This window comes from Bradyrhizobium sp. WSM1253 (assembly GCF_000244935.1).
GTDB lineage: Bacteria > Pseudomonadota > Alphaproteobacteria > Rhizobiales > Xanthobacteraceae > Bradyrhizobium > Bradyrhizobium canariense.
Genome location: NZ_JH600073.1, coordinates 7,363,875 through 7,418,816, shown reverse-complemented (window position 1 = coordinate 7,418,816; position 54,942 = coordinate 7,363,875). Strand labels below are relative to the sequence as shown.

General features: G+C 63.9%; 57 protein-coding genes and 2 pseudogenes (2 of these 59 running past the window's edge). 30 read left to right on the top strand and 29 right to left on the bottom strand.

Annotated features, from left to right (window positions below; translation table 11 throughout):
* A protein-coding gene (locus BRA1253DRAFT_RS35780) for an EF-hand domain-containing protein (protein WP_007602385.1) crosses the window boundary here: on the bottom strand, positions 1-362 show its 5' portion. The gene continues 439 nt to the left of window position 1, outside the view; 362 of the gene's 801 nt are visible here — the first part of the coding sequence; the start codon lies at positions 360-362; its stop codon lies off the left edge, out of view.
* 250 nt (positions 363-612) lie between these two features.
* Between BRA1253DRAFT_RS35780 and rpe the strand changes: the two genes are divergently transcribed.
* The 4 genes from rpe (at position 613) to BRA1253DRAFT_RS35770 (ending at position 1,999) form a co-directional block, all read left to right on the top strand.
* Positions 613-1,314 carry a ribulose-phosphate 3-epimerase gene (gene rpe / locus BRA1253DRAFT_RS35775; protein ID WP_007602383.1) on the top strand — a complete coding sequence of 234 codons (702 nt, stop codon included), beginning with the start codon at positions 613-615 and terminating at the stop codon, positions 1,312-1,314.
* Between the two features lie 150 nt (positions 1,315-1,464).
* Entirely contained in the window at positions 1,465-1,605 is a 141-nt protein-coding gene (locus BRA1253DRAFT_RS44785; RefSeq protein ID WP_007602382.1) for a hypothetical protein, read from the top strand.
* Positions 1,606-1,609: 4 nt separating this feature from the next.
* Positions 1,610-1,786, top strand: a complete 177-nt coding sequence (locus BRA1253DRAFT_RS44780; protein ID WP_198288281.1) for a hypothetical protein — start codon at positions 1,610-1,612, stop codon at positions 1,784-1,786.
* Positions 1,787-1,807: 21 nt separating this feature from the next.
* Positions 1,808-1,999, top strand: coding sequence for a hypothetical protein (locus BRA1253DRAFT_RS35770; RefSeq protein ID WP_007602380.1), 192 nt, complete (start codon positions 1,808-1,810; stop codon positions 1,997-1,999).
* Positions 2,000-2,023: 24 nt separating this feature from the next.
* Here the strand turns inward: BRA1253DRAFT_RS35770 and BRA1253DRAFT_RS35765 are convergent, their stop codons facing one another.
* The 5 genes from BRA1253DRAFT_RS35765 to BRA1253DRAFT_RS35745 form a co-directional block, all read right to left on the bottom strand.
* A complete protein-coding gene (locus tag BRA1253DRAFT_RS35765; RefSeq protein ID WP_007602379.1) occupies positions 2,024-3,448 on the bottom strand; it encodes a bifunctional serine/threonine-protein kinase/universal stress protein in 1,425 nt (474 codons plus the stop codon).
* A 6-nt stretch (positions 3,449-3,454) separates the two neighbouring features.
* Positions 3,455-4,195 (bottom strand): metallophosphoesterase, encoded by a 741-nt coding sequence (locus BRA1253DRAFT_RS35760; protein WP_007602376.1) that lies wholly within the window; start codon positions 4,193-4,195, stop codon positions 3,455-3,457.
* 117 nt (positions 4,196-4,312) lie between these two features.
* Positions 4,313-4,918 carry a hypothetical protein gene (locus tag BRA1253DRAFT_RS35755; RefSeq protein ID WP_007602375.1) on the bottom strand — a complete coding sequence of 202 codons (606 nt, stop codon included), beginning with the start codon at positions 4,916-4,918 and terminating at the stop codon, positions 4,313-4,315.
* Positions 4,911-5,597: a hypothetical protein gene (locus BRA1253DRAFT_RS35750; protein ID WP_007602364.1), complete on the bottom strand. Its 687-nt coding sequence runs from the start codon at positions 5,595-5,597 to the stop codon at positions 4,911-4,913. Before BRA1253DRAFT_RS35750 ends, BRA1253DRAFT_RS35755 begins: the two co-directional genes overlap by 8 nt.
* On the bottom strand, positions 5,594-6,382 hold the full coding sequence (locus BRA1253DRAFT_RS35745) for a MotA/TolQ/ExbB proton channel family protein (RefSeq protein ID WP_007602359.1): 789 nt from the start codon (positions 6,380-6,382) through the stop codon (positions 5,594-5,596). The genes BRA1253DRAFT_RS35750 and BRA1253DRAFT_RS35745 overlap by 4 nt, the downstream gene beginning before the upstream one ends.
* A 179-nt stretch (positions 6,383-6,561) precedes the next feature.
* Between BRA1253DRAFT_RS35745 and BRA1253DRAFT_RS35740 the strand changes: the two genes are divergently transcribed.
* The 6 genes and pseudogenes from BRA1253DRAFT_RS35740 to BRA1253DRAFT_RS35720 all read left to right on the top strand — a co-directional run bounded on the left by BRA1253DRAFT_RS35740 (position 6,562) and on the right by BRA1253DRAFT_RS35720 (position 11,848).
* Complete coding sequence (locus tag BRA1253DRAFT_RS35740) at positions 6,562-7,932, top strand: sensor histidine kinase (protein WP_007602357.1); 1,371 nt, start codon at positions 6,562-6,564, stop codon at positions 7,930-7,932.
* Between the two features lie 7 nt (positions 7,933-7,939).
* Positions 7,940-8,590, top strand: coding sequence for a response regulator transcription factor (locus BRA1253DRAFT_RS35735; protein WP_007602355.1), 651 nt, complete (start codon positions 7,940-7,942; stop codon positions 8,588-8,590).
* Positions 8,591-8,830: 240 nt separating this feature from the next.
* Positions 8,831-9,868 carry an MBL fold metallo-hydrolase gene (locus tag BRA1253DRAFT_RS35730; RefSeq protein ID WP_007602353.1) on the top strand — a complete coding sequence of 346 codons (1,038 nt, stop codon included), beginning with the start codon at positions 8,831-8,833 and terminating at the stop codon, positions 9,866-9,868.
* Positions 9,869-9,970: 102 nt separating this feature from the next.
* Positions 9,971-10,267 (top strand): hypothetical protein, encoded by a 297-nt coding sequence (locus tag BRA1253DRAFT_RS35725; protein ID WP_007602351.1) that lies wholly within the window; start codon positions 9,971-9,973, stop codon positions 10,265-10,267.
* Positions 10,268-10,353: 86 nt separating this feature from the next.
* Positions 10,354-10,470, top strand: a pseudogene (locus BRA1253DRAFT_RS44045) (DNA-binding response regulator); the annotation flags it as partial.
* A gap of 181 nt (positions 10,471-10,651) precedes the next feature.
* Complete coding sequence (locus BRA1253DRAFT_RS35720) at positions 10,652-11,848, top strand: calcium-binding protein (protein ID WP_007602349.1); 1,197 nt, start codon at positions 10,652-10,654, stop codon at positions 11,846-11,848.
* 132 nt (positions 11,849-11,980) lie between these two features.
* Here BRA1253DRAFT_RS35720 and BRA1253DRAFT_RS35715 read toward each other — a convergent pair whose 3' ends face one another.
* Positions 11,981-12,568 (bottom strand): TetR family transcriptional regulator, encoded by a 588-nt coding sequence (locus tag BRA1253DRAFT_RS35715; RefSeq protein WP_007602348.1) that lies wholly within the window; start codon positions 12,566-12,568, stop codon positions 11,981-11,983.
* Positions 12,569-13,146: 578 nt separating this feature from the next.
* Here BRA1253DRAFT_RS35715 and purB point away from each other — a divergent pair.
* Complete coding sequence (gene purB / locus BRA1253DRAFT_RS35710; protein ID WP_007602341.1) at positions 13,147-14,454, top strand: adenylosuccinate lyase; 1,308 nt, start codon at positions 13,147-13,149, stop codon at positions 14,452-14,454.
* A gap of 107 nt (positions 14,455-14,561) precedes the next feature.
* Positions 14,562-15,734 carry a M20 aminoacylase family protein gene (locus BRA1253DRAFT_RS35705; protein WP_007602339.1) on the top strand — a complete coding sequence of 391 codons (1,173 nt, stop codon included), beginning with the start codon at positions 14,562-14,564 and terminating at the stop codon, positions 15,732-15,734.
* A 109-nt stretch (positions 15,735-15,843) separates the two neighbouring features.
* Here the strand turns inward: BRA1253DRAFT_RS35705 and BRA1253DRAFT_RS35700 are convergent, their stop codons facing one another.
* The 4 genes and pseudogenes from BRA1253DRAFT_RS35700 to BRA1253DRAFT_RS35685 form a co-directional block, all read right to left on the bottom strand.
* Positions 15,844-17,169, bottom strand: coding sequence for an LVIVD repeat-containing protein (locus BRA1253DRAFT_RS35700; protein ID WP_007602337.1), 1,326 nt, complete (start codon positions 17,167-17,169; stop codon positions 15,844-15,846).
* Between the two features lie 195 nt (positions 17,170-17,364).
* Entirely contained in the window at positions 17,365-19,182 is a 1,818-nt protein-coding gene (locus BRA1253DRAFT_RS35695; RefSeq protein WP_007602333.1) for a caspase family protein, read from the bottom strand.
* A 24-nt stretch (positions 19,183-19,206) separates the two neighbouring features.
* Positions 19,207-21,030 carry a caspase domain-containing protein gene (locus BRA1253DRAFT_RS35690; RefSeq protein ID WP_371261355.1) on the bottom strand — a complete coding sequence of 608 codons (1,824 nt, stop codon included), beginning with the start codon at positions 21,028-21,030 and terminating at the stop codon, positions 19,207-19,209.
* Between the two features lie 191 nt (positions 21,031-21,221).
* Positions 21,222-23,130: pseudogene (locus BRA1253DRAFT_RS35685) on the bottom strand (acyl-CoA synthetase).
* A 247-nt stretch (positions 23,131-23,377) separates the two neighbouring features.
* On the opposite strand from BRA1253DRAFT_RS35685, the gene BRA1253DRAFT_RS35680 reads away from it, so the two are divergent.
* Positions 23,378-24,457, top strand: coding sequence for a hypothetical protein (locus BRA1253DRAFT_RS35680; protein ID WP_007602327.1), 1,080 nt, complete (start codon positions 23,378-23,380; stop codon positions 24,455-24,457).
* 274 nt (positions 24,458-24,731) lie between these two features.
* Positions 24,732-25,538: a Crp/Fnr family transcriptional regulator gene (locus BRA1253DRAFT_RS35675; RefSeq protein WP_007602326.1), complete on the top strand. Its 807-nt coding sequence runs from the start codon at positions 24,732-24,734 to the stop codon at positions 25,536-25,538.
* A gap of 16 nt (positions 25,539-25,554) precedes the next feature.
* Here BRA1253DRAFT_RS35675 and BRA1253DRAFT_RS35670 read toward each other — a convergent pair whose 3' ends face one another.
* Both BRA1253DRAFT_RS35670 and BRA1253DRAFT_RS35665 read right to left on the bottom strand, forming a co-directional pair.
* Positions 25,555-26,196: a glutathione S-transferase family protein gene (locus BRA1253DRAFT_RS35670; RefSeq protein WP_007602325.1), complete on the bottom strand. Its 642-nt coding sequence runs from the start codon at positions 26,194-26,196 to the stop codon at positions 25,555-25,557.
* A gap of 66 nt (positions 26,197-26,262) precedes the next feature.
* Positions 26,263-26,811, bottom strand: coding sequence for a cytochrome b (locus BRA1253DRAFT_RS35665; RefSeq protein WP_007602324.1), 549 nt, complete (start codon positions 26,809-26,811; stop codon positions 26,263-26,265).
* Positions 26,812-26,984: 173 nt separating this feature from the next.
* Between BRA1253DRAFT_RS35665 and murI the strand changes: the two genes are divergently transcribed.
* The 8 genes from murI (at position 26,985) to BRA1253DRAFT_RS35630 (ending at position 32,490) form a co-directional block, all read left to right on the top strand.
* On the top strand, positions 26,985-27,782 hold the full coding sequence (gene murI / locus BRA1253DRAFT_RS35660) for a glutamate racemase (protein ID WP_007602323.1): 798 nt from the start codon (positions 26,985-26,987) through the stop codon (positions 27,780-27,782).
* A 62-nt stretch (positions 27,783-27,844) separates the two neighbouring features.
* Positions 27,845-28,618 carry an HpcH/HpaI aldolase/citrate lyase family protein gene (locus BRA1253DRAFT_RS35655; protein WP_007602321.1) on the top strand — a complete coding sequence of 258 codons (774 nt, stop codon included), beginning with the start codon at positions 27,845-27,847 and terminating at the stop codon, positions 28,616-28,618.
* A 73-nt stretch (positions 28,619-28,691) separates the two neighbouring features.
* The gene (locus BRA1253DRAFT_RS35650; RefSeq protein WP_007602319.1) at positions 28,692-29,075 is read left to right on the top strand and encodes a cupin domain-containing protein; all 384 of its coding nucleotides are present in this window, start codon (positions 28,692-28,694) and stop codon (positions 29,073-29,075) included.
* A gap of 105 nt (positions 29,076-29,180) precedes the next feature.
* A complete protein-coding gene (locus BRA1253DRAFT_RS35645; RefSeq protein WP_007602317.1) occupies positions 29,181-29,948 on the top strand; it encodes a hypothetical protein in 768 nt (255 codons plus the stop codon).
* Positions 29,949-30,145: 197 nt separating this feature from the next.
* The gene (gene rpsD / locus BRA1253DRAFT_RS35640; protein WP_007602315.1) at positions 30,146-30,763 is read left to right on the top strand and encodes a 30S ribosomal protein S4; all 618 of its coding nucleotides are present in this window, start codon (positions 30,146-30,148) and stop codon (positions 30,761-30,763) included.
* Between the two features lie 114 nt (positions 30,764-30,877).
* Positions 30,878-31,105 (top strand): hypothetical protein, encoded by a 228-nt coding sequence (locus BRA1253DRAFT_RS35635; protein WP_007602306.1) that lies wholly within the window; start codon positions 30,878-30,880, stop codon positions 31,103-31,105.
* On the top strand, positions 31,084-31,386 hold the full coding sequence (locus tag BRA1253DRAFT_RS42420) for a type II toxin-antitoxin system RelE/ParE family toxin (RefSeq protein ID WP_007602304.1): 303 nt from the start codon (positions 31,084-31,086) through the stop codon (positions 31,384-31,386). Before BRA1253DRAFT_RS35635 ends, BRA1253DRAFT_RS42420 begins: the two co-directional genes overlap by 22 nt.
* A 36-nt stretch (positions 31,387-31,422) precedes the next feature.
* Positions 31,423-32,490 carry a low specificity L-threonine aldolase gene (locus tag BRA1253DRAFT_RS35630; RefSeq protein ID WP_007602302.1) on the top strand — a complete coding sequence of 356 codons (1,068 nt, stop codon included), beginning with the start codon at positions 31,423-31,425 and terminating at the stop codon, positions 32,488-32,490.
* 121 nt (positions 32,491-32,611) lie between these two features.
* On the opposite strand, the gene BRA1253DRAFT_RS35625 is transcribed toward BRA1253DRAFT_RS35630, so the two are convergent.
* The 4 genes from BRA1253DRAFT_RS35625 to grxD are packed head-to-tail and all read right to left on the bottom strand — an operon-like array spanning position 32,612 to position 36,090.
* Positions 32,612-33,874 (bottom strand): serine hydrolase, encoded by a 1,263-nt coding sequence (locus BRA1253DRAFT_RS35625; protein WP_007602300.1) that lies wholly within the window; start codon positions 33,872-33,874, stop codon positions 32,612-32,614.
* Position 33,875: 1 nt separating this feature from the next.
* Positions 33,876-35,162: a serine hydrolase gene (locus BRA1253DRAFT_RS35620; RefSeq protein WP_007602298.1), complete on the bottom strand. Its 1,287-nt coding sequence runs from the start codon at positions 35,160-35,162 to the stop codon at positions 33,876-33,878.
* A 46-nt stretch (positions 35,163-35,208) separates the two neighbouring features.
* Positions 35,209-35,760, bottom strand: a complete 552-nt coding sequence (locus BRA1253DRAFT_RS35615; RefSeq protein WP_007602296.1) for an O-acetyl-ADP-ribose deacetylase — start codon at positions 35,758-35,760, stop codon at positions 35,209-35,211.
* 3 nt (positions 35,761-35,763) lie between these two features.
* On the bottom strand, positions 35,764-36,090 hold the full coding sequence (gene grxD / locus BRA1253DRAFT_RS35610) for a Grx4 family monothiol glutaredoxin (RefSeq protein ID WP_007602294.1): 327 nt from the start codon (positions 36,088-36,090) through the stop codon (positions 35,764-35,766).
* Between the two features lie 240 nt (positions 36,091-36,330).
* Between grxD and egtB the strand changes: the two genes are divergently transcribed.
* Both egtB and egtD read left to right on the top strand, forming a co-directional pair.
* A complete protein-coding gene (egtB, locus tag BRA1253DRAFT_RS35605) occupies positions 36,331-37,623 on the top strand; it encodes an ergothioneine biosynthesis protein EgtB (protein ID WP_035994593.1) in 1,293 nt (430 codons plus the stop codon).
* 52 nt (positions 37,624-37,675) lie between these two features.
* Entirely contained in the window at positions 37,676-38,647 is a 972-nt protein-coding gene (gene egtD / locus BRA1253DRAFT_RS35600; RefSeq protein ID WP_007602290.1) for an L-histidine N(alpha)-methyltransferase, read from the top strand.
* A 165-nt stretch (positions 38,648-38,812) separates the two neighbouring features.
* On the opposite strand, the gene BRA1253DRAFT_RS35595 is transcribed toward egtD, so the two are convergent.
* Both BRA1253DRAFT_RS35595 and BRA1253DRAFT_RS35590 read right to left on the bottom strand, forming a co-directional pair.
* A complete protein-coding gene (locus BRA1253DRAFT_RS35595; RefSeq protein ID WP_007602286.1) occupies positions 38,813-40,030 on the bottom strand; it encodes a low temperature requirement protein A in 1,218 nt (405 codons plus the stop codon).
* A 24-nt stretch (positions 40,031-40,054) separates the two neighbouring features.
* The gene (locus BRA1253DRAFT_RS35590) at positions 40,055-40,291 is read right to left on the bottom strand and encodes a BolA/IbaG family iron-sulfur metabolism protein (protein WP_007602284.1); all 237 of its coding nucleotides are present in this window, start codon (positions 40,289-40,291) and stop codon (positions 40,055-40,057) included.
* 210 nt (positions 40,292-40,501) lie between these two features.
* On the opposite strand from BRA1253DRAFT_RS35590, the gene BRA1253DRAFT_RS35585 reads away from it, so the two are divergent.
* Positions 40,502-40,861 (top strand): DUF427 domain-containing protein, encoded by a 360-nt coding sequence (locus tag BRA1253DRAFT_RS35585; RefSeq protein WP_007602282.1) that lies wholly within the window; start codon positions 40,502-40,504, stop codon positions 40,859-40,861.
* Between the two features lie 132 nt (positions 40,862-40,993).
* Here the strand turns inward: BRA1253DRAFT_RS35585 and BRA1253DRAFT_RS42415 are convergent, their stop codons facing one another.
* Positions 40,994-41,167, bottom strand: a complete 174-nt coding sequence (locus tag BRA1253DRAFT_RS42415) for a DUF1328 domain-containing protein (RefSeq protein ID WP_007602280.1) — start codon at positions 41,165-41,167, stop codon at positions 40,994-40,996.
* Positions 41,168-41,356: 189 nt separating this feature from the next.
* Here BRA1253DRAFT_RS42415 and BRA1253DRAFT_RS35575 point away from each other — a divergent pair, with 189 nt between their 5' ends.
* Positions 41,357-42,535 carry an acyltransferase gene (locus BRA1253DRAFT_RS35575; RefSeq protein ID WP_035995667.1) on the top strand — a complete coding sequence of 393 codons (1,179 nt, stop codon included), beginning with the start codon at positions 41,357-41,359 and terminating at the stop codon, positions 42,533-42,535.
* Positions 42,536-42,635: 100 nt separating this feature from the next.
* Here the strand turns inward: BRA1253DRAFT_RS35575 and purL are convergent, their stop codons facing one another.
* Positions 42,636-44,846 (bottom strand): phosphoribosylformylglycinamidine synthase subunit PurL, encoded by a 2,211-nt coding sequence (gene purL, locus BRA1253DRAFT_RS35570; RefSeq protein ID WP_007602276.1) that lies wholly within the window; start codon positions 44,844-44,846, stop codon positions 42,636-42,638.
* A gap of 183 nt (positions 44,847-45,029) precedes the next feature.
* Here purL and BRA1253DRAFT_RS35565 point away from each other — a divergent pair, with 183 nt between their 5' ends.
* Complete coding sequence (locus BRA1253DRAFT_RS35565; RefSeq protein WP_007602274.1) at positions 45,030-45,509, top strand: PaaI family thioesterase; 480 nt, start codon at positions 45,030-45,032, stop codon at positions 45,507-45,509.
* Positions 45,510-45,583: 74 nt separating this feature from the next.
* Positions 45,584-46,540 carry a DMT family transporter gene (locus BRA1253DRAFT_RS35560; protein WP_007602272.1) on the top strand — a complete coding sequence of 319 codons (957 nt, stop codon included), beginning with the start codon at positions 45,584-45,586 and terminating at the stop codon, positions 46,538-46,540.
* A gap of 3 nt (positions 46,541-46,543) precedes the next feature.
* Here BRA1253DRAFT_RS35560 and BRA1253DRAFT_RS35555 read toward each other — a convergent pair whose 3' ends face one another.
* Together BRA1253DRAFT_RS35555 and purQ are read right to left on the bottom strand one after the other, a co-directional pair.
* On the bottom strand, positions 46,544-47,515 hold the full coding sequence (locus tag BRA1253DRAFT_RS35555; protein ID WP_007602270.1) for a tripartite tricarboxylate transporter substrate binding protein BugD: 972 nt from the start codon (positions 47,513-47,515) through the stop codon (positions 46,544-46,546).
* Positions 47,512-48,213 (bottom strand): phosphoribosylformylglycinamidine synthase subunit PurQ, encoded by a 702-nt coding sequence (gene purQ, locus BRA1253DRAFT_RS35550; protein ID WP_007602268.1) that lies wholly within the window; start codon positions 48,211-48,213, stop codon positions 47,512-47,514. The genes BRA1253DRAFT_RS35555 and purQ overlap by 4 nt, the downstream gene beginning before the upstream one ends.
* 164 nt (positions 48,214-48,377) lie before the next feature.
* Here purQ and BRA1253DRAFT_RS35545 point away from each other — a divergent pair, with 164 nt between their 5' ends.
* Positions 48,378-49,394, top strand: coding sequence for a magnesium and cobalt transport protein CorA (locus BRA1253DRAFT_RS35545; RefSeq protein ID WP_007602266.1), 1,017 nt, complete (start codon positions 48,378-48,380; stop codon positions 49,392-49,394).
* Positions 49,395-49,404: 10 nt separating this feature from the next.
* Here the strand turns inward: BRA1253DRAFT_RS35545 and purS are convergent, their stop codons facing one another.
* Both purS and purC read right to left on the bottom strand, forming a co-directional pair.
* On the bottom strand, positions 49,405-49,647 hold the full coding sequence (gene purS, locus BRA1253DRAFT_RS35540) for a phosphoribosylformylglycinamidine synthase subunit PurS (protein WP_007602264.1): 243 nt from the start codon (positions 49,645-49,647) through the stop codon (positions 49,405-49,407).
* A 12-nt stretch (positions 49,648-49,659) separates the two neighbouring features.
* Complete coding sequence (gene purC / locus BRA1253DRAFT_RS35535; RefSeq protein ID WP_171944915.1) at positions 49,660-50,427, bottom strand: phosphoribosylaminoimidazolesuccinocarboxamide synthase; 768 nt, start codon at positions 50,425-50,427, stop codon at positions 49,660-49,662.
* 309 nt (positions 50,428-50,736) lie between these two features.
* Between purC and BRA1253DRAFT_RS35530 the strand changes: the two genes are divergently transcribed.
* Positions 50,737-51,060 (top strand): DUF1476 domain-containing protein, encoded by a 324-nt coding sequence (locus BRA1253DRAFT_RS35530; protein WP_007602260.1) that lies wholly within the window; start codon positions 50,737-50,739, stop codon positions 51,058-51,060.
* A gap of 115 nt (positions 51,061-51,175) precedes the next feature.
* Here the strand turns inward: BRA1253DRAFT_RS35530 and cynS are convergent, their stop codons facing one another.
* The 4 genes from cynS to BRA1253DRAFT_RS35510 form a co-directional block, all read right to left on the bottom strand.
* A complete protein-coding gene (gene cynS, locus BRA1253DRAFT_RS35525) occupies positions 51,176-51,658 on the bottom strand; it encodes a cyanase (protein WP_007602258.1) in 483 nt (160 codons plus the stop codon).
* Between the two features lie 16 nt (positions 51,659-51,674).
* The gene (locus BRA1253DRAFT_RS35520; protein ID WP_007602255.1) at positions 51,675-52,598 is read right to left on the bottom strand and encodes an ABC transporter ATP-binding protein; all 924 of its coding nucleotides are present in this window, start codon (positions 52,596-52,598) and stop codon (positions 51,675-51,677) included.
* A gap of 4 nt (positions 52,599-52,602) precedes the next feature.
* On the bottom strand, positions 52,603-53,445 hold the full coding sequence (gene ntrB, locus BRA1253DRAFT_RS35515) for a nitrate ABC transporter permease (protein WP_007602253.1): 843 nt from the start codon (positions 53,443-53,445) through the stop codon (positions 52,603-52,605).
* Between the two features lie 166 nt (positions 53,446-53,611).
* A protein-coding gene (locus BRA1253DRAFT_RS35510) for a CmpA/NrtA family ABC transporter substrate-binding protein (protein WP_007602251.1) crosses the window boundary here: on the bottom strand, positions 53,612-54,942 show its 3' portion. 49 nt of this gene lie beyond the right edge of the window; only the last 1,331 of its 1,380 coding nucleotides appear in the window; the start codon falls outside the window, past its right edge; it ends in the stop codon at positions 53,612-53,614.

Genomic DNA, 54,942 nt, shown 5'->3' with positions numbered 1-54,942 from the left:
TCGCCATCGCCATCGATCTGCGAGAACAGATCCTTCAGGGCGGCGTCGCGGCGCGTCGAGGACGAGGACGAGGACGTCGAACTCGACGAGGTCGAGCCGGCAGTGCTGCTCGTACTGTCCGAGGATTGGCTCTGCGCGGCGAACAGCGCGTTCATCGTCTCCGGCGAGATCTGCGGGGTTTTGCCCGCATTGACCGATGAGGTCGCGCCGGTCGTGCTGTTGCTGCCGCTGTCGATCGCGAACGGATTGGTCGCAGGCTTTTGCGAGGACCCCGTCTTCTGCGTCGACGTGGACGATTTCGAATTTGTCAGCGACTGGATCGCGTCGAGCGCGCTCGATACGGCCCCAAGAGCGAACAACATTGCACAACTCCAACCGATGCGGCATGCCGCGGCCAATGTTCTGTTCAGGTGAAGTCAGCAAGCGCCGTGCCAGCGCAAAAAGCTCAATGAAATCCGCTTTCACCGCACTTTGCACGGCCGGGAACACCGGCAATTCATGCCGGGCGCGGCAGAAATTTCCGCCCACAGGAAGCACGCCGCCCCTGCATTGCCCGGCTGAGAGGCCCATGTTAGGCGAGTCCATCTTTCACGGCCGCCACGGGAAACCGCCATGACCCAAGCCTTCGCTCCCCGCCCCCTGGCAATCGCGCCCTCGATCCTGGCTTCGGATTTCTCCAGGCTCGGCGAGGAGGTGCGCGCCGTGGACGCCGCCGGAGCCGACTGGATCCATCTCGACGTCATGGACGGGCACTTCGTTCCCAACATCTCGTATGGCCCCGACGTCATCAAGGCGATGCGTCCGCACACCAAGAAGATCTTCGACGCGCATCTGATGATCTCGCCCTGCGACCCCTATCTCGAGGCCTTCGCGAAAGCCGGCTGCGACCACATCACCGTGCATGCCGAGGCCGGTCCTCATCTGCACCGCTCGCTTCAGGCGATCCGCGCACTCGGCAAGAAGGCCGGCGTTTCGCTCAATCCGGGCACGCCGATCAGCGCACTCGAATACGTCCTGGACCTGGTCGACCTCGTGCTGGTGATGTCGGTCAATCCCGGCTTCGGCGGCCAGGCCTTCATCCCCTCCGCGATCGGCAAGATCCGCGACATCCGCGCAATGACAGCGGGCCGCCCGATCGACATCGAGGTCGATGGCGGCGTCGGCGCCGACGTCGCAGGTCCCCTGGCCGCGGCCGGGGCCAACGCCTTCGTCGCCGGCACGTCCGTGTTCAGGGGCGGCACGCAGGACGCCTACAAGACCAACATCGCCGCGATCCGCAACGCCGCCGCGGCTGCACGCGGCGAGGCGATCTGAGGGCCCGCTCGGCTCCGCAGACGTGCGGCTTCTACGGGTGCTGCGGCGCGCAATGCCTAAATTTGCAACCTTGATCCGTACTCCTCCGGGCTTCCCTGATTCGCGCAAATCACCGCTAGTGATTCTTGCCTGTTTTCGCGGGAGCACATCATGACGACGACCCTGGTTTGGACTGGCGTGGCGTTGTGGCTTGGTTTTTGTGCGTTTGTTGTGTTTGGTCCATCGGCCGGACCGGTGAAGGTCTCGGCTCGCTCGACCCGCATCGCTCGTCGCGACTGGTATCGGGCCTGACCCCATGCAGATCGCGCTCGTGAAGCGTCAGCCGAAGCGCCGGTGCCGCATCCCGCGGCGCCCGCATCCTGACCTCGATTTTTTCTTCGGTCGGCTCGAACGTACCGAAGGCGAGATGCGCGACGACACCGGGCCCGAGATGGACCTGGATCACCCGCTCAGGTCACCGCGCCGGCAATGAATTCTTTTCTGGACCAAGCTCATGAAGCCGCATTGCCCGAACTGCCTGAAGGAAATGACCAAGGCATCCGCGTCGCGTAACCTGTTCAACTGCGAGCCCTGCCGCGAGATCATCCAGTTCTTCGGCGGCAGCGCGGATCACGGCGAGCCGGGGCCGCAATTCTCCTGGCCGATCCGCCGCAAGCGCTCCGTCCACACCGCTCACGCGGCCTGAACCTCCACGATCCAGAGCGCGGCCCTATCCGACCTCCTCGCCCGCATCCGCAGCCATTCGCGGCGGCCGCACCACGGTGACGGTGCAGGCCGCTTCCGAGGCCACCTTGGCCGAGACGCTGCCGAGCAGCGTGCGCCTGAACGAGCCCTGCCGCGCGCCGATGATGACGTGGTCGACGTGGTTGACCTCGCAAAACTCCAGGATGGCCGCCGCGGGATCGACGGCTTCCAGCACGTGAGCCGACAGCCGGCTCTCATCGAGCTTGAGCGGAGTGGCCCAGTGCCTGAGCGCCACCAACCGGTCGATATGCTTGTTGGAGCCCTGCTCATCCAGCGTCCTGTCAATCGCGATGCGGTTGAGCTTCAGCACGTTGAGACATGCGAGCCGCGCCGACGGCAGCGTGGCGAGAATGCGTTCCGTCGTCATGCGCAGAGCCTCGTTCAACTCCGGCTCGCCTTCCGCCGTATCGAGCGCGACCGCAACGATCGGGCTCGATGCGATTTGGGCTGCGACATCCGATTTTGCGCGGGGCGCCATGACACCCTGGTTGAACCGGCGGCGCCATGCGACGCTGAGCGGATCGCGCTTCATTCGCTCCGAGCGCATCGTGAGCCTGATTTGGTCCGGATGGGTCAGATCGAAGGCGAGTTGCGACGCCGTCGGATAGCGCCGCACCGGCTCGATCTCGAGGCATCGCAGCGCCACCTCCTGGAGCCAGGGCGGATAGTCGGCGCGAAGCGAGCGCGGCGGGTGCGGATCGCGCCATAGCCGGCGCCGCATCGCACGCAGCGTCTCGCCCTCGCCGAACGGCCGCTCGCCGGTCGTGAAGAAATAGAGCAGCACGCCCAGCGAGAACAGATCGCTGCGCGGATCGTCGCGCACCCCTGACAGCCGTTCCGGCGCCATATAGGGCGCGGTGCCGTAAGGCAGGCGGAATTCCTCCTGCAACAGGTCCGGCAGATGGTTGTGATGCGACAGGCCATAGTCGATCAGCACCGCCTCGCCGCTCTCGCGGAACATGATGCTGCTCGGCTTGATGTCGTGATGGATCACGTTCTGCCGGTGCAAATCCGCGAGCCCCGTCGCGATCCTGGCGACGAGCTGCCGCGCCTCGTCATACGGCAGCGGCAGGTCGGGCAACCGCTTGTAAAGCGTGGTCCCGGAGATGCGCTCGATCACGACATAGGCCTGGTGGGCGAAATCGCCGGTGCCGAAACATGAGGGCACGTGCGGCCCGGCCAGCCGCGGCAGGATCATCATCTCCATCTCGAAGGAGACGATCGCGGCAGGGTCCTCGCCCTCCGACACCCGCGGAATTTTCATCAGCAGCGGCACGTCGAGGCCGGGACGGGTGACGGTCCACAGCGTCGCCATTCCGCCGGCATGGACGCATTCGCCGATCGTGTAGCCGTCGATCGCTGCGCCTGATTTGACGAGGGGTTTCGGCATCGGCCTCTAGCGCCCCTGCGACAGCCGGTCGGCGAGCCAATGCGGCAGGCCGTTCTCACGGATCCGGTTCGCGGCCGTCTCGACGTCGTAGGGCGCGCGGCAATAGGTGATCTGGCACGAGACCGTGTCGAACAGCGCGAAAGCCGCGGATGGATCGCTATCGCGCGGCTGGCCGACCGAGCCGAGCACAGCAAGCCATTGCCGCCCGCGCAGCAGCGGTACGGAGACGTCGGTCTTGGGCACGAGTCCCGACATCTTCGCCGTCACCGACATCGAATAGATCGCCGGGCGGTGGATGTGGCCGCAGAACGTGACATGAGCTGGCGTCGCGATCAGGCTTTTGGCGGCGTCGGCGGTCGATCGGACATAGTGCCAGCTCCGGGGGCTGGAGGCTTCCGAATGCACGAACAGGCGATCGCCGTCCTCCACCAGCATCGGCAATTCCGCCAGGAACCGCCGCTGCGCGGCGTCGAGCCGGCCGCGGGTCCATTCGATCGCGACCTGCGCCTCGGCATTCATGGTCTCGGCCGAGGAATTCACCGCCTGGTCATGATTGCCGCGCACGGCGACGGCGCCCTGGGCGACCAGCTCCATCGCGGTATCCACCACCCATTCCGGATCGGCGCCATAGCCGACAAAGTCGCCAAGCAGGATGAACCGCTCGGCGCCGCGCGCCCGCGCGACCTTCAGGCACGCCTCGAACGCCTGCCGGTTGCCGTGGATATCCGAGAAGACAGCGAGAAGCACGCACCCTCCAACCCTCGAACCTTATTGGGAGCCGATAAGGCCAAATTGAGGGAGGTCAAGAACATGCGCCAGCGGCGCGCGGTTTGCCAGCGGTGCCCTGTTGCGATGGTGAAGAGCCTATTGCTCGTCCTTCGGCGGCATCCGGGGCGGCGGAATCGGGGTGAACACAGCGCCCTGCGCGCCGGCCGGTGGGGCCAGGAATTCGCCGGTCGAGGAATCGCCTCCGCTCGTCTCCATGATGGTCTTGGGCGTCACATACTCTCTGACCATGTCGATCAGGCTGCCATCGCCGCCGCCGAAATCGGCGGCCCGGCCGCCTTGCGGATGTCCCAGCGCGATCTCGTTCTCCGCCGCGTGGGTCTTGTCGGCCAGCCTGTCATTGTAGGGCACACGAAAGGCGCGCGGGATGCCGCTCGGCCGATTGTCCTCGTCGAGCTGCTCGACCCAGAGATAGATCGAGCCGGGATCGCCCTCGAGCGAATGCGGCTCGACGATGCGGGCCTTCAGCAGCTTGAAGGAGACCGGCAGCCGGTCGGCGCTGGCCCAGCCGAGCAGCCCGCGCATTTCCGTGAAGCTGACGACATAGAAGGCGCTGGTCACGACCACCGCGACCGCCTTGAACGACCAGTGCAGCCGCGCATAGACGAGCACGACCAGCAGCAGCGCGCCGATCACGGCGTAGGCTACCGATAGCGTGAGGATGACCGTCTGCAAGCTAGTCACGGCGCACCCTCACAGCGTTCCTGCTCACACCGGTGTTCGGGTCGAGATCGGCGCCGTTGCGCCAGCCGCTGCGGAACGTCTCCAGCAGCGATTTCGGCCGCTGGTCCACATTGACGACCTTGCCTTCGGCATCGAGCCGGAACCGCACCGCTGTCTTCTCGTCGCCGGTGTGATCGACCGTGAACTTGTTATCGAAGATCACCTGCGCCGTCGGATTGAGTTTTTGCACCTTCACATTGGCCGTCACGGGCTCGCCGGTGGTGGCCACGAAATGTGAGACATTGACGGTGTATTCGCCGGCGACGATGCCGCGCACCGTGACGATCTCCTCGCGGATCGGCGAAGCAATCTTCTTGCCGTTGACCATGATGAAGTCGTTGGCTCCGCCGCGGTCGTCGCGGTCGAGCGTGAGGAAGCCGGCCTCGCGGTGGCGATACCAGGCGATGTTGCCGGCGGGATCCTGCACGAACAGGTCGAGATCGTCGGGGTGGCTGTCCGGCCAGTCCAGCGTGATCATGAACTCGGCCTTGGAATCGATCTTGCCGTCCTTGGCGTCCGGCGAGACCGCGAGCAGCGCGAGGAAGAACAGGAAAGCGATCACCTGGAGCGCCTTGAACAGCATCACGCCCAAGGGATCGAACGGCTCCTCGCGCGGATAGAGACCGAAATCATCCATCATGTCGCGATTCCAGCACCCTTGATTCCAGAACCCTTGCGCTCCAGCACCGGCGTCACATAGGTCTCGGTCAGCACCACTGCATCCGAGAACACCTTCTGGGTCGCGGCATCCAGCATGTAATACTGGATGCGGACCAGAATCGAGCCGACGAGACCCGCCAGCGTCGTGTACATCGCGACCGCCATGCCGTCGCTCATCAACCCCATCGAGGATCGCATCGCGACCTTGTCAGCGGCATCCAGCCCCGCGATCGGCGCCAGCATGATGATGAAGCCGACGATGGTGCCGAGCAGGCCGAGCTTCATCAGCGTGTCCGAGACAAAGGCGCCGAAGCCGTTGGAGCCGCGCAGCCGGTCGGCGAGCGTGCGCAGCAATAGCGTCTGGTCCACCGGGCGGTAATCCTGCGCCGCGGCCTTGGTCACGAGACTCTCGATGTGGTCCCGCACCAGCCCGCGTGGCAGCGCGGCTGCGCCGCCGGCCTCGAGCGCCCTGCCGCCCTCGAGCGCCGCGAGCACCGCGCGGCAGCGCCGGGCTGCCGCGCCCTCACGGGCAATGGCCCGCGTACGCAGGAAGCAGTGACCGCAAGTGACGACATAGAGCAGCGCGATCAAGCTGGAAATGTAGGTCCGGTCCGAGGTCAGCATCAGGCGGATCAGGCCGAACCGCCACAGCAGCACGACGGCGAAGATCGAAAGCCCGGTGAAGATCATCCAGAACAGGAGCGCACTGCGCTCGGATGGGTCGGCAGCAGGCCCCGCGATCGGCCCAATCGTCATCGAACTCATGCTGCACCGCTCCTGGCCGTGAATACCGCCCATTAGATCAAAGCCGCCGCGCCCGGTCCAAAGAGCCATGCCCAATCCGGCTTGGGAAATTTGCCCGAGCTGCCATCCTGCCGATCCCCGCAATTGGCAAGGCGCGGCGGCGTTGTTAGGCTGACCTTAGCAAACTTTGGGGTGATCGCATGCGCCTTGTGCTTCAGCTTGTCGCCCGTCTGTTTCTCATCGTCGTGCTCTGCCTTGGTGCGGCGACCATCTGGGCCACGTTCGACGCCTATCGCAGCGTCGACCGGGCGACCGCGGCCTCGGCGCAGCGGGTCGCCCAGGCGCTTCAGGCCCTGTATTGGCACGAATTCTTGTTGCGTAGCAGCAGAACACGCGAGCAGCTTCTGCCGGTTCCGGAGTGGCGCACGCTGGAGACGATGAAGCTGATCTCCCCTGGCGTCTGCGTCGAATTCCAACCTGCCATCGCATTCGAAAAGCCGCTCTGCGGCCAGAGTGAGGGGCTCGGCAAGGCGCCGCCGCGCTGGTTCGCGTCGATTGTGCCGACCTTCCTTGGCAGCCATGCCGAAGTGATACGGCCGGTCAGTCCCCGCGCGGCGACCGCCGGAACGGTGGTCGCGACGCCGGATGAAGCGGCCGCCATCTCGCTCGCCTGGGAGTACATCCTCAACGTGATCGACGTGGCGCTTTTGATGGCGGCGGCGATCGCGCTCCTGGCTTCGCTCGCGATTGCGCATGCGCTGGCGCCGGCGCGCACGATCGTGACCGCCTTGCAGCGCATGGCCCGCGGTCAGTATCGGACGAAACTGCCGCGCTTCCGCTCGATGGAGCTGGCGATGATCGGCAGCGCCGTCGACGAGCTCGGCGGCCGGTTGGAGGAAGCGACCGAACAGCGCGCGGCGCTGACGCGGCGCCTGATCGAGATCCGCGACGACGAACGCCGCGCGCTCGCCCGCGAGTTGCACGACGAGTTCGGACAAAATCTCTCGGCCATCCTCGCCTTCGCCAACACCATCGAGACGGCGAGCACGAAGGCAGACAAGCGCAACGACATCGTGCAGGACGCGCGGATGATCTCGCAGGCCACGCATCATCTGATGGCCTCGCTGCGCGACGCGCTGAAGCGCCTGCGCAATCCCCTGCCCGCCGAGCTTGGACTGGAGGCGAGCCTCGTGAATTTGGTGGATAGCTGGCGCTCGCAGAGCTCGGTGCGGCCGACGATTCAGCTCGATCTCAGGGGCGACCTCACCGACATCAGCGGCCCGGCCGCCACCACCGCCTATCGCGTCGCGCAGGAATGCCTGACCAACGCGCTGCGCCACGGCGCGGCACGCGAGATTTCGCTCAGCGTGGAACGGAGCGCGGGCGACGACGATGCATTGCTGATCCGTGTCGACGACGATGGCGGCGGCGACGCAGCACGCGTCAAGCAGTCGGCCGGTTTCGGCCTCACGGGCATCCGCGAGCGCGTCGCAGCGGCCGGCGGTTCATTCTCCATCCTGCCCGCCCGAGGCGGACTCAGCGTCGCCGCCACCATCCCGCTCGCCGCATGAGGCCGGCATGAACGAGATTATGGCAACAGGCATCTCCGTGCTGTTGGTCGACGACCATCCGATCGTGCGGCAGGGCTATCGGCGCGTGCTGGAGAGCCAGGGCGATCTGCATGTCGTGGCGGAAGCCGACAACGCCGCGGATGCCTACAGCGCCTTCAAGGCGCGCGATCCCGATGTGGTCTTGCTGGATATCTCCATGCCCGGCGCGAGCGGGCTGGAAGCCATCCGCAACATCCGCGCGCGCAGCCCGCGGGCGCGGATCCTCGTTTTCACCATGCACAACGAGGCCGTGCTGGTGAAGGCAGCCTTCAGTGCCGGCGCCAGCGGCTTCGTCACCAAAAGTAGCGAGCCTTCCGCGGTCGTGTCCGCGATCCGCAGCGTGGCGCGCGGCGAACGCGCCATGAGCGACGACATCGCGCACATCCTGGCCGAGGACAGCCTGTCGGCGGGCTCTGCGCTGGATCAACTGGGAGAACGCGAGATCGAGATTCTGCGCCAATTCGCCGGCGGCGCCACGACCGAACAGATCGCAACGCATCTCAATCTCAGCGTCAAGACGGTGCAGAACTATCACTATCTGATCAAGACCAAGACCGGCGCGCGCACGGATGCGCAGCTCGTACGATTGGCGGCGAATTGCGGACTGACGAAGATCTAGAGGGTGACGGCGTGCCGTTCGCTGCGACCAGAATATCTGGTCCCCGACTGGCCACCCCCAACGAAGGTCTCCAAGTCTCTCTTAGATTGTGCTACGCTCCACCACAGGCACGGCATCCAGCATCAAGCGGCCAGTGGATGTGTGTCCGGCTCCGATCTTTCGACTGGAGCCAATTTGGACGGCTCTCGAAGCCGCCCTCGTTCCCGTTGTATGTCTTGCACGACAACAGGAGACGCTTTCATGAACATCAGGGACAGTCTTCTTGCAGCACTGATCGCCTCCAGCGTTTTCGCGACCGGGCTTACGGAAAGCGCGGCAGCTGAGGCGAAAGACCAGATCACCATTCTCTATGACGCCTTCGGCACCAATGACGCGATGACAAAGGACTGGGGTTTCTCCGCCCTTGTCGAAATCGCGGGAAAACGCATCCTGTTCGATACGGGTAACGATCCCGAAATATTCGCGGCGAACGTGAAGGCCAAGGGAGTTGATCTCTCGGACCTCGACTTTGTCGTTCTTTCGCACCGCCACTCCGATCACATGGCGGGCTTGTCCTACCTCCTGAGCATCAATCCAACCGTCAAGATCTACGCGCCAAAGGAGGGATTTGGCATCTACGGCTCGTCCTTGCCGTCCAGCTTCTACCGCAAAGACGAGGCCTTGCCGCCAGAGATGCGGTACTATGCCGGCAAACCTCCCGCGACGATGAAGTTCGGCACGGCATGGGCCCACGCGAACTTCGAACTGATCGATCAGACCACCGAGATCGCTCCCGGTATCACACTTATCTCGCTGATTTCCGACGCACCGGGGACGAGAGAACTCAAGGAGCTGTCCTTGGCCGTCAACACGACCGACGGCTTGGTTCTTCTGGTCGGTTGCTCGCACCCCGGGATCGAGCGCATCGTCGAAGCGGCGACGGGTATCAATCCCAGGATTCATCTCATCGCGGGAGGATTTCATCTGGTCGTCGCACCTGACGAAGCTATCGCGAAAGTCGTTACCGCCCTGAAGGACAGATTCAAGGTCGACAGCGTAGCCCCGGGACATTGCACCGGTGAGCCGACTTTTGCCGCGCTCAAGACGGCGTTCGGCGACAACTATCTCTACGCAGGCCTCGGCACGTCGATTCCGGTTGCAACGGTTGCGGGCGTGAATGTCAGACGCGGGGAAGGTCCGACGCTTGACGACCTTGCGACCTATCGCAAACTCGCGGGGCGCGAAGACCCGTTCGGCATATTGCGGTTGCGCAGCTCGCGGTTGGCACCCGCGCTTTAGGGCGCTGGCGCGCGGCTCGCACCTTTAGATCACGTGTGGCCGGATAGAATTGGAACTGACGCCGTCGCGCCGTGGTTAGTAGCGGAGTGAGGGAGTTGCGCCATGAGTAAGGCTATCCGCGAAGCCATCCATCATCCCCCGATCATCACTGTCGGCGAGCTCATCGATGAACTCTGCCGTCTGCCAGACACAGCGACGATCCAATTCCACTGCCCCATTCTCGAACAGGAACTTGCGTTCTACCGCCTTCGAAAGCGGTCAAAGGACGTGGTCGAAATCGAAGTCAATACCTATCCGGAAAGCCCGTCGGTCGTGCCATCGGCCAACGCCGCCCTACGCGCGCGAAAAAAGACCCATCATCCGCGCTCGCTGGGCAATGGCGTTGCCCATAAGGTCTGAGATAGAACCGCGACAGGTCACGTCAGGTGTGACGGCTTCGGAACGCGTGAAGGAAGTTGGCCTACGCCTTCAGCCCGCGCAATACCAGCGTGAGCGTCAAGACGGTGCAGAACTATCACTATCTGATCAAGACGAAGACCGGCGCGCGTACGGATGCGCAGCTCGTGCGGCTCGCAGCGGCTTGCGGGCTGACGAATTTCTAGCGTCCGCCGAGTTCCGCCACCCCGCGCCGAAGTTCCTTTGGTCGCAATGAAATCCAACCCAAAGCAAATCTCCGCCATCAACTCCGAGCAGATTCGACGTCAAGCGCGGCCACAGCGCGTCTCGCAAAGAGCTCCGCTGCTTTCAGGCCCCGCGACTGAAATGAAATCGGAGTGAAGCGACATGCACCAACTGCCAAACGACACAATCGCAGTCACACTGCCGGACTTCGGGCAGTCCATGACCGTGCTCGGAGATCCCGGGTTGGCAACCGACGACTGGGGCGGCAACGATGCGCTGACGGCAGCCATATCGAGTCTCAACTCGAACGTGACGCTCGTTGGGGAAGACCTGGCGGCTATGCATGGCAATTCTCACGGAGGAAACGACAGTCTCGTGGTGAGCGTGGATGGCGGCTGGGATAGTGCCGTCGCCGTTGGCGATGCCCAATCCATGGCGGACAACACCCAGGGCGGTAACGACACCCTCAATGTCGATGCCCACAACTCGCTCTACACCAATGTTTATCTCTATGGCGATGTCCAAGGCGACATGTCGGGCAACGCGGGAGGCGGAAATGACACATTGACGGCGTCGACCGGATGGAGATCGTTCGGGTCGCTCAGCGGGGACGCTGGTGGTGCCATGAGCGGCAATGCGCACGGCGGAAATGATACGCTGAGCGCGACGGATTATGGGATAAATGGCGGCGGCGACGCACTCAGCGGCGATGCCATTGGCGCCATGACCGACAATGCGGTTGGCGGAAACGACATCCTGACCTTTGCGGCGAGCAGCGACGCCCAGCTCGGGGGAGGAAGCCTGTCGGGGGATTCGGGAACGTCCATGTCCGACAATGCCCAGGGCGGGAACGATATCCTCACCGCCGTCGTCGATGGCGAGCGAGCTGCTTTCAGCACGACATTGTACGGTGACGCTCCCACGATGTCGGGCAATGCTCACGGCGGGAACGACATCCTCACCGGCGGATCGAGCCCCGATCGCCTGGCGGGCGATGCGATGAGCTACGCTCCTTCCTCACCCGGCTCGATCACCGGAGGCACGGATACCCTCAACGGTGGCGCCGGCAATGATCTCCTGTGGGGCGGGCCCAACAACGACACGTTCGTCTTCAACACGGGCTCCGGCCAGGACATCATCAACGACTTCAATCAAGGCAACCAGGCTGTCGGCAGCACCACCACCGAACATGACCTGATCAACCTGCATGACTACGGCTTCGCAGACTGGGCAGCCGTCTCCAGCCTCATCGGCGACAATAGCGCCGGCGATGCCGTGATCCACCTCACCACCAACGATACGATCACGTTGGACGGCGTGCACACGGCGGCCCTGCATCCAACGGACTTCGTCATCTGACGGCTCACAGCCAAGCAGGATGATGGGATGGTGGTCACGAGAGAAGCGTCGAGGCCAAGCCCGTCATCCTGCCAAAGGCATGAGCAGGAGCGGATCAAGCGCCAAGCTGCGATACGCGTTGGCTCCGCAACCTCACGCCGCCTTCAGCCCGCGCAATACCAGCGCCAGCGTCGCATCGACACGCGCCGAAAGATCGGCGTCCTTCCACTCGTCGGCGTGGGCCGGATGGTGGAACCGGACGGTCGCATCGAAGATGGCGCGTGCGGTGGCCTTGACGTCGCCCACCTCGAACACGCCCTGCTTCACGCCGTCGGTCAGGATCGCCGCGATCTGGTCGATCATGGTGTCCTTGTGACACTTGACGGCTGCACAGGCCTCGCGCGCCAGAGTCAGATAGGTCTCGAACATCTCGGGGTCGTCGAGCACGCGCGAACGCTTGGCGGCGAACAGGGTGCGCAGCCAGCGGTCGAGCCGCGCCGGCGCCGGGCCCTGCTCTTCGGCGAGTTGGCGTAAGGGGGCGTCGATGCGGTCCAGCCAGCGTTTGGCGACAGCCTCGCGCAGCGAGGCCTTGCTCGGGAAATGGCGGTAGACGCTGCCGTGGCTCACATCAAGCGCGCGGGCGACGTCGACCACGGTGGCCTTGGCGAGTCCGTAACGCCGCAGCACGTCCTCGGTGACTTCGAGGATCCGCTCCGGCGTCAAGATAACGGCTTCGTTCATGCCAGCACCATGTTCCCGTTGAGGGCTCAGTTACCCGGCGACGGAGCTGCTTCCGAAGCGCCCGTGCCGGTCGTTTCGGAAAGCTCTCGCCCTAATGAGGCAGTTTTGCAGCCTGCGCCGCGATTTGGCGCGCCACCAGTAAATTGAGCCAGTGCCCAATCGTCCCGGTCAAATTGATGATTTCGGTCGTCATTGTCGTAAGTCTCCAATCAATTGGCGGTCCCCGTTGTTCAATTGCGGCCCTCAATCCCCCATTTGCTTGGGACGTCGGGCTCCCGGGATGCCGCCAGACGCCCAATTGGAGCGTCCGAGAACGGATATACACGTCTCGCTGACAGATTTCAATATCTGTCAGTCAATGGTTCGTGATTGACAGTTAATTTCTGCAGCTCCGGGGCGCCGGGCTGGCCCGTCGCCCGCCACGTCCGGGGCGATGAACCTCGCCCAGCCCAATCATCCCCCGCTACCTTGCCGACGCCGTTTGTTTCGCCCTCCCCGCTCTGCTAGATCACGGCGTAAAAAACATTCTGGCCGGTGTCGCCCTTTGGGTCGCCCGCCCACCTTCCTGGAGCAGTCCAATGATCCCCCGCTATACCCGCCCGGAAATGGCCTCGATCTGGGAGCCGCAGACCCGGTTCAAGATCTGGTTCGAGATCGAGGCGCATGCGGCGGACGCCCTTGCCGAGCTCGGCACGATTCCCAAGGAGGCCGCCAAGACGGTCTGGGCCAAGGCCAAGGACGCCACTTTCGACGTCGCCCGCATCGACGAGATCGAGCGCGAGACCAAGCACGATGTCATCGCCTTCCTCACCCACCTCGCCGAGATCGTCGGCCCCGAAGCGCGCTTCGTGCATCAGGGCATGACCTCTTCCGACGTGCTCGACACCTGCCTCAACGTCCAGCTCACCCGCGCCGCCGACCTGCTGCTCGCCGACCTCGACAAGGTGCTGGCGGCGCTGAAGAAGCGCGCCCTCGAGCACAAGATGACGCCAACCATCGGCCGCAGCCACGGCATCCACGCCGAACCCGTGACCTTCGGCCTCAAGCTCGCCTATGCCTATGCGGAATTCTCGCGCGCCAGGGAGCGCCTGATCGCGGCGCGGAAGGAAGTCGCGACCTGCGCCATCTCCGGCGCGGTCGGCACTTTTGCCCAGATCGACCCGCGCGTCGAACAGCATGTTGCCAAGGCCATGGGCCTCGTACCCGAGCCGATCTCGACGCAGGTGATCCCCCGCGACCGCCACGCGATGTATTTCTCGACGCTCGGCGTGATCGCGTCCTCGGTCGAGCGTTTCGCGGTGGAGATCCGCCACATGCAACGCACCGAAGTGCTCGAAGCCGAGGAGTTCTTCTCCGAAGGGCAGAAGGGTTCGTCCGCGATGCCGCACAAGCGCAATCCGGTGCTCTCGGAAAACCTCACCGGGCTGTCGCGCATGGTGCGCGCCTATGTGACGCCGGCGCTGGAGAACGTCGTGCTCTGGCACGAGCGCGACATCTCGCACTCCTCTGCCGAGCGCATGATGGGCCCCGACGCGACCGTGACGCTCGACTTCGCGCTGGTCCGCCTCGCCGGCCTGATCGACAAGCTGCTGGTGTACCCCGCCAATATGCAGAAGAACCTCGACCGCCTCGGCGGCCTCGTGCATTCGCAGCGCGTTCTGCTGGCGCTGACGCAGAAGGGCGCAAGCCGCGAGGACGCCTACAAGCTCGTGCAGCGCAACGCCATGCCGGTCTGGCGCGGCGAAGGCGACTTCCTCCAGCTCCTGAAGAAGGACGCTGACGTGAAGAAGTATCTCACCGACGCCGAGATCGAGGAGCAGTTCGACCTCGGCTATCACTTCAAGCACGTCGACACGATCTTCAAGCGCGTGTTCGGCGAGAGCTGAGCGTCATTGGTGGCCCGGGTGAGCGCAGCGACACCCGGGACTTCTCCCACAAAGATCCCGGATTTCGCTTCGCTCATCCGGGCTACAAATCAAGGCGGACCTTCCTCATGCCCATCGTCAACCGCGTTGCCGCCCTCTCCGACGAAATGGCCGCCTGGCGCCATGACTTCCACGAGAACCCGGAACTGCAATACGACGTCCACCGCACTGCCGGCATCGTCGCCGATCGCTTGCGCGAGTTCGGTTGCGACGAGGTGGTGACGGGCATCGGGCGCACCGGCGTCGTCGGTGTGATCCGCGGCCGCAAATCCGCCTCCGGCAAGACCATTGGCCTGCGCGCCGACATGGACGCGCTGCCGATCATGGAGACGTCGGGCGTGCCCTATGCCTCCAAGGTCCCCGGCAAGATGCACGCCTGCGGTCATGACGGCCACACCGCCATGCTGCTCGGCGCCGCCAAATATCTCGCCGAGACGCGCAACTTCGACGGCACGGCCGTGGTGATCTTCCAGCCCGCGGAAGAAGGCGGCGGCGGTGGCAAGGCGATGGTCGAGGACGGGCTGATGACGCGCTGGAACATCCAGGAGGTCTATGGCATGCACAACATGCCGGGCCTGCCCGAAGGCCATTTCGCCACCACGCCCGGCGCGATGCTCGCCTCCTCCGACAACATCCAGATCACGGTCCACGGCAAGGGCGGCCACGCCGGCGCGGGTCCGCACAAGTCGATCGACAGCGTGCTGATCGGCGCGCAGATCGTCAACGCGCTGCAATCGATCGTCGCGCGCAATGTCGATCCGCTGAAATCCGCCGTCATCTCGATCACGCAATTTCACTCCGGCACGGCCTTCAACATTATTCCGGAGATCGCCGAGCTCGGCGGCACCGTGCGCACGCTCGACCCTGAGGTGCGCGATCTGGTCGAGCGCCGCATCGGCGAAGTCGCCGACAGCGTCGCCCGCGCCTATGGCGGCTCGGCCGAGACGAAGTACACGCGCATGTATCCGGTGACGATGAACCATGCGCGCGAGGCCGGCCTTGCCGCCGACGTCGCCCGCGATATCGTCGGTGCCGAGCGCGTCAACGACAAGTTCATTCCGATGATGGGCGCCGAAGACTTTTCCTTCATGCTGGAAGCGCGCCCCGGCGCGATGATTCTGGTCGGCATGGGCGACGGCAACGAGTGCCACCACCCGGCCTACGTCTTCAACGACAACATTCTCGGCCACGGCGCATCCTATTGGGCGCGCCTGGTGGAGACGCGGATGCCCGCGGGTTAGCGCAGGTCTCGTATGGTGGGCAAAGCGAAAGCGTGCCCACCAGAGCCTTCTCCTCTGCGAATGGTGGGCACGGCGCTTCGCGCCTTTGCCCACCCTACAACCTGCACGCTCATCCCTGATATTTCAGCACGTGCATGCCGGCGTTCCAGTCGGAGACGAACATCAGCCCGTCCGGCCGGACATACGCATCACAGGTCTTGGCCGCGAGCGCGACGTTCGGGCGCGGGTCGATGAGCTTTTTCGGTGTCGGCGGCACCCAATACGCGATCTCCTTCGGTGCGAAGGCGTCCCTGACGTCGAACACCCTGACGCCGGCATTGTTGTAGGTCGCGAAGATCGTCTCCTCGCTCTGGAACGAGCCCGGGCGGTTCTCGTGCAGATTATGCGGCCCGAAGGTGCCGTTCGTGCAGAAATCGCGGTCGCGCGGGGTCGGCAGGGTTGCGATCGGCACCGGGTTTCCAGGCGCGCGCACGTCGAGGACGAATGTATGGAACAGGCCCTTGGCGCAATTGTCCGCATTGGCTTCGTCCGCGACGATCGCAAGCTGTCGCTTGGGCAGCGGCAGCGGCGTATGCGTGCCGCCCGCGAAGGGCGGCGACCAGTTGATGTGGGACAGCAGCTTTGGATTGGTGGGATCGCTGATGTCATGAATGGTGAAGCCGCCATCGCGCCAGGCGGCATAGCCGCGATCACCCGCCGTGATCATGTGATGCAGCGCAAAGCGTTTGCCCTTCGGCGTCGCCGGCTCGCCGGCCGCGCGGTTCATACCCGGCAGCCACCATTTCGCGACGATCTCCGGCTTGGTGATGGTCTTGAGATCGACCACGCAGAGGATGTGGTCGGTGAAGCCGTCGAGATGCGCCGACACATAGGCATAGCGGCCACCCGGCCACCACAGACGGTTGATACCGAAGCCGGGCATTTCGAGGAACGCGATCTCGCGCATCTCGCCCGGTTTCGAGATGTCGTGGATCGAGAGGCCGCAGCGGAATTTCTTGGCTTTGGTGATGCTGTCGACCAGCGTGTTCTCGAAATAACCGCGCATGTTGTCGTAGGACTGCATCGCGACGATGTTGGCGCCGTTCGCAAGCAGCAGCAAATCTTCCGCCACCTGTAAATGATGGGTGCGGGTGTATTGCCCTGCGGTGAAGAAATTGACCGGCTTCAGCGCACGCGGATCGGATGCGTCCAGGATCGTCACGCCGTCGCTGAACATGTGTCCGACATAGACGTGCTGCCGGTTGAACATCACCTGCACACTGTCGGGGCGTCCGCCGATGTCGCTATAGGAGATGTGCTTGATGCCCTTGCCGATGCCCTCGGGGGGAATGTCTGCCTCCGAAGCCGATGCGGACCTCGACCACCCAGGCAGCGCGGCGGATCCGAGCACGGCCGACAATTGCTGAAGGTGGCTGCGGCGAGAGAGTTGTGGCATCGGTTTCCCCCTTTTTTGAGGATGATGCTCGCTCGCGGCAAGGCATGCAAGCTGAGAAGTTCACGCCCCTGATGAGCGCCGAGGGCATCAGTGCATGCTCACCTTCCCGGCGCGCATTGAATGCGCCGGATGGTCCAAGCACTCGAGCAATTTGCAAGAGCTCGAGACGAGGATGCAGTGCTCAGCGATGCACGACTAATTGCACACTTCCGCTTGTGACATGCCCGCGCTACCCGGCCTTGGATCTCGCACAATGCGACACCCTTTCGCAACCGGCCTGCATCCAGCACTCGTGCAAATTATCTGTCCTGAGGCTTGCGACTTTGGGGCAGCAGATTCCGCTTCTTTCCGATCCGTGTCCCGCCGCTTCGAATCCTCGCGCGTCGCCACCGGCTTCTTCTCCGGTACCTTCTCGCATTCATTGTCGTCGCCGACATGATAGCCGGCCCGGCAGGTGATCTTCGCGCATTGATCGCCGTCGGCTTTGAAGCCGAAATTGCATACGAGCGGGCAGACCCGTCCCGGCTTTGCCTTCAGCGCATCGAGCGCGTCGACACTCGCAAGCTTCGCGTCGAACTGGGTGCCAGCATATTTGTTGAACAGCGTCAGCGAGCGCTGCGTTGCGGCGTTCCAGTCGCCGTCGGCGGCGGCCGACAGACAGCCGACGCGGCGCAGTTCGTTCTGAACAGACTTCGTGAGATCGCCGGACGGCGGGGAGCTTGACGGCGGCGACAGCGCCGCGACCTTCCTGCTTTCGGCATCAGCCGCCTGCTTGTCCGCTGCCTGCTTCGCTGCCGCCTCAGCTGCTGCCTTCTCCATCGCCCGCTTCTCTGCGAGCGACTTGGCCGCGGCAGCTTCCGCCGCCTTGCGATCTCGTTCGGCCGCCTCCGCCTTGGCCTGCTCGATTTGCTTGGCTTTCTCGGCCGCGATCCGCGCCTCTTCCGCGGCTTTCGCAGCAGCGGCCGCTTTCTCCTGCTCGGCCTTCTGGGCTCGTTCGGTCGCGAGCCTCGCCTTCTCCTGTTCGGCCAGACGCGCCTTCTCCGTCGCCGCCGTGCGATCCTCCTCGGCGGCAATCTTCTTCAACTGCACGCGGGCGAGGTTGGCGTAAAAGCCGTCCGGATAGGTCTGGAGGAATGCTTCCCAGGCCTCGCGCAGGCCGGCCTGAAGGGCAAGCTCGTAGTCTTTGCGCACACCATCCTGCGGATTTGCCTGCGGACCGGCTGCGGCGGCCGGCCTTGCCGGCACCAGCGGCACATCGCTGCCACCCAGAGAGCCATAGACATACGGCTCCTGCTTATTGCCGGTTTTCTTCAAGACGTCGTCACGGACAAACCCGAACGCCTTGCGCAAATCGAGCCCGGGCTTCGGCAGATGATCGGTCAACGCGACCGCGAACGGGCTATTGCGGGAGTCGCCATCCGACGCCGTCGATCCCGCCTTGGCCGCAAACGCGATCATCGTGTTCGGACTGGTTGGCTCGACCTTGGCAAGTCCGCCACCAATCGCGCGCGAGGCCAGGGTGCGCTTCATCGTCTTGGCAAAAGGATTGTCACGACAGGCATCGAGGATGACGAGACGGAGTTGTTTGGCCGGTTCGACCGCATAGAGCGCGCGATCCAGCGCGACGGTCTCGTCGAGGACGTCGCCGTCGGTTTCCAGCATGGCATCGGTTGGAACGAGGTAGTTGTTGCCGTCCAGCTCGATGCCGTGGCCCGCATAGTAGATCACCGCCATGTCGGCATCGCGCGTCCTGGCCGCGAACTCGCGTAGCGATCGCCGCATTTCGCTGGCATTGAGGTCCAGCCTGATCTCGACCGTATCGAAGCCCGCATTCCTGAACATGCCGCCGACCAGCCCGGCGTCGTTCACCGGGTTCGCGAGCCGCGGCGCGTTCTTGTAGGCAGAATTGCCGATGACGAGCGCAACGCGCTTGTCGGCGAGGGCCGGCGTGCAGGTGCAAAGAGTCACAAATATGAATAGGAAGAGATAGCGAGCGATGTTCACGCAATTCATCCGCGGTTTGGATCGACTGCAGGATCAGTTGCAGACCTCATAATTGCCGCTTCCTACGGAGGCGTTATATCTTCCAGGCGTAGCCCCGGCCACCAGTCTGCATCCTTTCTGCACCGGACGACAGCCAGACGAACTGCAAAAAATCTGCCCACTGGCTTCGGGCTTTGAGGGCGCCGATTCCGAGGCCTTCCGGTCCGCATCCCGCCTCCTCGAATCTTCGCGCGTGGCGACCGGCTTCTTCTCCTGAATCTTTTCACACTCGTTGTCGTCACCGACGCGATAGCCGGCGCGGCAGGTGATCTTCACGCATTGATCACCGTCGGCCTTGGAGCCGAAATTGCAAATGAGCGGGCAGACCCGTCCCGGCCTCGCTTTCAGTGCGTCGAGCGCGTCGACGCTTGCAAGCTTGGCGTCGAACTGGGTGCCGGCATATTTGTTGAAGAGCGTCAGCGAACGCTGCGATGCAGCGCTCCAATCGCCGTCCGCAGTCGTGGACAGGCAGCCGACGCGGCGCAATTCGCTCTGCAAGGATTTCGTCAGATCAGGCGCCGACAATGTGGATGCCGGTGCCGGCGAAAGAGCTGCAACTTTTTGCTCGACCTCAGGCATCTGCCGATCGGCCACAGGTTTTGCCGCCTGCTCCGCGTTCTCGGCGGCCTGCTTGGCGGCCAGCTCGGCCTTGGCCTTCTCCGCCGCCTGCTTCTCGGCTTGCACTTTCGCGGCGGCAGCTTCGGCCAGCTTGCGCTGGTGCTCCGCCGCGTCCGCTCTTGCCTGCTCGATCTGCTTCTGTTTCTCCGCCGCGATCCGGGCCTCTTCGGCCGCCTTGGCCGCCGCGGCCGCCTTGTCCTGCTCGGCCTTCTGGGCGCGTTCGGCAATGAGCCTTGCCTTCTGCTGCTCGGCCGCGTTCGCTTTTTGCTCGGCCGAGGCGCGCGTCTCTTCGGCGGCTATCTTGTTCATCTGGCCCTTGGCGAGATTCGCGTAGAACCCCTCGGGATATTGCGCCAGGAACGCTTCCCAACCGTCGCGCGTGGCAAGCTGCAGCGCGAGCTCGTAATCCCTGCGAATAGAATCCTGCGGATTGGCCTGCGGACCGGTCGCTGCCGGCTTGGTCGCGACCAGCGGCACATCGTCGCCGCCAAGCGAGCCATAGACATAGGGCTCCTGCTTGTAGCCCGTGCTCTTGAGCACGTCGTCGCGCACGAAGCCGAACGCCTTGCGCAAATCGAGGCCGGGCTTTGGCAAGTGCTCGACCAAAGCGACGGCGAACGGGCTGTTCCTGGAGTCACCGTCAGACGCCGTCGATCCGGCCTTTGCGGCGAAGGCGATCATGGTGTTGGGGCTGGTCGGCTCGACCTTGGCAAGCCCGCGACCGATCGCGCGCGAGGCCAGCGTCCGCTTCATGGTCTTGGAAAATGGATTGTCGCGGCAGGCATCCAGGATGATCAGGCGCAGCTGCTTGGCCGGCTCGACTGCGAACAGCGCGCGCTCGACCGGGATGGTTTCGTCGAGCACGTCGCCGTCCGTCTCCAGCGTCGCGTCGATCGGAATAAGATAGTTGGTGCCTTCCAGCTCGATGCCGTGACCGGCGTAATAGATCACCGCCATGTCGGCATCGCGGGTCCTGCCGGCGAACTCACGCAACATGCGCCGCATCTCGCTCGCACTGAGATCCAGCCTGACGTCGACGGAATCGAAGCCGGCCTTCTTGAACATGCCGCCGACCAGAGTGGCATCGTTGACAGGGTTGCCGAGCTTGGGCGCGCTCTTGTAGGCGGAATTGCCGATGACAAGCGCAACCCGCCGGTCCGCATGGGCCGGTCCGCAGGCGAGGCCAATGGCCAAAATCAACAAAGCAAATAGCCGAAACGGAATCACTTGCGTCCCCCCGGATGCAATTCCACGAGACTATTCGGACCATCGCTCAATTACCAATTCTTCCTATGTGATATTTGTCACATAAGAGGCTCTCTCAGGGGTATGGATAATGCGGCGAAGCGTCGCCCTGCCTTCGGGCTGAGCCAAAGCCTCTGTTGAGTCCGTTACATTTGCACCACCTCGTGGCGCATCACGAACGGCGCAAGCAGTGCGTGCACCTCGCTTGCAACCGCCTCGCGCTGATCCGCCGGCAGGCCCGCCAGCGTTACGGTGGCGATCGAGCCGTGGCTGCCGTGAGCGCCGACCCGGACCTTGCAGTCGATGCCACGCTCAGTGAGCGGCGTCAGCACCTTCGTGAACACGCGCTGGGCTGCGTCCCAGCGCAGCTGCGGCTTGAACACTTTGCCGACGCCCGTCACAGGCATCGGATCGATCGGGATGACCTGCACCGGGACAGCCGCGCGCTCCGGCGTGCGCTCGCGCACCCATGTCTCGAGTTCGCCCGGCTCGACGGTCGCGCCCGGCTTCAGCTGCACGTACCCCACCGGCAGTTCGCCGGCATAGGCGTCAGGCTGGCCCACCACCGCGGCGAAGCCGACGGCGGGATGGCGGAACATGATCTCCTCGATCGGCGCCGGATCGATGTTGTGGCCGCCGCGGATCACGAGATCCTTGGCGCGGCCGGTGATCCAGAGATAGCCGTCGGCATCGAGCCGACCAAGATCGCCGGAATTGACCCAGACCTCGTCGACGAAGGCACCCTTGTTGTGCTCGTCGTTGAGATAGCCGCCGAACACGCCGGGCCCGGCCATGATGACGACGCCGATCTCGTCCGGCGCGCAGTCGCGGATCAGCTTGCCCTCGGCATCGAGCTGGACGATGCGGACCCGTGCGTAGGGCATGGCAAGACCGACCGAACCGAGCCGGATCGGCCGCGACCGATAGGCCAACGTATGAACGCTCGAGGTCTCGGTCATGCCATAGACCTCGACAACCGGCAGCTTGAGCTTGTCCTGGATCGCAGACCCGACCGCGACCGGGATCGCGGAGCCGCCACCGGCTGCATATTTCAGGCTGGAGATGTCGGCATTGCCAGGCGGCACCGCGAGCGTCGCGGCGAGTACCGTCGGGACGCTCGACAGCGCCTCCGGCTTGAAGCGCTCGACCAGTTGCCAGATGTTCTTCACCGCATTCGGATTGCGCCATCCGCTCGGCGACAGCACGACCAGCGAACCGCCGGCCGATAACGTCGTCAGCACTTGCGTCAACGAGCCCCCGACGTGAAACAGCGGCATGCCGAACATCATGTTGGCGCTCGGGTTTCGACTTCAGCAGCAGGTTGAGAGCCCAGGCCTGATAGACTTGGTTGACATGCGTGTGCCGCACCAGCTTTGGCGTGCCGGTGGTGCCGCCGGTGTGGAAATAGGCGGCGATGTCGCTGCCCAGAATCTTGCGGCCGCTGATAAGGCGCTCAGAAGGCTGCTGCTTGATCAGGTCGCTGAAGGCAAAGACTCCCTTCCCCGGGTCACCGCCACCGAACACCTGCACGACCGCCTTGAGGTGCTTGAGTTGCGGCCTGATCTGCTCGACTTTCTGCCAGATGTCGGTGCCCGGCACCGGCCCGAGCGCCACCAGGACTTTTGTGTTCGCCGCTTCCAGAATCTCCGCGATCTGGTGCGGCTCCAGCAGGGGGTTGACGGGGTTGGCGATGCCGGCGGCCTCCGCGCCGAACAGCGTTACGAAGGCGTCCGGCACCAGCGGCAGCATGAAGCTGACGACGTCGCCCTTCTCGACGCCGAGCGCATGAAACATGTTGGCGGCCTGAGTGACGCGCGCGATGAAGTCGCGGTACGTGACCACGACCGGCGTGTCGGCGGGATCGGCATTTTGCAGGAACTGGATCGCCGGCCCATCGGGGTTGCGGACCGCACCCAGTTTGATGGCGTCGTAAGTGCTCTCGGGCGCGACGCGATCGGCGTAAGGGACCTGCTCGAAGGCTCGAACCTCGGCGTCCGTCGCCAGGTCCGGATAGTCGTCGCCGATGAGCCGATCGAGCGCGTGGATGCCCGCCATGGAATTCCGTCCTCCCTCAGATGCATGTCCCAGCGCCCTGTCTTTTGACTTTTTGGGTTGGCGGGGCCCCGACCGATGGCCGGCCGAGCACGGACAGAATGATGGATGATTTGGCGTTCGTCCATGACTTAAGGCTACGGCAGTCGCATTCGGATAAGAGGCCTTTGAACCTCCGCGTCCTGTCCGGGGACCAAGAACATGCATCGGATTCGCCTGCCAGCGCCCCGCCGCAAGACTCGAGGTAATTATGACGACGCCCCTGCGGGACCGCGCCACACGGCTGATCGTCGCACTCGCCATAATGGCCGTGCTCGCGCCGACCCGCGCGGCACTCGCCGAGGACAGCCAGCTCGACAAGATGCGCGCCAAGATCTCGGCCTTCATCGGCGGCAAGATGGAGAAGCTCGGCGGGTCTCGTATCGTCTACAAGGTGGACACCGATGGCCTGCGCGAGAGCGTCGTCACGGATTTGCGCGACGACGTCTACAAGAACCTGCGTGAGGGCAAGATCGCCTTCTCCGGTCTTGCGATCCGCGACGGCGGCGTCGAGTTGAAGATTGCCGATGTCAAGGGCCGCGAGCAACTCGCACGCAAGCTCGCGTCGGCCGCGGAAGGATTGCCGTCGCATGCACTCGCCGTGACCGACGGCGGCGACGGACTGGTCAGGCTCGCGCCGACCAATGCGGCATCCGCCGCGCGGTTGCACGAACTCGTCGAAGATGCCATCGCCATGATCGAGCAGCGTCTGAAGGAGGCCGGCGTCCAGCTCGCCAGCGTCCAGCCCGATGGCACCGACCGCATCCGAATCTTCCTGCCCGGTGTGATGGAGCTCGAGCGCGTCACCGCGGTCTTCGCCCGAAGGGTCAAGGTCGGCTTCCGCCTGATCGACCTCTCCATGCCGCCTGAGCAGGCGCAATCCGGCACGCCGCCGGCAGGCACGGAAGTCCTGCCCGGCTTCAAGGACAAGAGCCTTTATCTGGTCGCCAAGGACAGCGTGCTCGACGGCGACGACATCAGCTATGCGGGCCCGGGGTTTGCGAGCGCCACGAAAGAGCCGATCGCCTCATTCCGCTTCAACGGCCGCGGCACGCGGCGCTTTGCCCACATCACCGAGGAGAATATCGCAAAGCCCTTCGCCATCGTGCTCGACGGCAAGGTGATCTCCGCCCCCGTGATCCGCGAGCCCATCACCGGCGGGACGGGCCAGATCTCCGGCAATTTCACCATGGAGGAAGCAAACAGCGTCGCCATGCTGCTGCGCGCCGGCTCGCTGCCCGGGCACCTCAGCCTGGTCGAGCAGCAGGTCGTGCCGCCCGCCAAGCCCTAAGGCGGGGGATCGCCCCACGCCCACGCCTGGTCCCGCCACGGTCGGCAGCCGAGGTCTACCACACCGAGGCTCGTACCCGGTGGCCCCCGAATCGCGGGCCCGCCACGGCCATACGCACCGTCAAACAGGCAATTGCCGAAACGCCCGATCAGGCTAAAATTTGCCTCTTGCGGCACGGCGGCCGAAAGCTTCATTCAAGCGGTCGTCGTTCGATTTCGGCTATAGATGTCGAGAATGCCGACCGTGACTGAAGGCCTTACGCGGGGATAGTACCATGCCGTCCGGCAGCGCAGACATTTCGTCGATCCTCGACCGCATTCTCGAGGCGGCGACGGATAACCTCAGGATCGCGAAGATCCTGGTCCAGATGGGCCTCGATCCGAACAACGTCACCTATGACTCGATCTTCAATCGGATGCTGGAGATCTTCGTCCAGAACATCACGCTGGCCAACATGTTCGCCGCGGTCGGGGCCGGCTTCTTCGTCGCCACCCTCCTGATGCGAACGATGGTGCCGCTGCGCGTCGCCAACATGGTCGGCTGCGCGTTCTTCGCCGTGTTCGGCGCGCTCTCCGCCAACGTCTCGACCTTCCTGCTCTATCTCCTGCTGCTTCCGATCAACGCCTTGCGCCTGCGGCAGATGCTCAAGCTGGTCAAGAAGGCGCGCCATGCGGCCGAAGGCGACATGTCGATCGAATGGCTCAAGCCGTTCATGACCGAACGCAAATATCGCCACGGCGACACGCTGTTCAAACTCGGCGATCCAGCCAAGGAGATGCTCCTCACGGTCACCGGCAAGTTCCTGGTCAAGGAGATCAATATCGAGATCATGCCGGGCGCGCTGATGGGCGAGCTCGGCTTCCTCACGCCGGGCAACCGGCGCACCGGAACGATCGAATGCATCGAAGACGGGCAGGTGTTGACGATTACCTATGACCGGTTGCTCGAGATCTACTTCCAAGATCCGCAGTTCGGCTATTACTTCCTGGTGCTGACCAGCCAGCGCCTGCTGCAAAATATCGATCGGTTGCAGAATCAGCTGGCGACGGAGCGGGCGGCCACCACGAACAGGATCGCATGATCGATTGGGCGGCCGCTCAGTTCAAGAGCAACGCCATGCCCGGATCGCTCTTCTCCATCGCACTCCGATAGCCCGCCCGCGCGCTGATGCGGCCGAGATATTTGACCACGTTCGGACAGCGCTGGAGGTCATAGGGCTGGAAGTAGCGCATCGTGGTGAGCGAGAAAACTGTCATGATGTCGGCGGTCGTGAAGGCGCTGCCCGCAAGATATTCGGCCTCGCGAAGCCTTGCGTCGAGAAGATCATAGGCCCGATCGAGACGCCCCTTCATCGCGAGCAGGGTCGGATTGTCCTTCGCGAGATCCAGCCGGTTCAGGATCATCATCCGTCCCATGCCGGGTTGCAGGGTGCCGTTGGCGAAATGAAGCCAATACAGAAACTGCGCGAACGCGGGATCAGTGGGACCGAGCACGAGTCGGCCATTGCCATATTTTGCAACGATGTAGTCGACGACGGCGCCGGATTCCGCGAGCACCAGCTCGCCGTCGGTGATCACAGGCGCCGTGCCAGCCGGATGCAGTGCCTTGTACTCGGCCGGAGCCAGCATGGTGACGGGATCGCGCGCATAGCGCTTCAACTCGTAGGGAATCCCCAGCTCCTCGCACAGCCAGACGATTCGCTCGGACTGCGACTTGCCGAGATGATGGACGGTGAGCATGAGGCCTCCTGAAGACATGAAGCAGAACGTGGGATGTGCCCCGAGAACGCATAGGTGTGGTTGCGACTAGGCCTCGTCCGTCACCATCCGCGCCACGACGCGGTCGCGGCGGATGAAATGGTGCCACAGGGCGGCGATCACGTGAACCGCGATCAAGGCGAGCAGCACATAGGCAAAGAGGATGTGGCGGTCCTCATAGGCGCCCGCCGCCGCGCGGTCGGGAGCGGTGAATTGCGGCACGTGAAACAGGCCGAAGAAGTCCGAATAATCAGGTGCGTGCGCACCGGAATGCGCCCAACCGAGTATGGTGACGACGATGACGGCGAGGTAGAGCGCGCCGTGACTGACATGGGCCGCGACCTTCTGCCAGCGCGAGGTCTCGGCCGGCATGGCGGGCGTCGGGTTGATGAGGCGCCAGACCAGGCGCAGCACGGTGAGCAGCAGGATCACATAGCCGATATCGGCGTGGATCGAACGGTAGAAGAAGCGGTCGGGACGTGCCGGCATGTGGTTCATCCACCACCCGAAGCCGATCATGCCGATGATGGTCAGCGCCAGACTCCAGTGCAGCCATCGGGAAATGCTGCCCCAGCCGTTGCTGGTATTTCTGATCATGTCGGCTCTCCGGAGTTTTGCGGGCCTGTCCCTATCCGCACCGCAGTACGGCAGCTGATACCGGGACCATGCGGCAATCGCGAAATTGAATCGTTCCAGGTTAGCCCTCAGCGCCCCTGCCGCAAAACCGCCCCAAAAACCGAATGGTAACCATGTCCGGCTAGAGTGATCACGTGACCAATTCTCCGACGATTCTGGTGTTCGATTCCGGCCTTGGCGGGCTCACGGTCCTGCGTGAGGTCGTGGCCGCGCGCTCCGACGCGCATTACGTCTACGTCGCGGACGACGCCTTCTTCCCCTATGGCCACCACAGCGAGGACGCGATCATCGCCCGCGTGGTGCCGTTGATGGGGGAATTGATCGGCACGCACGATCCTGACCTCGTCGTCATCGCCTGCAACACGGCGTCTACCCTGGTCCTATCGCACTTACGCGCCGCTTATTCCTTGCCCTTCGTCGGCACGGTGCCGGCGATCAAGCCGGCCTGCGCGCAGTCGAGAAGCCGGCGGGTGTCGGTGCTCGGCACCAAAGGCACGGTGAAGCGCGAATACACCAAGGCGCTGATCCGCGATTTCGCGCAAGGCTGCGAGGTGACGCTGGTCGGCTCGCCCGAGCTGGCCGCGCTGGCCGAAGCAGAGCTCAGCGGCTCTCCCGTCAGCGACGACGCCATCCTCGCCGAGCTCGCCCCGTGCTTCGTCGGCGATGCCGGGGACGCAGGCGCACGCACCGACACGGTGGTGCTCGCCTGCACCCATTACCCGCTGCTGCTCGACCGGCTGAAACAGCTCGCGCCCTGGCCGGTCGACTGGATCGATCCGGCGCCCGCGATCGCTCGCCGCGTCTCGGATCTGCTCGGCCCGCACACCGGCGGCATCGCGCAATCCGGCGCTGAGATGATCTTCACCTCGAACCGAGCGCATGGCCTTTCGGCCATGCTGACGCCGTTCTTCGGCGGCCGCATTCCGGCCTGACCTTGCGCCTCGACGGCGCGCTGCTAGGCTCCGCCGTCGTCGTTTCCTGCAGGTTCTTTCCCATGTCCGTCCCGACCACGCCGCTCAACCGTCTTCGCCAGCTCTGGCGCGAGGGTCGTCCCGCCTTCGGCGCGATCGCGACGATCCCGAGCGTGCAGACCGTGCAGATCATGGCGCGCTCACTCGACTGGATCATCGTCGATCTCGAGCATGGGCCGATTGGATTGACCGAAGCACATGCGATGATCGCGGCCACCACCGGCACACCGTGCACACCGCTGGTGCGGATCGCGGCGAACGAGCCATGGCTTGCGAAGGCACCGATGGACATCGGCGCCTTCGGCATCAATTTCCCGATGATTACCAATCGCACTGAAGCCGAGAAAGCGGTGCGCAGCGTGCGCTATCCGCCACGCGGCGATCGGCTCTGGGGTCCGTTCCATGCGCCATTCCGCTGGGGCCAGTCGATGCCGGACTACATGGCCAGCGCCGACGACGAGATGATCTGCATGATCACGATCGAGCACGTCGACGCCGTCAACCGCATCGACGAGATCATGGCCACGCCCGGCATCGACGTCGCCGTAATCGGCCCCGGCGATCTCGCCACCTCCATCAACAAGCGCGGCCAGATGGACGATCCGGAATTGCTGGAACTGGTGGCGCGGGCCGAGGCCGGCATCCTCAGAAGCGGCGTGCCGATCGGCGGCGTGGCGCGGACCGCAGACCAGGCCAACGCCTTGGTCGACCGCGGCTACCGCGCGATCGCGCTCGGCTTCGACTGGTCGCTATTCCAGCGCGGCATCATTGCGGCGTTCGAGGGGATCAAGCGCTGACGGCAAAGCCGATTGCCACCTTGCCGGGAACTGCTGCGCTGCTAGGCTCAGTCGTTCCAGGGAGGAAAAAACCATGTTCAAAAAGACTTTGCTCGCTCTCGCCTTCACCGGCCTCGCTGTTGCGGCCTTCGCCCAGCAGCCCGGCATCAAACGCACCCCGCTCCAGAAGGTCGAATTTCCGGATGGCTACAACACCATCACGGCCGTCGCGGAGGTCCCGGCGGGCGGCGCGGCCGGTCGCCATACCCATCCGGGCATCGAGACCGGTTACGTGCTCGAAGGCGAACTCAATCTCCTTATCGACGGGCAGCCGGAAAAGACGCTGAAAGCTGGCGATTCCTACCAGATCCCGGCAGGCGTCGTGCATGACGCCAAAGCCCACGGCGATAAGGCTATGAAAGTGCTTGGGGTTTACATCGTCGATAAGACCAAGCCGCTGGCCTCGCCGGCACCCTGATGCGGCGAACCGACCGGCCCCACGCGGGTTGGTTCGTGCTAGAGCAGGCGGCGAGCGGGAACCCCGCTCGCTGCACAAACTTTAATCAGGGGAAACCAAAGAGCGATGCGCGGGACGCCCAAGACCATTTCGCTGCCGCGTCGCCTGATTGTCGACCTCATGCACGCCTCGATGGGCGTGCCCTTCGTGTCCCTGTCCCGTTCGCTCGATATCGGCCCTCTGCTAGAGGCCCGCGCGGGCGCGATGGCACCAGCCGGCTGGGCGGCCATGTTCGTCAAGGCTTTTGCCCTCGTCGCCAGGGACGAGCCGGTCCTGCGTACCGTCTATGCCAAATGGCCCTGGCCGTCGCTTTACGAACTGCCGAAGAGCGTGGCGTCGGTGGCCATTGCCCGGGTCGAGGGCGGCGAGGAATGCGTGATCCCGCAGCGAATCGCGGCTCCCGAGGCCATGACGCTGGCTGCGGTCGATGCCGAGATCCGGCACGCCAAGACCGCCCCGATCGACGAAATTCCCATGTTCCGCAAGATCATGCAGGCGACCCGCCTGCCGCTGCCGCTGCGGCGGCTGTCCTGGGCGATAGGACTGAATTTCGGCCGGCAGCGCGGCAACTGGTTCGGCAGCTTCGCGGTGAGCTCGGTGGCCGCCTATGGCGGTGGCGAGCTTCACCCCATCACGCCCGGACCCTTCATCGTCAGCTATGGGGTGGTCGGGCCTGACCAGACCATCCATGTCGTGATTCGTTGGGATCACCGGGTCACCGACGCCGCCCCCATCGCCCGGGTCCTGACGAGGCTGGAACAGGTCCTGAACACTGAAATCGCTGCCGAATTGCGGGCGGCCGGGTCAAAGCCGATCCGGGCGGTCGGAACGTGATTCCAGGCCATTCGCATTGACAGCGAGCCCCAAATCCCCCTAAAAGCCGCTTGCTCGCGGGCCGATTTCGGCCCGCGAAGCGTTTCGCGACCCGTGGTCCTGTCCCTTAAGCTTTGGGGATCGGACCTGTCAGTGCCGGGCTAGCCCGTCACACAGGAGGGCGCGTTTCCTCAAACCAAGTACCTGAAGAGGACGCGATGACTAAGCGCAGTGAGGCGAAGTACAAACTCGATCGCCGTATGGGCCAGAACATCTGGGGCCGCCCGAAGAGCCCCGTGAACCGCCGCGAATACGGCCCCGGCCAGCACGGCCAGCGCCGCAAGGGCAAGCTCTCCGACTTCGGCGTGCAGCTGCGCGCCAAGCAGAAGCTGAAGGGCTATTACGCCAACATCTCCGAGCGTCAGTTCCACAGCATCTATGTCGAGGCCAGCCGCCTCAAGGGTGACACCGGCGAGAACCTGATCGGCCTGCTCGAGCGCCGTCTCGACGCGGTCGTGTACCGCGCCAAGTTCGTCTCGACGATCTTCGCCGCGCGCCAGTTCATCAATCACGGCCACGTCAAGGTGAACGGCCGCAAGGTCAACATCTCGAGCTATCTGGTCAAGCTCGGCGACGTGATCGAGGTCAAAGAATCCTCGAAACAGCTCGCCCACGTCCTCGAAGCCAGCCAGCTCTCCGAGCGTGACACCCCCGACTATCTCGAAGTCGACCACGGCAAGATGACCGCGAAATACATTCGCATCCCGCACCTCTCGGACGTGCCGTTCCCGGTGCAGATGGAGCCGCATCTGGTCGTCGAATTCTATTCGCGCTGATAGCTAGGCAGATCAAAGTTCAAAGGCCCCGGTTTCCGGGGCCTTTTTGTTTGGGCCAGCCATTCCCATGTCTCGATCCACTTGTGCTATGATTGCAAGTAATGGAGCTACATGATGACGCGTCTTCTGGAAGAGGCCTTTAACACGGTTTCCGCGCTGCCCGATTCAGAGCAGGACGAGCTGGCGCGGACGCTGCTTGAGCTCGCCGGGGTCGATCAGCCTCCGATCCAGCTGACGGCGGCGGAAGAGGCCGATCTCGCCGAGGCCGAAGCTGAAATCGCCCGTGGCGAACTGGCCAGCGCTGACGAAGTTCGAGCGATGTGGACAAAGCACGGGCTCTGAATGTCCGTTACACAAAGCGAGCACTCGCCCAGATCGACGAAGTTCTGACCTATATCGAGGCGCGATCGCTCCAGGGAGCGAGCCACGCGCGCGACCGCATTGCTGCTCTCATCGCGCTGCTCCAGGCTCACCCTTATGCAGGACGACCGACCACTCGTGCATACGTCCGTCGCTTGCCGGTCAATCCTTATCCGTATCTGATAGACTATCGTGTGACTGTGACGGAAATCGTTATTATGCGGTTTCGTCACGCCGCTCGCCGTCCACCCAGAACTCGCTGACCGCGAGTGGGTACCATTCCCTTAGGGAGCAAGTTGATGCTCTACACCCCTTCCCCGATCGATCCCAAGGCGCCGCCGGTGCGCATCAATTTGCTCTCGGACACACAGACCAAGCCGACACCTGCGATGCGCGAGGCGATGGCGCGGGCGGAGGTCGGCGACGAGCAGGTCGGCGACGATCCGACCGTGAACGCCCTGTGCGCGCGCGTCGCCGAGCTGCTCGGCAAGGAAGCCGCGGTGTACATGCCGTCAGGCACCATGTGCAACGTCACCGCGACGCTGGTGCATTGCCGCCCCGGCGACGAGATCCTCGCGCATGAAAGCGCGCACATCATCGCGCGCGAAGGCGGGGCGCATGCCGCGATCGGCGGCTTCCAGGTCACGCAATTGAAGGGACCCGACGGCCAGTTCACGCCGGAGACGTTCCGCAAAGCGCTGCATCCGCGCACCCGCTACCAACCGCCGCAGACCGTGGTCAGCGTCGAGCAGACCGCCAATATCGGCGGCGGCACGATCTGGAAGAAGGCCGCTCTCGACGAGATCGTCGCGATCGCGAAACAATATGGCCTCGTCACCCACATGGACGGCGCGCGCCTGCTCAACGCCACTGTCGCGAGCGGCATCTCGCCGCGCGACATGACCGCGGGCTGGGATTCGGCCTGGATCGACTTCTCGAAAGGCTTGGGCGCGCCGCTCGGCGGCGTGCTGGCGGGCTCGCGCGCCTTCATCGATGCGGTCTGGCAGTGGAAGCAGCGGCTCGGCGGCTCGATGCGACAGGCCGGAATCTGCGCGGCGGCCTGCATCTACGCGCTCGACCATCACGTCGAGCGGCTTGCCGACGATCACGCCAATGCGCGCGCGCTCGCCCGCGGACTGTCGCAGATCGCAGGCGTCGAGGTGCAGGAGCCCGAAACCAACCTGGTGTTCTTCAAGCCCGATGGTGCCGGTATTCCCGGCGACAAGATGGTCGCGGCGCTGCGCCAGCGCGGCGTCACGCTTGCGATGATGGACGGCCGCATCCGCGCCTGCACCCATCTCGACGTCAATGCGAGTCAGATCGAGGAGACGATCGGATATATCCGCGAGATCGTGCGCGGGGTGTAAGCCGAGCAGTCCTGTAGCCCGGGTGAGCGAAGCGATACCCGGGACTTCACTCGCAGAGACCCCGGATGTCGCTGCGCTCATCCGGGCTACTGCTCTTATCCGACAGCAAAACAACGGCGGTTCACCGCCCCATCGCCTGGTAGATCAACGTCTTCAGCGCCAGTTGAATCCGGCCACGCTGCGTCGGGGTCTGCACCATGAAGATCCCGAACAGATCGTCCTCGGGATCGATGAAGAAGAACGTGCCGCCGACGCCGTCCCAGCGATATTCTCCGAGCGGCCACGCCGTTCCAGGGGGCACCGAGGTGCGTACGGCGAAGCCGAGTCCGAAGCCGGAAGATCCGCCCGGATAATAGTTCTGGTCGCGCGCGATCTTCGTCTCCGGACCGATATGATCCGACGCCATCAGCGCGATGGCCTCCGGCTTGAGATAGCGTCGGCCCTCATAAGTGCCGCCGTTGAGCAGCATCTGTGCGAAGCGGGCGTAGTCGCCTACCGTGCCGACCATGCCGCCGCCGCCCGATTCCCAGGTCGCGGGCCGCCTGATGTCGCGGAGCTGCGTCGTCGGATTGATGTAGCGATCCTCCGGCATCGGCTCGGCGATGCGCGGGAATTTGGCGGGATCTGCGACGAAGAAAGCCGTCTCGGTCATGCCCAGCGGATCGAGCAGCCGCTCCTTCTCGAATTGCAGCAGCGTCTTTCCCGCGATGATTTCGACGACGCGGCCGAGCACGTCGGTGGAATAGCCATAGTCCCACACCGTGCCCGGCTGCTCGACCAGGGGCAGCGTGGCGACCTTGGCGGCGAATTCGGCGTTGGTCAGATTGCTGTTGAAGAGATTGGCGTCCGCATAGAGCTCGCGCACCATGCCGCCGCCGTAATAGCCGTAAGGCAGCCCTGAGGTGTGGCGCAGCAGATCCGTGATTGTGATGGGTCGCTCCAGCGGCTCCATCGCCAGGGCGACTTTGCCGTCCTCGGCCTTCTTCTCGATGCCGACCTTCATGCCGGCGAAGGCCGGAATGTATTTCGAGACGGGATCGTCGAGCGAAAGTCTGCCCTCCTCGACCAGCATCATCGCCATCACGGAAGTGACCGGCTTCGACATCGAGTAGAGGCGGAAGATCGTGTCCGCGCTCATCGAGAGTTCGGTCGCGACGTCGCGGACGCCGAAATTCTGGTAATACACCGGCTTGCCGTGCTGCTGAAGCAGCAGGATGGCGCCGGGGATCTTGCCGGTGGCGACCTCGTTGCGGATGTAGTCGGAAACCTTCGCCAGCCCCGCGGGCGAGAGCGTGCGGACCGCAGGTCTCTCGGAGCCCGCCTTCGCAACGATGCCGCCGGCGAGAAGAACGAGCGCCGCGATCAATGCGCGGCGCCCGAACATGTCAATTCTCCATCGCTTCATAGACCAGCTGCTTCAATGTCCGCTGCACACGCTGGCGCTCGGTCGGGGTCTGCTCCAGCAGCACGAAGAACATGTCCTGCTTGGGATCGATCACGAAATAGCAGCCGGAGGCGCCGTCCCATTTCAATTCGCCGAGATCGCCGGGCGGCGGCGGTTTTGCGTTGCCGGGATCGGTGCGGACCGCAAGTCCGAGACCGAAGCCGAAGCCATCGCCGGGGAAGTAGAAATAATCGCGATCGACGCCCGACTTGGGGCCAATCTGGTCGGTGGCCATCAGCTTGAACGTCTCGGGTTTGAGAATGGTCTTGCCGTCGAGGCTGCCGCCGTTGAGCAACATCTGCGTAAAGCGCTCATAATCCGCCATGGTCGTAACCATACCGCCGCTGGCGAACTGGATCTTTTTGACGACCGTCGGATCATTGATCCGCCCGACCCGGAAATCACTGTCGTTCGGCACCGGCTGCGCCAGCAGCTTCTGCTTCTCGGGATCGGTGACGAAGAAGCCGGTGTCGACCATGCCGAGCGGGTCGAGCAGCTTCTCCCGCTCGATCTCGATGAGCGGCTTGCCGGCCGCGACTTCCATGACCCGCGCCAGGATGTCGGTGGAATGGCCGTATTGCCACAGCGCGCCCGGCTGGTTGTGCAGCGGAAGTTTTGCGATGCGCTCGGCGAACTCGGCGAGGTCGAAATCGCCGGCATAGATGTTGGCTTCGCGATAGGCCTTGCGGACCAGGCTGTCGCCGTAGAAGCCGTAGGTGACGCCCGAGGTGTGCGTCATCAAATCGTGCACCGTCATCGGCCGGTTCGGCGGCACGAGCTCGAGCGACTTGGTGCCGTCCTCGGCTTTCTTCTCGACGCCGACTTTCACATTGGCAAAGGACGGAATGTATTTCGAGACGGGATCGTCGAGCTTGATCGTACCTTCCTCGATCAACTTCACTGCGACGACGGAAGTGATCGCCTTGCTCATCGAGAACAGGCGGAAGATCGTCTTGTCGGTGATCGGCGCCTTGCTGACCGCGTCCTGCACGCCGAAGACTTCGTGGTAGACCGGCTTGCCATGTTGCTTGATGAGCACATTTGCGCCGGCGATCTTGCCGGTCGCGACCTCGTTCTTGAAGAACTCGGTGACTTTGGCGAGCTTGTCCTGGTTGAAATGCGCGCCGGCCGGAATCTCGTAGGTGCCCTCCGCCCGCGCAAACGACATCGCACCCAACGGCACAAGCGCGGCGCAGACCAGCGCGCGCAGTCCAGACTGTGAAATCATATCCCCTCCCCGGAACATGGCCCGGCGGAGTGTACCGACCACGTCATCAGGCACAAGGGCCGCCGTACTGCGCCAAAACGTCCGCGTGCAGAGCCGCGCTCTTTTCCGAGAAACAACAAAATATGACGTCGGCGACCAGCGGCGCGGCCTGCAGGGCTTCAATGGTCGCATGGACCGCAATCTTCGCGGCCTGGTCGGCCGGAAAGCCGTAAACCCCGGTCGAAATCGCGGAGAACGCCACGGACCTCAGCTGATTGGCCTCACAGAGCTCGAGCGCACGGCGATAACAGGAGCCCAGCGCCTCTGCCTCGCCGCGAGTGCCCCCGTGCCAGACCGGGCCGACCGCATGGATCACATGGCGCGCAGGAAGAAGGTAACCCTTGGTGATCTTGGCATCGCCGGTCGGGCATCCTCCGAGCTTCCGGCACTCGGCTAGAAGCTCGGGCCCGGCCGCCCGATGGATCGCGCCATCCACGCCGCCCCCACCCAGGAGCGACGTGTTGGCCGCGTTGACGATGGCGTCAACGCTCAGCGTGGTGATGTCAGCAACGATGACCTTGAGCTCCGCGCCGCCGATCCGGCGCGTCAGCTGGGTCATGTATCAGGCCGCGACAGCGACGCCCTTTTCGGAGAAGAGCTGCTGCAATTCACCAGCCTGGAACATCTCGCGGACAATGTCGCAGCCGCCGACGAACTCGCCCTTCACATAGAGCTGCGGAATGGTCGGCCAGTTCGAATAGTCCTTGATGCCGTTGCGCAGTTCGGCGGATTCGAGAACGTTGAGGCCCTTATAGCCGACGCCGATGTGGTCGAGAATCTGGACGACCTGGCCGGAGAACCCGCATTGCGGAAATTGCGGTGTACCCTTCATGAACAGAACCACGTCGTTCGACTTCACTTCGTTGGCGATGAATTCCTCGATGCTCATATCCGTGTCCTTATGGGGCGGAGCCCACTCCAATCGCTTCGGGCTGGCTCCACCGATCTAACCCGATACCTGGGTATATATGTAGCCCAAACCGTTGTGCATCCAAAGTAAAATGGCGGCGAGCGGCTCCTGGGGGACCGCTCTCGGCACCACCGGCCCATTGCATGATGCCACGAATATCATCGTCAGGGAGGACTTTCATACCGTCACGGAGCCCCTATCTAGGACGAACCCGGCGCTTTGGAACCCGTCCACGCCAACAACGTTCTCTTGTCCTGTCTGGAGAAAAACGTGACGAAACAAGCCTCCGCTACGGCCTCCGCTCCGTCACCGTCGGTCGATTTGGGCGGTCTTGCCCAGAGGCTGGAAGACGCGTTTCTCGCCGTCCGCGACGAGACCGAGCGCCGGGCCGCACCGCTGTCGCCGGAGGACCAGCAGATCCAGTCCATGCCGGACGCGAGCCCGACGAAATGGCACCGGGCGCACACCACCTGGTTCTGGGAGCAGTTCGTGCTCGGCGTCCACTGTGCGGGCTACCGGCCCTTTCACCCTGACTTCGCCTTCCTGTTCAATTCCTATTACGTCAGCGCCGGCCCGCGCCATTCCCGCAATCACCGCGGCGACATCACCCGCCCGAGCGCCGATCAGGTCGGCGCCTATCGAAAATATGTCGACGCTGCCGTCGTGAAATTCTTCCGCGACGCCGGCGAGGACAAGCTTCGCGAGATCGCGCCGCTGGTCGAGGTCGGCCTCAATCACGAGCAGCAGCATCAGGAATTAATGTTCACCGACATCCTGCACGCCTTTGCGCAGAACCCGATTCCGCCGGCCTATGATCCGGACTGGCGCTTCCCGACCGCGACGCCAGCCAGTGAGGATTGGCTGACGCTGAACGAAGGCATCCATACCGTCGGTCACGTCGATGACAGTTTTCATTTCGACAACGAGAAGCCGGCGCATCGCGCCCTCGTCGGCCCGGTCAAGCTCGCACGCAATCTCGTCACCAATGGCGAATGGCTCGCCTTCATGCGCGACGGCGGCTACCGGACCGCAACGCTGTGGCTGATGGACGGTTTTGCAGCCGTCAACAACGAAGGCTGGGACGCCCCCGGCCATTGGCGCGAGATCGACGGCCAATGGCATGTGATGACGCTGGCCGGCCTCAAGCCGGTCGATCCTGACGCGCCCGTCTGCCACGTCAGCTATTACGAGGCTGACGCCTTTGCGCGCTGGGCCGGAAAACATCTGCCGACCGAGATGGAGTGGGAGGTCGCGGCCCGCGCGGGCCAGCTCAACGATGCCTTCGGCATCGTCTGGCAGTGGACGCGATCGTCCTACTCGCCTTACCCCGGCTATCGCGCCATCGAAGGCGCGCTCGGCGAATACAACGGCAAGTTCATGGTCAACCAGCTGGTGCTGCGCGGCTCTTCGCTTGCAACCCCGGAGGGGCACAGCCGTATTACCTATCGCAACTTCTTTTATCCGCACCACCGCTGGCAATTCACGGGACTGCGGCTCGCCGACTACGAGTAAAATTCTCATCCGACGACAAATGCGCGCCGGACAGCGCGTTCAGGAGAGTATCATGAATGTGCACGCTAGCGCTTTGGCCGAAGCCCATCTTCCCGACGAACAAACCACCGCCTTTGCGCGCGAGGCCATCGAGGACCTCTCGCAGCAGCCCAAAAAGCTGTCGCCGAAGTATTTCTATGATGCAGCCGGATCGGAATTGTTCGAAGCGATCACACGGCTGCCGGAATATTACCCGACGCGCACCGAGCTGGCGATCCTGAAGGAGCGCGGCAGCGAAATCGCGAAAATCATTCCGGAGCACGCCGCCCTCGTCGAATTCGGCGCAGGCGCGACCACAAAGGTCCGCCTGCTGCTCAACCAGTGCAAGTTCGCGGCCTATGTGCCCGTCGACATCTCCGGCGACTTCCTGACGGCGCAGGCAAACGGCCTGAAGCGGGATTTTCCGTCACTCGGAATCTACCCGGTGGCGGCCGACTTCACCACGCCGTTCGAGCTGCCCAAGGCGGTGGCGACCATGCCCAAGGTCGGGTTCTTCCCGGGCTCGACGATCGGCAATTTCGAGCCGCATGAAGCGCAGGCCTTCCTGAAGAGCGCGCGCGCCATCCTGGGCCGGGGTGCGCAGATGATCATCGGCGCCGACCTCGAGAAGGAGGAGCGCCTGCTCCACGACGCCTATAACGACGCCGCCGGCGTCACCGCGCGCTTCAACCTCAATGTGCTGGTGCGGATCAACCGCGAGCTCGGGGGAAATTTCGATCTCTCCGCCTTCACCCATCGCGCGATCTACAATCGCGAGCGGCACCGCATCGAGATGCACCTGATCAGCAAGAAGAGCCAGACCGTGCGCCTGCTCGGCACCAGCTTTTCGTTCCGCGCGGGCGAGAGCATCCACACCGAGAACAGCTACAAATACAGCCTCGAGCGTTTTGCCGCGCTGGCGCAGGGCGCGGGCTGGCGTGTGCGTGAGAGCTGGACCGATGCCGCGAAGATGTTCTCGGTGCACGCGCTGGAGGCGGCGGAGTAGAAATTCCTGCGTTTCCTGCGGCGCATCCTTCGAGACGCCCGCCTTAGGCGGGCTCCTCAGGATGAGGACGGTATCCGTGGCAGCAGTTTCGACGGGCACCGGCGCTGATTAGCCTCATCCTGAGGAGACCGCGGAGCGGTCGTCTCGAAGGACGAGGCGTTCAAGTCAGGCGCTACCGCGGTCCGTGCTCTGATGCTCCTCGGCTTCTTCCGGCGTCGATCCCAGCGAGACCGACTCCCATACCGCAACAACGATCATGATCACCGTCGCGGCGACCGACAGCCATAGCGGGGACAGCTCGGCGGCGAACCACGACAGCGCCGCGAGCGCGATGATGCCGATCCCGTGCGAGAGCTGGAGGAAGCCGCGGATCGCGTGCTTGAACAGGATGGTGCCGACCAGGAACAGCAAGGGACCGCCGATCGTGCTGACGATGGTCCTGATATCTGAATGCCCGACCGGATGCTTCAGCACGAGCTCGTCGGAGACCGCGGTCAGGATGATGCCAGCGACGATCGGCATGTGCAGATAGGTGTAGGCGAGCCGCGCCAACCGGCCGGATTCGGCGGATTTCGAGATGCGCTCGGCGCCGGCCTCGGCGCCCTTGTGGAAATAGACCCACCACATCGCAATGCTGCCGACCAGTGCGGAGACGAAGGCCAGAATGTTGTCCGCGGTCCAGTCCAGCTCGGCAAAGGTCGCGCCGTTGACGACGACGGCCTCGCCAAGCGCGATGATGACGAACAGCGAGCAGCGCTCGGCCATATGGCCGCCCTCGACTGCCCAGGCCTCGACCGACGAGAAGCCCAGCTTCGGCACCCAGAAGCGGACCGCCGGCGAGATGTATTCGATCGTCAGCGCCACGATCCAGAACCATAGTCGCGCCTCGTCATGGGCGAGGCCGCCGAGAATCCAGAAGATCGCGGAGACCGAGAGCCACGTCAGGATGCGGATCGCATTGTGCCGGACCGCAGTTCGATGCCGCGGCGTTGCAAACATCCAGAAGGCTGTGCGCCCGACCTGCATCGTTGCGTAGGCGATCGCGAACCACAGGCCCCGCCCCTCGAACGCGGTCGGGATCGTCGTGGACAGCACGAGACCGCCCAGCATCATCAGGAAGATCAGGATCCGGACCGGCGTCAGTTCGGGATCGAGCCAGTTGGTGACCCAGGCGGTGTAGACCCACACCCACCATACCGCGAGAAACAGCACCGCGACATGCACCGCACCGAGCGGCGTGAAATGGTGCAGCAATGTGTGCGAGACCTGCGTGATCGCGAAGACGAAGACGAGGTCGAAGAACAGCTCGGCATTGGTGACGCGGCTGTGCTGGTTTGGCAGGATGACGCGAAACATCGCGCCGCGCGGATTGTCCGCAGCCATCGTCATCCCCCCGTCACGAGCAGATCAGGCGCCCGGCACACCGGTTTGCAGCGCCAGCGCATGCAGCACGCCGCCCATCTGGCCGCGCAGGGACTGATAGACGATCTGGTGCTGCTGGACGCGGGACTTGCCGCGGAAGGTTTCCGAGATCACGGTCGCGGCATAGTGATCGCCGTCCCCGGCGAGGTCACGGATGGTCACCTCGGCATCGGGGATCGCCGCCTTGATCATCGCCTCGATATCGTGGGCGTCCATTGGCATTCGGGTCGTGCTCCTGTCTCGGCTGCAATCAGCCTTGTCGTCGAATCGCTGCCGGGGTCCGGATCTGCAAAGCCAAACTTGCCGGCGGGCCCAAACTTAGCGTGAACGGTCTTCTACGTCACGCCTTCCGGCACTATATCGGTGATCCGATCTGGATAAAGCCACGACAAAGTGCCGCGCGCGGCAGAGTGATCGAAAAAGGCGTGAATCATGAAGCTTCCAGGGCCCGACCACCCCATCACCATTACCCCAAATCCCCGGCGCGTCCGCGTCACGGCCGGCGATATCGTGATCGCCGAGACCACCAAGGCGCTGACGCTGAAAGAGGCGAAATATCCGGCGGTGCAATATGTGCCGCGACAGGACGCCAATATGGCGCTGCTGGAGCGCACCGACCGTGTCACCCATTGCCCCTACAAAGGGGATGCGAGCTATTACAGCGTCAGGGCCGACGGCAAGACGCTGGACAACGCGATCTGGACCTATGAGGCGCCCTTCCCCGCGATGACCGAGATTTCGGGCCATCTCGCCTTCTATCCGGACAAGGTGAAGATCGAGGAAGTGGGGTAAGCCCACATAGGGCCTGCTGTCATGGCCGGGCTTGTCCCGGCCATCCACGTTCTTGGCTGCCGCGGATACAAAGGACGTGGATGCCCGGGACAAGCCCGGGCACGACGACTGGGAATGCTGACGCGAGCCCCGCTACGCCCTGAATATCGTGAGCCCGAGTATCAGCAGCACCAGGAAAATCGCGACGAACACGTAGAACAGGAAGCGGGCGATGTCGGCGGAAGCGGCCGAGATGCCGGTGAAGCCGAGCACGCCGGCCACGATCGAGACAAGTAGGAAGATCAGCGCCCATTTCAGGATCGTCATCGCCAGCTCCGAAATTGTACCGCTTGCCGCGGTCCCAAGCCCTTTTGGCGAACGCTAACTTCGTCGCAGGGAACTGGTTCCTAGCGGTCTCGAGACCTGCGGGCGTCCCAAACGACCCTTGCTGAATCCGGTTCCCGGCGGCAAAGTCCGGCCGGGACGGAAAGCGCGACCGGGGCGGCCACGATGACGATGTCACATTCAGCGACGATCGGAGCAGAGGCGCACGCGGTGCCGAAGGCCAAGGCGCGCAATCTGTCGCTCGATCGCGCCCGCACCTTCCTCACGCTGGTGGTGCTGCTGCACCACGCCGTCATTCCCTACACCTATTTCGGGCACACCGATCCGGCGTCCTGGATCGGCTTCGACATCGTCGTGCTGGCCACCGACAGCTTCTTCATGGCGATGTTCTTCTTCCTGTCAGGACTGTTCACCTGGCCGGGCATCGCGCGCAAGGCGCCGTCAGTTTTTCTCCGCGACCGCCTGTTGCGGCTCGGGCTGCCGTTCGCGATCGCGGCGTTCACCGTGATTCCCCTCGCCTATTACGCGATCGCGCTGCGGCACGATCCCGGGCTGAGCTTCACGGCGTTCTGGTGGAAGACGATCACGGTTGGCCCGTGGCCGAGCGGCCCGATCTGGTTCGTGTGGGTGCTGCTGGCGTTCGACCTGACCGCGAGCTTGCTCTACCGGGTCTCCGCGCATCTGGTCGACCCGGGCAACCGCGTGTCGCTACGCGGATTCGACCAGCCGGCCGTATTCTGGCTGCTGCTCGTCGTCGTGACGACAATCGCCTACGTGCCGGCGCTGCTCTATTTCGGCGGCAGCAAATGGTTCGAGCTCGGGCCGTTCTCGGTGCAGGCGAGCCGCATCCTGCTCTACTTCGCCTATTTCTTCATCGGCGTCAGCGTTGGAGCGGCGAACTTCGATCGCGGCATCCTCAGCGCCGGCGGCCAGTTGCCGAAACAACGCTGGCTCTGGGTGATCGCCACGCTGATCCCCTACTGCCTGATGTGGGGCATGATCTACATCAAGCGCGAAGTTCTGGGCAATCCAGACCCGCAGCCGCACTGGTATCAGGCGATCTACGGCACGTTCTTCGTGCTGTTCTCAGGCTCGATCCTGCTCGCGATCCTCGCCTTCTTCCTGCACCAGAAGTCGCCGGGCCCGAACCTGCTCGACCGCATGCAGGCGGATGCCTACGGCATCTTCCTGGTGCACTACCCGATCGCGCTGTGGATCCAGTACGCGCTGTTCGATTACAGCTGGCCTGCGATCGCGAAAGCCACGATCGGCTTCGTGCTCACGGTGATCCTGAGCTGGGGACTGACGGCGGGGTTGCGGAAGATCCCGGGGGCCTCGCACGTGTTGTGAGGCACGATACCGTAGCCCGGATGAGCGTAGCGATATCCGGGAAACATCACGACAAAGACCCGGATGTCGCTTCGCTCATCCGGGCTACCGGTTCAGCGCCTCAGGCCGCTTTCCCGCCCATATACTCCGGCAGCCAGCGCTCGAACGATGCCCTGAGCGTGTCGATCGCAACAGGCGCCTCGCCGGCGATCGCGACGGCGTCGCCGCCGGTGGTGCCGATCCGCACGCAGGGCACCTCGCAGCCGCGCATCTTGGCGAGCACGCGGCCGGCTTCCGTTTCAGGCACGGTGACAAGATAGCGCGCCTGGTCCTCGCCGAACCAGTAGGCCTGAGGCACCAGCGCGGTCGGCGCCGCGAGCAGTTTGGCGCCGATGCCGCTCGCCATCGCCATCTCGGCCAGCGCGATCAGAAGACCGCCGTCGGAGAGATCGTGCACGGCGGTCGCGGTGCCCGCATGGATCATGCCGCGCACGCAGTCGCCGTTGCGCTTCTCGGCCGCGAGATCGACCGGCGGCGGCGCGCCCTCCTCGCGACCGCAGATGTCGCGCAGGTAAACCGACTGGCCGAGCCAGCCGTGAGTTTCGCCGATCAGGAGGATCGCCTCGCCTTCGGCCTTGAAGGCGAGCGAGGCCGACTTGGTGAAGTCGTCGAGCAGGCCGACGCCGCCGATCGAGGGCGTCGGCAGGATCGCGCGGCCGTTGGTCTCGTTGTAGAGCGAGACATTGCCGGAGACGACCGGGAAGTCGAGCGTGCGGCAGGCCTCCGAGATGCCCTTCAGGCAGCCGACGAACTGGCCCATGATCTCGGGCCGCTCGGGATTGCCGAAATTGAGATTGTCGGTGATCGCGAGCGGCTTGCCGCCGACGGCGGTGATGTTGCGCCAGGCTTCCGCCACGGCCTGCATGCCGCCTTGATAAGGATCGGCCTCGCAATAGCGCGGCGTCACGTCGACGGTCAGCGCCAGGCCCTTCGGGCCGTCCTGCACGCGCACCACGGCGGCATCGCCGCCGGGACGTTGCATGGTGTTGCCGAGAATGACGTGGTCGTACTGCTCCCAGACCCAGCGCTTGCTGCACATGTCGGGCGTGCCGATCAGCTTTTCGAGCGCGGCACCGAGATTCATCGGCGCCGCCACTTCGCGCGCGTGCACGACAGGCAAAGCGGCGGAGGGGACATGCGGGCGGTCATAGAGCGGCGCCTCGTCGCCGAGTTCCTTGATCGGCAAATCGGCCATGACGTCACCGCCATGCTTGACCACAAAGCGCTTGCTCGGCGTGGTGTAGCCGACCACGGCGAAATCGAGGCCCCACTTCTTGAAGATCGCCTCGGCCTCTTTCTCCTTCTCGGGCTTGAGCACCATGAGCATGCGCTCCTGGCTCTCCGAGAGCATCATCTCGTAGGCGCTCATTCCGATCTCGCGCGTCGGCACCGCATCGAGATCGAGATCGACGCCGAGATCGCCCTTGGCGCCCATCTCGACCGCCGAACAGGTCAGACCCGCCGCGCCCATGTCCTGGATCGCGATGACGCAGCCCTTCTCCATGATCTCGAGGCAGGCCTCGAGCAGCAGCTTTTCGGCGAAGGGATCGCCGACCTGCACGGTCGGACGCTTCTCTTCGGACTTGTCGTCGAACTCGGCCGAGGCCATCGAGGCGCCGTGGATACCGTCGCGCCCGGTCTTGGAGCCGAGATAGACGATCGGCATGTTCACGCCGGAGGCGGCCGCATAAAAGATCTTGTCGGTATCGGCGAGGCCGACCGCCATCGCGTTGACGAGAATGTTGCCGTCATAGCGGGTGTGGAAGCGGACCTGACCACCGACCGTCGGCACGCCGAAGGAATTGCCATAGCCGCCGACCCCGGCGACGACGCCGGAGACGAGATGCCGCGTCCTGGCATGCTCCGGTGCGCCAAAGCTCAGCGCATTGAGGCAGGCGATCGGCCGCGCGCCCATGGTGAAGACGTCGCGCAAGATGCCACCGACACCGGTGGTCGCGCCCTGGTACGGCTCGATGTAGCTCGGGTGGTTGTGGCTCTCCATCTTGAAGACCACGGCCTGGCCGTCGCCGATGTCGATCACGCCGGCATTCTCGCCCGGGCCCTGGATCACCCAGGGCGCCTTGGTCGGCAGGCCCTTCAGATGGAGGCGCGAGGATTTGTACGAGCAGTGCTCGTTCCACATCGCCGAGAAGATGCCGAGCTCGGTGAAAGTTGGCTCCCGCCCGATCAGCTTCAGAATGCGCTCATACTCGTCCGGCTTGAGCCCGTGGGCGGCAATAAGCTCGGGAGTGATCTTGGGTTCGTTCTTCATGGATTCGAGGCTTTCGACGGCGGTGGGCCGTTCTTAGGAACATCGGACGGCTTGGAAAAGCCCTTTATGGCGCATTTTCCCGCTGTCCCACGTTTTGCGGCCGGGGGCTGCGGGAACAGGAATTGCACAGCGTGGACAGATCGGATTTAAGGGCAAACGACTCGCAATTGAAGGCCCATTTCCTTGCACGAATTGACCAAAGCGCCCCCGCCCCGCCGCCCCGACCTCCACGTCGCCACCGATGGGGAATTCCAGGGCTGGCGAACCTGGATTCGCGACAGTTTTGAGAGCCATATCGGCCCGTTCTGGCACAGGATCGAGGACGACGGCAGCGTCCGCTCGGCGTTCCGGGTCGAGAAGAAGCACCTCAACGGCTCCGGAAACGTCCATGGCGGCTGCTTCATGGCATTCTCCGACTATTGCCTGTTCGCGATCGCCACCCACGAGCTGGATGGGCCGGCCGTGACCACCAATTTCGCCTGCGACTTCCTCGACGCGGCACGCGAAGGCGAGCTGATCGAATGCGTCGGCGAGGTCTCCCGCGCCGGCGGCTCGTTGATCTTCCTGCGCGGCAAGCTGACGTCAGGCGGGCGGCCCCTGTTCACCTTCTCCGGCACGATCAAGCGGGTGAAGCGGAAGCCGGCACCACAGCCAAACGCATAGCTCGCCGCCTTCCCTTTTGGCGCCCCGTCGCCCAGACTTGGGTCCAGCGCTGTCGCGCCGGGAGCAACACCAAGGTGCCGCAGAGCACACCGCCGACGGGTCGCGCCTCGGCCTCGCCGCTGCCGTCCATGCCCGCCACCAGCGCGCGCAACTGGCGTGACTATGCGCTGCTGGTCGCGCTGGCCTGCTGCTGGAGCTCAACCTATCCGCTGGCCAAGCTCGCGCTGGATACGATCCCGCCTGTGACCTTCATCTCGGCGCGCTCGCTGATCGCGGCCGCCTTCCTGTTCGCGATCCTGTGGATGCGCGGCGTCAGGATTCCGACCGATGCGAAGGCCTGGAAGCTGTTCGCGACCCAGCAATTGATCAACTCGACCTTTCCGTTCCTGATCATCACCTGGTCTCAGCAATATGTGCCGGCGTCGAACACGGTGGTGCTGGCCTCGACCACGCCGATCTTCGCCTTCCTGATCACCTCCCTGATCACGCGTCACGAGCCAGCAACGCTGTTGAAGCTGTTGGGCGCGCTCCTCGGCCTTGCCGGCACAATCGTCATCGTCGGCCTGGATGCGCTGCGCGGCGTCGGCAGCGAGATCGTGGCGGAGATCGCCATCCTGCTCGCCACCATCTCGTTCGCCTGCGCAACCATCTTCGGGCTGCGGCTGTCCGAATACGATCCGATGGTGGTGGCAGCCGGCTCGCTGCTGTTCGGCGGCCTCGTGCTGCTGCCGCCTTCGCTGATCATCGACCAGCCCTGGACGCTGCACCCGACGCCGACGGCGATCATAGCCACCATCGTCATGGGCATCGTCTCCAGCGCCCTGGGGCTGATGCTGTTCTACATGTGCCTGGGACGGCTCGGCACGCTGACGACCAACGCGCAAGGCTATTTGCGCATCCCGATCGGCGTCGGCCTCTCCGTGCTGCTGCTCGGCGAGATCGTGCCCTCGAACCTGGCGCTGGGCCTGGTGCTGGTCATGGCGGGCGTCGCCGCGATGACGGTGCCGACGGAACGGCTGAAACGACGCTAGCTATTACTTGGCGTCGTCAGCCAGCATCTTCCGATACTTCTCGACGTCGCGCGTCACGAGCTTTTGCAGCACCTCGGGCGTGTGCTCGTCGGGATCGGGTGCCACGGTCGAAAGATCGGCGAACCGTTTCTTCACCGCGTCGGTTTCCACGGCCGTACGCGCGGCGGCATTCAGCCTGGCGATGATCGCCGGCGGGGTGCCCTTGGGCGCGAACAGGCCGTTCCAGCCCTGCGCCTCGAATTCGGGCAGGCCGGCTTCGGCTGACGTCGGCAGGTCGGGCACTGTGGCGAGCCGGACGGTCGAGCCGACCACGAGCCCGCGCGCCAGCTTCTCGTTGATCGACTGCGAGACCGAGGCTGCCGCATCGCAGACGCCGTCGATCTGGCCGCCGATCGCGTCGGTGAGCGCGGGCGCGGCGCCGCGATAGCCGACCAGCGTCGCGTCGATCCCGGCGGCTGTGACGAAGCTCTTGCAGATCAGGTAATTCGAAGAGCCGACGCCGGCATGGCCGAGATTGATCTTGCCCGGATTGGCCTTGGCGTAGGCGATGAACTCCTTCAGGTCCTTTGCCGGAAAATCTTTGCGCACGGCGATGATGCCGAACGTTTTCGCCACCATGGCGATCGGCACGAAGGAGTCCGGCGTGAACGGCAGTTTGGGATAAATCGTATAGGTCGCGGCGTTGGTGCCGGCATTGCCGATCGCAATGGTGTAGCCGTCAGGCTCGGCGCGGGAGGCACGCGCCAGTGCGGTCGATCCGCCGGCGCCGGCGACGTTCTCGATCACGATGGTCTGGCCGAGCGCGATGCCCATCTGCTCGGCAACGGTGCGCGCGATCACGTCGGAGGTGCCGCCAGCCGCGAACGGCACGATCATGGTGACGGGACGCTTGGGGAAATCCTGCGCGAGCGCGGCTGTCGCGAACGCAACCACGGCGACAGCGGCCGGCAGCCGCTTCAGCACGAACGCAATCACGCGGCTTTTTCCAGATGCGCGGTGATGCCAGCGAACAGGCCGCGGCCGTCGGTGCAGCCCATGATGTCTTCGACGTGGTTTTCCGGATGCGGCATCATGCCGAGCACGTTGCCCTTGTCGTTGACGATGCCGGCGATGGATTGCGCGGCGCCATTGATGTTGCTGATATCGTCGATCGCGCCGTCGGCCGAGCAATAGCGGTAGAGCACGCGACCCTCGCCTTCGAGCCGCTTGATGGTCTCGGCATCCGCTGCATAATTGCCCTCGCCATGCGCGATGGGCACGCGGATCACCTGCCCGGCATTGTAGCCGCGCGTGAACGGCGTGTCGGAGCGCTCGACGCGCAGATGCACGTCGTGGCAGATGAATTTCAGCCGCGCATTGCGCATCAGGACGCCAGGCAAGAGGCCGGACTCGCAGAGGATCTGAAAGCCATTGCAGACGCCGAGCACGAGACCGCCCTTGGCCGCATAGTCGCGCACCGCGTCCATCACCGGCGCCCGCGCCGCAATCGCGCCGCAGCGCAGGTAATCACCATAGGAGAACCCGCCGGGAACGACCACGAGGTCGGTACCATCAGGCAGCGACGTCTCGGCATGCCAGACCATTGTGGGCTCGCTGCCCGAGATCAGCCTCAAGGCACGCGCCATGTCGCGCTCGCGGTTGATTCCGGGAAAGACGAGGATGGCGGCTTTCATGGCAGAGGTTCCGAACGAGGATTGAATGGGGCTGGCACGGCTGCCAAATCGGCAGCAGACATAACCATTTGACGGGGATTTTACCAGTGCTAGCCTTGCCCGCGAGCGTTGTGCACAGGCCATAGCCCGCCATTCGGCCGATCGATTCGCCCGGGATCAAAGCCATGAATGTCCCCTCGCTGCCCGCATCCCTCTCCGAGCCGGTGTCCACCGAGGGCGTCATCGCCGCCGGTGCCTATGTCGACGGCCGGCGCGTCGCCAATATCGCCATCAGCGAAGCCTCGAGCTGGCGGGCGAAGCCCGGCCACGTGGTCTGGATCGGGCTGCACGAGCCCGACATGGCGCTGCTCAGCGCGGTGCAGAAGCAGTTCGACCTGCACGAGCTCGCCATCGAGGACGCCAACCATGCCCATCAGCGACCGAAGATCGAGCAATATGGTGAGGCCCTGTTCATCGTGGCGCGCACGGCGCAACTGATCGAGGGCCGGATCGCCTTCGGCGAGACGCACATCTTCGTCGGCGAAGGCTATCTGGTCTCGGTGCGCCACGGTGCGTCGACGTCCTACACGCCGGTGCGCGAACGCTGCGAAAGCTGCCCGCGAGCGCTCGCGCGCGGCGAGGACTACATCCTCTACGCCATTCTCGATTTCATCGTCGACAACTACTCGCCCGTGCTCGAGAGCATTCACGAAGAGGTCGAGAGCATCGAGGATGACGTGCTCTCCAAGGCGATCAGCAAGGCGCAGATCGAGCGGCTCTATATGCTGCGCCGCGACCTCTTGCGGCTCCGGACCGCGATCGGCCCTCTGGTCGAGGTCTGCCGCCGGCTCGAGCATGACGAGCTGGCGATGGTGCGCGCGACGATGCAGCCGCTGTTCCGCGACGTCACCGACCACGTCAGGAACATCCAGGAGCGGATCGATTCGATGCGCGAGGTGCTGGCCTTCGCCTTCGAAGCGAGCCTGCTGGTCGGCCAGGCCCAGGAGACGGCGGTCTCCAAGAAACTTGCCTCCTGGCTCGCGATCATCGCGATCCCGACCGCACTTGCCGGCATCTACGGCATGAACTTCAAGCACATGCCGGAGCTGGACTGGGAGTACGGCTACTACATGCTGCTCGGCGTGATGCTGGTCTCGTGCGGGGCGCTGTACTGGCGTTTTCGTCGGGTCGGGTGGCTGTGAGCCATCCCGTTCACCCGATCAGCTCGACCCGATAATTCTCGATCACGGTGTTCGCCAGCAGCTTGTCGGCGGCGTCCTTCAACGCCGCCTCCGCCTTGGCCTTGTCCGCGCCCGCAAGCTCGATATCGAACACCTTGCCCTGGCGAACGCTGGCGACGCCGTCGACGCCGAGCGACTTCAACGCACCCTCGATCGCCTTGCCCTGCGGATCGAGGATGCCCGTTTTCAACGTCACGGTAACACGTGCCTTCACGTCAGATCCCTCTTAGCTCTTCACCAGCACCGGGCCGGAGCCCGCCGGACGCTCGTTCTCCATGAGAATGCCGAGACGCTTGGCGACTTCGGTATAGGCCTCGAGCAGCCCACCGAGATCCCTGCGGAAACGGTCCTTGTCGAGCTTCTCGTTCGACTTGATGTCCCACAGACGGCAGCTATCCGGCGAGATCTCGTCGGCGACGATGATCCGCATCATGTCGTTCTCGAACAGTCGGCCGCACTCCATCTTGAAGTCGACGAGGCGGATGCCGATGCCGAGGAAGAGACCGGTGAGGAAGTCGTTGACACGGATGGCAAGCGCCATGATGTCGTCGATCTCCTGCGGTGTCGCCCAGCCGAAAGCAGTGATGTGCTCTTCCGACACCATGGGGTCGTTGAGCTGGTCGTTCTTGTAGTAGAACTCGATGATCGAACGGGGCAGCTGCGTGCCCTCCTCGATGCCGAGGCGCTGCGACAGCGAACCGGCGGCAACGTTCCGCACCACCACTTCGAGCGGCACGATCTCGACTTCGCGAATCAACTGCTCGCGCATGTTGAGGCGGCGGATGAAATGGGTCGGCACCCCGATGTCGTTGAGGTGCTGAAACAGGTACTCCGAGATCCGGTTGTTGAGGACACCCTTGCCCTCGATCACCTGATGCTTTTTCGCATTGAACGCGGTGGCGTCGTCCTTGAAGTGCTGGATCAGGGTACCGGGCTCCGGGCCTTCGTAAAGAACCTTTGCCTTGCCTTCATAAATGCGACGCCGACGGCTCATGGGGATGTACCGTGTTTTGTTGAAATCCATGTATCTGGTGTGCTCCGGTTGACGAGACTACGACCCACAGCGGAGCTGCCGTGAACGGCCCGGAACCCCTAGAAACAGAACGGGAACCCAGCCTTAGGCAACCTATCCGATTGGCTGTCCCAGCACAATCGATCCGGCCGTCCGGCATCAAACTTATACCGTCTTGCCTGCGGCTTAACGGCTCGTTGTTTTGCCGATTCGTGCCCCCTATCTAGGCATGCACCGGGGCTCTCGCAACGAGGGCCGGCCGGGTCCAGTCAGCAGGGAATTGGAAAAGGCATGAGCACGTTGGACAAGCGCGAGGAAGGCTTCGAGAAGAAGTTCGCCCTCGACGAGGAGCAGAAATTCAAGGCGGAAGCCCGCCGCAACCGCCTGCTCGGGCTGTGGGCGGCCGAAAAGCTCGGCATTACCGGCGATGCCGCCACGGCCTATGCCAAGGAGGTGGTCGCGGCCGATTTCGAGGAAGCCGGTGACGCCGACGTCCTGCGCAAGGTCATGGCCGATTTCGCCGCGAAGAACGTCGCCATCACCGAACAGGCGATTCGGGCCAAGATGAACGAGTTGATCGCGGTGGCGGCGGCCGAGGTGAAGGCCGGGAAATAAGGCGAAAGCGGCATCCGCACGCACTGTCATTCTGGGGCGGTCCGCAGGACCGAACCCGGAATCTCGAGATTCCGGATCGCCGCTATCGCGGCGTCCGGAATGACGGAGGGATCGATCACCCCTCCTTGAATCCATACTCCGGCACGTTGCCACTGGCGCCGTAATATTTATACGGCAGGAATTTGCCGCTCATGGTGATCTTGACGCGGTCGCCCTTCGGATTGGGCAGGCGCTCCATCACCATGTCGAAATCGATCGCCGACATGATGCCGTCGCCGTACTCCTCCTCGATCAGCGCCTTCCAGGCCGGACCGTTGACCATGACCAGTTCGTAGAAGCGATAGATCAAGGGATCGGTCGGCGGCATCGGCATGCCGCGCATCGGCGTCTCGTTCAACATCGTGGTCTCGGTCTTCGTCAGGCCGAACAGTTCAGCGGCGTTCGCGGCCTGCGGCTTGGTCAATTTCATCTGGCCGAGGATCGCGCCCGTAATCAGCACCTCGGAATAACCGCCGATCTGCTCGCAGATGTATTTCCAGGTCCAGCCCTTCTCGCGCTTGATGTCGAGCAGCTTCTCGGTGAGGTCTTCGCGTTTCATGTGAGGGTCTCCTTTTTCAAGCAGTCAGCCCGGGACTCGTCCCGGGTATCCAGGTCTGTCGTTGCTCGTCGCCACCGGACGCGACGGTCAGTCCGGGCTTGCCGATATGCACCACCGGCACATTGCGCGGATCGTGAGCGGGCGTCTCGACGGCAAAGGTCTTGCTGCGCGTCACCAGGAAATCGACGATGTGGTTGCGCAGCGCGTAGTACAGCGGATGGCGGTGCAGATCGGTGCGGCCGCGGTCCCTCGGCAACGGGTTCTCGACCACTTCGGCCAGCACCGCGCCGGGTCCGTTGGTCATCAGGAATATCTTGTCGGCGAGATAGATCGCCTCGTCGACGTCATGGGTAATCATGAACGCGGTCTGCCCGGTCTCCAGACAGATGCGCCGCACCTCGTCCTGCAGCGTGCCGCGCGTCAGCGCGTCGAGTGCCGAGAACGGCTCGTCCATCAGCATCATCTTTGGCGTAATGGAGAGCGCACGCGCGATGCCGACGCGCTGCTTCATGCCGCCGGAAAGCTCGGAAGGTCGCTTGTGTTCCGAACCCGTCAGGCCGACGAGATCGATAAAAGTCTGCGCATGCGCCTTCACCTTGGCGCGATCCCAGCTCCGCCATTTCGAGCTCACGGCGTAGGCAACGTTGCCGAGCACGGTGCGCCAGGGCAGCAGCGCATGGCTCTGGAAGATCACGGCGCGATCGAGGCTGGTGCCTGAAATGGCCTGTCCGTCGACGATGACCGCGCCTTCGCTCGGCGCATCGAGGCCGGCGAGGATGTTGAGCACCGTGGTCTTGCCGCAGCCGGAATGGCCGATCACGCAGCAGAACTCGCCCCGCGCCATCGACAGCCACAGATTCTCGAACACGGTCGTCGTCGCACCACTCGCGCCCGGATAGCGCTTGGCGATGCCTTCGATGGAGACGAATTTCTCGGTCACTGCCCTACTCCGGAAACGTGACCATGCGCGTGAAACGCGCGAGGATCTGGTCGAGCAGCATGCCGACGACCCCGATCAGCAGGATCGCGATGATGACGTTGGTGATCGAGAGGTTGTTCCACTCGTTCCAGACGAAATAGCCGATGCCGGTGCCGCCGACGAGCATTTCGGCCGCAACGATCACCAGCCACGCAATGCCGATCGAGATGCGCATGCCGGTCAGGATTGTCGGTGCTGCCGCCGGCAGGATCACGGTGAAAGCGCGCCTGAGCGTTCCGACCTCGAGCGTTTGCGCGACGTTGATCCATTCCTTGCGTACGCTCGCGACCCCGAACACGGTGTTGAGCAGCATCGGCCAAATCGAGCAGATGAAGATCACGAAGATCGCCGAGATCGAGGAATCCTTGATGGTGTAGAGCGCGAGCGGCATCCACGCGAGCGGGGAGATCGGCTTCAGCACCTGGATGAAGGGATCGAGCGCCTGACTGAGCAGCGGCGACATGCCGATCAGGAAGCCGAGCGGGATGGCGACGAGCACGGCAAGCAGATAGCCGGTGCCGACGCGCGCGATCGAGTAGCCGAGCTGGATGCCGAGCCCCTTGTCGTTCGGCCCGTTGTCGTAGAACGGCCTCCTCACATGCTCCCAGAGTTTTGCGCCGACATCGAGCGGCCCGGGCATGGCAGATTTGCCCTGGGTCGCGGTCAGGCCCATCAGCTTGGCGTATTCCGCGCTCATCGTGGCCACCGGCGCCGTCGAGCGCACGGCGAGATGCCAGACGCCCAGGAACGCGACGAGCAGCACGATCGAGACCAGGCCGGCGCGGAGACGGAGGGAGGCGGTGGTCATCTCCCTCTCCCCGTTCTTACGGGGAGAGGGTCGGGGTGAGGGGCATGCTTCCGCATATTCGGTGAGCGACGAACTCGCGGAGAGTCCCCCTCACCCGGATTGCATCTAACGATGCAATCCGACCTCTCCCCGCAAGCGGGGCGAGGTGAAAAGAGAGCGCGGCCGCTCACGACGCCTTCCTGATCTTGAAGCCCGCCAAATAATCCTCGGGCTTGGCCGGATCGAAACTCTTGCCCATCACCGCAAACGATTTGTAGCTGCCGGCTGGCGGCGCCAGGCCCATCTCGGTCATCAGCTTCCTGGTGTCGGTTGCGAGATAGACCTGCTCGGCGATCGCCTTGTAGTCGACGTCGCCCTTGATCTGGCCCCAGCGCTTCATCTGCGTCAGCATCCACACCGCGAAGGACTGCCAGGGGAACGGGTCGAAATCGACGCGCTTTTCATCCGTCTTCACGCCGCCGAGGCCGTCGGCATAGGTGCCGGTCAAGACCTGTTCCAGCACCGTGACCGGCGCGTTGATGTAGTTCGCCGGCGCGATGGCTTCCGCGATCTGCTTGCGGTTCTCCGCCTTCGACGCATAGGCCGTGGCATCGACGATCGCGCGCGTCAGCGCGGCAAAGCTGTTCGGCGCCGTCGTGATGAACTCGCGGCTGGCCGCGAAGCTGCAGCAGGGATGGCCGTCCCAGATTTCCTTGGACAAGAGATGCATGAAGCCGACGCCGTCATAGATCGCGCGCTGGCAGATATTGTCGGGCGCGAGGAAGCCGTCGATGTTGTCGGCGCGCAGGTTTGCCACCATTTCCGGCGGCGGTACCGAACGCAGCTGCACATCGGTGTCGGGGTCGATCCCGTGTTCGGCGAGATAGTAGCGCAGCAGATAATTGTGCATGGAATAGTCGAAGGGGATGGCGAATTTCATGCCCTTCCAATCCTTCGGGTCGCGCTTGTCCTTGTGCTTGCTCGCCAGCACGATGCCCTGCCCGTTGATGTTCTCGATCGCGGGCACGGCAAACGGAATCGCGTTGGCACCTAGGCCAAGCGAGATCGCGAGCGGCATCGGCGCCAGCATGTGCGCGGCGTCGTATTCCTTGTTGATGGTCTTGTCGCGGATCACGGCCCAGCCGGCGGTCTTGACCACGTCGACGTTGAGGCCGTGCTTGGCATAGAAGCCCAGCGGCGCCGCCATGATGATTGGCGTGGCGCAGGTGATCGGGATGAAGCCGACCTTGAGATCCTTCTTTTCCGGCGTGCCGGCCTGCGCAAAAACCTCGGTCGCGGTCTGAAGCGGGAAGAACTGCGACAGCGCGGCCAGCGCGGTGGAGGCCCCGACCGACTTCAGGAATGCTCGCCGCGCCACGTCCTGCGGAAACATCGCGCGCATCACGGCAGAGGCGACCACGCCCTCGTAGCGCTTCTCCTCGCTCTCGACGGGATCACAGCGCAACGCGGTGGCCTGCTCATGCTCCGCCGCGGATTGATGCTGACCACAGGCACAGC

Excerpts from the sequence above, each read along its gene's own strand:
- BRA1253DRAFT_RS35645 (WP_007602317.1), top strand. The coding sequence starts at position 29,181 with ATGCGCGGGACGCCCAAGACCATTTCGCTGCCGCGTCGCCTGATTGTC.
- BRA1253DRAFT_RS35680 (WP_007602327.1), top strand. The coding sequence starts at position 23,378 with ATGACGACGCCCCTGCGGGACCGCGCCACACGGCTGATCGTCGCACTC.
- BRA1253DRAFT_RS35750 (WP_007602364.1), bottom strand. The coding sequence starts at position 5,597 with ATGATGGATGATTTCGGTCTCTATCCGCGCGAGGAGCCGTTCGATCCC.
- BRA1253DRAFT_RS35630 (WP_007602302.1), top strand. The coding sequence starts at position 31,423 with ATGCTCTACACCCCTTCCCCGATCGATCCCAAGGCGCCGCCGGTGCGC.
- BRA1253DRAFT_RS35595 (WP_007602286.1), bottom strand. The coding sequence starts at position 40,030 with ATGGCTGCGGACAATCCGCGCGGCGCGATGTTTCGCGTCATCCTGCCA.
- purC (WP_171944915.1), bottom strand. The coding sequence starts at position 50,427 with ATGAGCCGTCGGCGTCGCATTTATGAAGGCAAGGCAAAGGTTCTTTAC.
- BRA1253DRAFT_RS35635 (WP_007602306.1), top strand. The coding sequence starts at position 30,878 with ATGACGCGTCTTCTGGAAGAGGCCTTTAACACGGTTTCCGCGCTGCCC.
- BRA1253DRAFT_RS44785 (WP_007602382.1), top strand. The coding sequence starts at position 1,465 with ATGACGACGACCCTGGTTTGGACTGGCGTGGCGTTGTGGCTTGGTTTT.
- BRA1253DRAFT_RS35720 (WP_007602349.1), top strand. The coding sequence starts at position 10,652 with ATGCACCAACTGCCAAACGACACAATCGCAGTCACACTGCCGGACTTC.
- egtD (WP_007602290.1), top strand. The coding sequence starts at position 37,676 with ATGAATGTGCACGCTAGCGCTTTGGCCGAAGCCCATCTTCCCGACGAA.
- purB (WP_007602341.1), top strand. The coding sequence starts at position 13,147 with ATGATCCCCCGCTATACCCGCCCGGAAATGGCCTCGATCTGGGAGCCG.
- BRA1253DRAFT_RS35585 (WP_007602282.1), top strand. The coding sequence starts at position 40,502 with ATGAAGCTTCCAGGGCCCGACCACCCCATCACCATTACCCCAAATCCC.
- ntrB (WP_007602253.1), bottom strand. The coding sequence starts at position 53,445 with ATGACCACCGCCTCCCTCCGTCTCCGCGCCGGCCTGGTCTCGATCGTG.
- BRA1253DRAFT_RS35575 (WP_035995667.1), top strand. The coding sequence starts at position 41,357 with ATGTCACATTCAGCGACGATCGGAGCAGAGGCGCACGCGGTGCCGAAG.
- BRA1253DRAFT_RS35625 (WP_007602300.1), bottom strand. The coding sequence starts at position 33,874 with ATGTTCGGGCGCCGCGCATTGATCGCGGCGCTCGTTCTTCTCGCCGGC.
- BRA1253DRAFT_RS35530 (WP_007602260.1), top strand. The coding sequence starts at position 50,737 with ATGAGCACGTTGGACAAGCGCGAGGAAGGCTTCGAGAAGAAGTTCGCC.
- BRA1253DRAFT_RS35725 (WP_007602351.1), top strand. The coding sequence starts at position 9,971 with ATGAGTAAGGCTATCCGCGAAGCCATCCATCATCCCCCGATCATCACT.
- BRA1253DRAFT_RS35675 (WP_007602326.1), top strand. The coding sequence starts at position 24,732 with ATGCCGTCCGGCAGCGCAGACATTTCGTCGATCCTCGACCGCATTCTC.
- BRA1253DRAFT_RS35715 (WP_007602348.1), bottom strand. The coding sequence starts at position 12,568 with ATGAACGAAGCCGTTATCTTGACGCCGGAGCGGATCCTCGAAGTCACC.
- BRA1253DRAFT_RS35740 (WP_007602357.1), top strand. The coding sequence starts at position 6,562 with ATGCGCCTTGTGCTTCAGCTTGTCGCCCGTCTGTTTCTCATCGTCGTG.
- BRA1253DRAFT_RS35735 (WP_007602355.1), top strand. The coding sequence starts at position 7,940 with ATGAACGAGATTATGGCAACAGGCATCTCCGTGCTGTTGGTCGACGAC.
- BRA1253DRAFT_RS35650 (WP_007602319.1), top strand. The coding sequence starts at position 28,692 with ATGTTCAAAAAGACTTTGCTCGCTCTCGCCTTCACCGGCCTCGCTGTT.
- rpe (WP_007602383.1), top strand. The coding sequence starts at position 613 with ATGACCCAAGCCTTCGCTCCCCGCCCCCTGGCAATCGCGCCCTCGATC.
- BRA1253DRAFT_RS35770 (WP_007602380.1), top strand. The coding sequence starts at position 1,808 with ATGAAGCCGCATTGCCCGAACTGCCTGAAGGAAATGACCAAGGCATCC.
- BRA1253DRAFT_RS35590 (WP_007602284.1), bottom strand. The coding sequence starts at position 40,291 with ATGCCAATGGACGCCCACGATATCGAGGCGATGATCAAGGCGGCGATC.
- BRA1253DRAFT_RS44780 (WP_198288281.1), top strand. The coding sequence starts at position 1,610 with ATGCAGATCGCGCTCGTGAAGCGTCAGCCGAAGCGCCGGTGCCGCATC.
- purL (WP_007602276.1), bottom strand. The coding sequence starts at position 44,846 with ATGAAGAACGAACCCAAGATCACTCCCGAGCTTATTGCCGCCCACGGG.
- BRA1253DRAFT_RS42415 (WP_007602280.1), bottom strand. The coding sequence starts at position 41,167 with ATGACGATCCTGAAATGGGCGCTGATCTTCCTACTTGTCTCGATCGTG.
- grxD (WP_007602294.1), bottom strand. The coding sequence starts at position 36,090 with ATGAGCATCGAGGAATTCATCGCCAACGAAGTGAAGTCGAACGACGTG.
- BRA1253DRAFT_RS35765 (WP_007602379.1), bottom strand. The coding sequence starts at position 3,448 with ATGCCGAAACCCCTCGTCAAATCAGGCGCAGCGATCGACGGCTACACG.
- BRA1253DRAFT_RS35655 (WP_007602321.1), top strand. The coding sequence starts at position 27,845 with ATGTCCGTCCCGACCACGCCGCTCAACCGTCTTCGCCAGCTCTGGCGC.
- rpsD (WP_007602315.1), top strand. The coding sequence starts at position 30,146 with ATGACTAAGCGCAGTGAGGCGAAGTACAAACTCGATCGCCGTATGGGC.
- BRA1253DRAFT_RS35620 (WP_007602298.1), bottom strand. The coding sequence starts at position 35,162 with ATGATTTCACAGTCTGGACTGCGCGCGCTGGTCTGCGCCGCGCTTGTG.
- BRA1253DRAFT_RS35745 (WP_007602359.1), bottom strand. The coding sequence starts at position 6,382 with ATGAGTTCGATGACGATTGGGCCGATCGCGGGGCCTGCTGCCGACCCA.
- BRA1253DRAFT_RS35670 (WP_007602325.1), bottom strand. The coding sequence starts at position 26,196 with ATGCTCACCGTCCATCATCTCGGCAAGTCGCAGTCCGAGCGAATCGTC.
- BRA1253DRAFT_RS35700 (WP_007602337.1), bottom strand. The coding sequence starts at position 17,169 with ATGCCACAACTCTCTCGCCGCAGCCACCTTCAGCAATTGTCGGCCGTG.
- BRA1253DRAFT_RS35665 (WP_007602324.1), bottom strand. The coding sequence starts at position 26,811 with ATGATCAGAAATACCAGCAACGGCTGGGGCAGCATTTCCCGATGGCTG.
- BRA1253DRAFT_RS35615 (WP_007602296.1), bottom strand. The coding sequence starts at position 35,760 with ATGACCCAGCTGACGCGCCGGATCGGCGGCGCGGAGCTCAAGGTCATC.
- BRA1253DRAFT_RS35730 (WP_007602353.1), top strand. The coding sequence starts at position 8,831 with ATGAACATCAGGGACAGTCTTCTTGCAGCACTGATCGCCTCCAGCGTT.
- BRA1253DRAFT_RS35695 (WP_007602333.1), bottom strand. The coding sequence starts at position 19,182 with ATGAATTGCGTGAACATCGCTCGCTATCTCTTCCTATTCATATTTGTG.
- BRA1253DRAFT_RS35545 (WP_007602266.1), top strand. The coding sequence starts at position 48,378 with ATGAATGTCCCCTCGCTGCCCGCATCCCTCTCCGAGCCGGTGTCCACC.
- cynS (WP_007602258.1), bottom strand. The coding sequence starts at position 51,658 with ATGAAACGCGAAGACCTCACCGAGAAGCTGCTCGACATCAAGCGCGAG.
- BRA1253DRAFT_RS35705 (WP_007602339.1), top strand. The coding sequence starts at position 14,562 with ATGCCCATCGTCAACCGCGTTGCCGCCCTCTCCGACGAAATGGCCGCC.
- purQ (WP_007602268.1), bottom strand. The coding sequence starts at position 48,213 with ATGAAAGCCGCCATCCTCGTCTTTCCCGGAATCAACCGCGAGCGCGAC.